The organism is Halalkalibacterium halodurans, assembly GCF_005671335.1.
Taxonomy (GTDB): Bacteria; Bacillota; Bacilli; order Bacillales; family Bacillaceae_D; genus Halalkalibacterium; species Halalkalibacterium halodurans.
Map to the genome: position 1 here is coordinate 3,285,845 of NZ_CP040441.1, position 57,671 is coordinate 3,343,515.

General features: G+C 44.2%; 58 protein-coding genes and 2 pseudogenes (2 of these 60 running past the window's edge). 13 read left to right on the plus strand and 47 right to left on the minus strand.

Annotation, left to right across the window (positions count from 1 at the left end; genetic code table 11):
• The 17 genes from polA to dnaE form a co-directional block, all read right to left on the minus strand.
• Positions 1–59, minus strand: partial view of a DNA polymerase I gene (gene polA / locus FED51_RS16000; protein ID WP_053430533.1) — the start only. Its footprint begins 2,572 nt before the window's first position; 59 of the gene's 2,631 nt are visible here — the first part of the coding sequence; the start codon lies at positions 57–59; its stop codon lies beyond the left edge, outside the window.
• Between the two features lie 317 nt (positions 60–376).
• Positions 377–1,309, minus strand: coding sequence for a protease modulator HflC (gene hflC, locus FED51_RS16005; protein WP_053430532.1), 933 nt, complete (start codon positions 1,307–1,309; stop codon positions 377–379).
• Entirely contained in the window at positions 1,302–2,261 is a 960-nt protein-coding gene (gene hflK, locus FED51_RS16010) for an FtsH protease activity modulator HflK (RefSeq protein ID WP_010899298.1), read from the minus strand. The genes hflC and hflK overlap by 8 nt, the downstream gene beginning before the upstream one ends.
• A 425-nt stretch (positions 2,262–2,686) precedes the next feature.
• Entirely contained in the window at positions 2,687–4,456 is a 1,770-nt protein-coding gene (gene pnpS / locus FED51_RS16015; protein ID WP_053430531.1) for a two-component system histidine kinase PnpS, read from the minus strand.
• The gene (locus tag FED51_RS16020; RefSeq protein WP_053430530.1) at positions 4,449–5,168 is read right to left on the minus strand and encodes a response regulator transcription factor; all 720 of its coding nucleotides are present in this window, start codon (positions 5,166–5,168) and stop codon (positions 4,449–4,451) included. Before FED51_RS16020 ends, pnpS begins: the two co-directional genes overlap by 8 nt.
• 183 nt (positions 5,169–5,351) lie before the next feature.
• Positions 5,352–6,296, minus strand: coding sequence for a malate dehydrogenase (mdh, locus tag FED51_RS16025; RefSeq protein ID WP_053430529.1), 945 nt, complete (start codon positions 6,294–6,296; stop codon positions 5,352–5,354).
• A 22-nt stretch (positions 6,297–6,318) separates the two neighbouring features.
• A complete protein-coding gene (gene icd / locus FED51_RS16030) occupies positions 6,319–7,587 on the minus strand; it encodes an NADP-dependent isocitrate dehydrogenase (protein ID WP_010899302.1) in 1,269 nt (422 codons plus the stop codon).
• A 76-nt stretch (positions 7,588–7,663) separates the two neighbouring features.
• Positions 7,664–8,782 carry a citrate synthase gene (citZ, locus tag FED51_RS16035; RefSeq protein ID WP_010899303.1) on the minus strand — a complete coding sequence of 373 codons (1,119 nt, stop codon included), beginning with the start codon at positions 8,780–8,782 and terminating at the stop codon, positions 7,664–7,666.
• A gap of 284 nt (positions 8,783–9,066) precedes the next feature.
• Entirely contained in the window at positions 9,067–9,540 is a 474-nt protein-coding gene (locus FED51_RS16040) for a DUF441 domain-containing protein (RefSeq protein WP_010899304.1), read from the minus strand.
• Between the two features lie 198 nt (positions 9,541–9,738).
• The gene (locus FED51_RS16045) at positions 9,739–10,134 is read right to left on the minus strand and encodes an FxsA family protein (RefSeq protein WP_053430528.1); all 396 of its coding nucleotides are present in this window, start codon (positions 10,132–10,134) and stop codon (positions 9,739–9,741) included.
• Positions 10,135–10,189: 55 nt separating this feature from the next.
• On the minus strand, positions 10,190–11,944 hold the full coding sequence (pyk, locus tag FED51_RS16050) for a pyruvate kinase (protein ID WP_053430527.1): 1,755 nt from the start codon (positions 11,942–11,944) through the stop codon (positions 10,190–10,192).
• Between the two features lie 50 nt (positions 11,945–11,994).
• A complete protein-coding gene (gene pfkA, locus FED51_RS16055) occupies positions 11,995–12,954 on the minus strand; it encodes a 6-phosphofructokinase (protein ID WP_010899307.1) in 960 nt (319 codons plus the stop codon).
• 231 nt (positions 12,955–13,185) lie between these two features.
• Positions 13,186–14,163 (minus strand): acetyl-CoA carboxylase carboxyl transferase subunit alpha, encoded by a 978-nt coding sequence (accA, locus tag FED51_RS16060; RefSeq protein WP_053430526.1) that lies wholly within the window; start codon positions 14,161–14,163, stop codon positions 13,186–13,188.
• Positions 14,164–14,175: 12 nt separating this feature from the next.
• Complete coding sequence (accD, locus tag FED51_RS16065) at positions 14,176–15,024, minus strand: acetyl-CoA carboxylase, carboxyltransferase subunit beta (protein ID WP_053431933.1); 849 nt, start codon at positions 15,022–15,024, stop codon at positions 14,176–14,178.
• A gap of 65 nt (positions 15,025–15,089) precedes the next feature.
• On the minus strand, positions 15,090–15,743 hold the full coding sequence (locus tag FED51_RS16070) for a FadR/GntR family transcriptional regulator (protein ID WP_010899310.1): 654 nt from the start codon (positions 15,741–15,743) through the stop codon (positions 15,090–15,092).
• A gap of 40 nt (positions 15,744–15,783) precedes the next feature.
• A complete protein-coding gene (gene ystJ / locus FED51_RS16075) occupies positions 15,784–17,016 on the minus strand; it encodes an NADP-dependent malic enzyme (RefSeq protein ID WP_053430525.1) in 1,233 nt (410 codons plus the stop codon).
• A 142-nt stretch (positions 17,017–17,158) separates the two neighbouring features.
• Positions 17,159–20,509: a DNA polymerase III subunit alpha gene (dnaE, locus tag FED51_RS16080; RefSeq protein ID WP_053430524.1), complete on the minus strand. Its 3,351-nt coding sequence runs from the start codon at positions 20,507–20,509 to the stop codon at positions 17,159–17,161.
• A 172-nt stretch (positions 20,510–20,681) separates the two neighbouring features.
• Here dnaE and ytrH point away from each other — a divergent pair, with 172 nt between their 5' ends.
• From ytrH to FED51_RS16095, 3 genes are all read left to right on the plus strand, one after another.
• Complete coding sequence (ytrH, locus tag FED51_RS16085; RefSeq protein WP_010899313.1) at positions 20,682–21,017, plus strand: sporulation membrane protein YtrH; 336 nt, start codon at positions 20,682–20,684, stop codon at positions 21,015–21,017.
• On the plus strand, positions 21,014–21,520 hold the full coding sequence (ytrI, locus tag FED51_RS16090) for a sporulation membrane protein YtrI (protein WP_010899314.1): 507 nt from the start codon (positions 21,014–21,016) through the stop codon (positions 21,518–21,520). Before ytrH ends, ytrI begins: the two co-directional genes overlap by 4 nt.
• Before the next feature lie 116 nt (positions 21,521–21,636).
• Positions 21,637–21,861, plus strand: coding sequence for a YtzJ family protein (locus FED51_RS16095; RefSeq protein ID WP_010899315.1), 225 nt, complete (start codon positions 21,637–21,639; stop codon positions 21,859–21,861).
• 752 nt (positions 21,862–22,613) lie between these two features.
• On the opposite strand, the gene FED51_RS16100 is transcribed toward FED51_RS16095, so the two are convergent.
• The gene (locus FED51_RS16100) at positions 22,614–23,558 is read right to left on the minus strand and encodes a DHH family phosphoesterase (RefSeq protein WP_010899316.1); all 945 of its coding nucleotides are present in this window, start codon (positions 23,556–23,558) and stop codon (positions 22,614–22,616) included.
• A gap of 105 nt (positions 23,559–23,663) precedes the next feature.
• On the opposite strand from FED51_RS16100, the gene FED51_RS16105 reads away from it, so the two are divergent.
• The gene (locus FED51_RS16105) at positions 23,664–23,951 is read left to right on the plus strand and encodes a YtpI family protein (protein ID WP_010899317.1); all 288 of its coding nucleotides are present in this window, start codon (positions 23,664–23,666) and stop codon (positions 23,949–23,951) included.
• A gap of 46 nt (positions 23,952–23,997) precedes the next feature.
• Here the strand turns inward: FED51_RS16105 and FED51_RS16110 are convergent, their stop codons facing one another.
• From FED51_RS16110 to FED51_RS16125, 4 genes are all read right to left on the minus strand, one after another.
• Positions 23,998–25,305, minus strand: a complete 1,308-nt coding sequence (locus tag FED51_RS16110) for a CBS domain-containing protein (protein WP_010899318.1) — start codon at positions 25,303–25,305, stop codon at positions 23,998–24,000.
• 93 nt (positions 25,306–25,398) lie between these two features.
• Entirely contained in the window at positions 25,399–25,647 is a 249-nt protein-coding gene (locus tag FED51_RS16115; RefSeq protein ID WP_010899319.1) for a hypothetical protein, read from the minus strand.
• A gap of 151 nt (positions 25,648–25,798) precedes the next feature.
• Positions 25,799–26,008, minus strand: a complete 210-nt coding sequence (locus FED51_RS16120) for a hypothetical protein (RefSeq protein ID WP_053430523.1) — start codon at positions 26,006–26,008, stop codon at positions 25,799–25,801.
• Between the two features lie 117 nt (positions 26,009–26,125).
• Positions 26,126–26,806, minus strand: a complete 681-nt coding sequence (locus FED51_RS16125) for a metal-dependent hydrolase (protein ID WP_053430522.1) — start codon at positions 26,804–26,806, stop codon at positions 26,126–26,128.
• A gap of 227 nt (positions 26,807–27,033) precedes the next feature.
• Here FED51_RS16125 and FED51_RS16130 point away from each other — a divergent pair, with 227 nt between their 5' ends.
• On the plus strand, positions 27,034–28,128 hold the full coding sequence (locus tag FED51_RS16130; RefSeq protein ID WP_053430521.1) for a M24 family metallopeptidase: 1,095 nt from the start codon (positions 27,034–27,036) through the stop codon (positions 28,126–28,128).
• Positions 28,129–28,308: 180 nt separating this feature from the next.
• Here the strand turns inward: FED51_RS16130 and ald are convergent, their stop codons facing one another.
• From ald to FED51_RS21195, 4 genes are all read right to left on the minus strand, one after another.
• Positions 28,309–29,424 carry an alanine dehydrogenase gene (gene ald, locus FED51_RS16135; RefSeq protein ID WP_053430520.1) on the minus strand — a complete coding sequence of 372 codons (1,116 nt, stop codon included), beginning with the start codon at positions 29,422–29,424 and terminating at the stop codon, positions 28,309–28,311.
• A gap of 17 nt (positions 29,425–29,441) precedes the next feature.
• A complete protein-coding gene (locus FED51_RS16140; RefSeq protein WP_010899324.1) occupies positions 29,442–29,822 on the minus strand; it encodes a hypothetical protein in 381 nt (126 codons plus the stop codon).
• A 52-nt stretch (positions 29,823–29,874) separates the two neighbouring features.
• Positions 29,875–30,633 (minus strand): SDR family oxidoreductase, encoded by a 759-nt coding sequence (locus tag FED51_RS16145; protein ID WP_010899325.1) that lies wholly within the window; start codon positions 30,631–30,633, stop codon positions 29,875–29,877.
• 101 nt (positions 30,634–30,734) lie between these two features.
• Positions 30,735–30,893 carry a hypothetical protein gene (locus tag FED51_RS21195; RefSeq protein WP_175414332.1) on the minus strand — a complete coding sequence of 53 codons (159 nt, stop codon included), beginning with the start codon at positions 30,891–30,893 and terminating at the stop codon, positions 30,735–30,737.
• Between the two features lie 192 nt (positions 30,894–31,085).
• Between FED51_RS21195 and FED51_RS16150 the strand changes: the two genes are divergently transcribed.
• Positions 31,086–31,529 carry a universal stress protein gene (locus FED51_RS16150; protein WP_175414333.1) on the plus strand — a complete coding sequence of 148 codons (444 nt, stop codon included), beginning with the start codon at positions 31,086–31,088 and terminating at the stop codon, positions 31,527–31,529.
• A 79-nt stretch (positions 31,530–31,608) separates the two neighbouring features.
• Here FED51_RS16150 and FED51_RS16155 read toward each other — a convergent pair.
• A pseudogene (locus tag FED51_RS16155) lies at positions 31,609–32,151 on the minus strand (transposase); the annotation flags it as partial.
• A gap of 148 nt (positions 32,152–32,299) precedes the next feature.
• Between FED51_RS16155 and FED51_RS16160 the strand changes: the two are divergent.
• Positions 32,300–32,485: a hypothetical protein gene (locus tag FED51_RS16160; RefSeq protein ID WP_053430517.1), complete on the plus strand. Its 186-nt coding sequence runs from the start codon at positions 32,300–32,302 to the stop codon at positions 32,483–32,485.
• Between the two features lie 428 nt (positions 32,486–32,913).
• Here FED51_RS16160 and argH read toward each other — a convergent pair whose 3' ends face one another.
• Both argH and FED51_RS16170 read right to left on the minus strand, forming a co-directional pair.
• Positions 32,914–34,290 (minus strand): argininosuccinate lyase, encoded by a 1,377-nt coding sequence (gene argH / locus FED51_RS16165; protein WP_053430516.1) that lies wholly within the window; start codon positions 34,288–34,290, stop codon positions 32,914–32,916.
• Positions 34,287–35,516: an argininosuccinate synthase gene (locus tag FED51_RS16170; RefSeq protein ID WP_010899330.1), complete on the minus strand. Its 1,230-nt coding sequence runs from the start codon at positions 35,514–35,516 to the stop codon at positions 34,287–34,289. Before FED51_RS16170 ends, argH begins: the two co-directional genes overlap by 4 nt.
• 221 nt (positions 35,517–35,737) lie before the next feature.
• Here FED51_RS16170 and FED51_RS16175 point away from each other — a divergent pair, with 221 nt between their 5' ends.
• Positions 35,738–36,052, plus strand: coding sequence for a hypothetical protein (locus tag FED51_RS16175; protein WP_010899331.1), 315 nt, complete (start codon positions 35,738–35,740; stop codon positions 36,050–36,052).
• On the opposite strand, the pseudogene FED51_RS21765 reads toward FED51_RS16175, so the two are convergent.
• Positions 36,041–36,220: pseudogene (locus FED51_RS21765) on the minus strand (IS5/IS1182 family transposase); the annotation flags it as partial. The gene FED51_RS16175 and the pseudogene FED51_RS21765 overlap by 12 nt on opposite strands.
• Before the next feature lie 71 nt (positions 36,221–36,291).
• Between FED51_RS21765 and FED51_RS21200 the strand changes: the two are divergent.
• Positions 36,292–36,450, plus strand: coding sequence for a hypothetical protein (locus FED51_RS21200; RefSeq protein WP_175414289.1), 159 nt, complete (start codon positions 36,292–36,294; stop codon positions 36,448–36,450).
• A gap of 113 nt (positions 36,451–36,563) precedes the next feature.
• On the opposite strand, the gene FED51_RS16185 is transcribed toward FED51_RS21200, so the two are convergent.
• The 9 genes from FED51_RS16185 to sppA all read right to left on the minus strand — a co-directional run bounded on the left by FED51_RS16185 (position 36,564) and on the right by sppA (position 44,905).
• Entirely contained in the window at positions 36,564–37,403 is an 840-nt protein-coding gene (locus FED51_RS16185; RefSeq protein ID WP_053430515.1) for an EcsC family protein, read from the minus strand.
• Positions 37,404–37,429: 26 nt separating this feature from the next.
• On the minus strand, positions 37,430–38,377 hold the full coding sequence (locus FED51_RS16190) for a 3'-5' exoribonuclease YhaM family protein (protein WP_010899334.1): 948 nt from the start codon (positions 38,375–38,377) through the stop codon (positions 37,430–37,432).
• 157 nt (positions 38,378–38,534) lie between these two features.
• The gene (locus FED51_RS16195) at positions 38,535–39,722 is read right to left on the minus strand and encodes an acetate kinase (protein WP_041820809.1); all 1,188 of its coding nucleotides are present in this window, start codon (positions 39,720–39,722) and stop codon (positions 38,535–38,537) included.
• Between the two features lie 503 nt (positions 39,723–40,225).
• Entirely contained in the window at positions 40,226–41,218 is a 993-nt protein-coding gene (locus FED51_RS16200; RefSeq protein WP_010899336.1) for a class I SAM-dependent methyltransferase, read from the minus strand.
• Between the two features lie 206 nt (positions 41,219–41,424).
• Positions 41,425–41,925 (minus strand): thiol peroxidase, encoded by a 501-nt coding sequence (gene tpx, locus FED51_RS16205; protein WP_010899337.1) that lies wholly within the window; start codon positions 41,923–41,925, stop codon positions 41,425–41,427.
• A 191-nt stretch (positions 41,926–42,116) separates the two neighbouring features.
• Positions 42,117–42,560: a GerW family sporulation protein gene (ytfJ, locus tag FED51_RS16210; RefSeq protein WP_053430514.1), complete on the minus strand. Its 444-nt coding sequence runs from the start codon at positions 42,558–42,560 to the stop codon at positions 42,117–42,119.
• Between the two features lie 33 nt (positions 42,561–42,593).
• Positions 42,594–43,271: a DUF2953 domain-containing protein gene (locus FED51_RS16215; protein WP_053430513.1), complete on the minus strand. Its 678-nt coding sequence runs from the start codon at positions 43,269–43,271 to the stop codon at positions 42,594–42,596.
• Positions 43,272–43,362: 91 nt separating this feature from the next.
• A complete protein-coding gene (locus FED51_RS16220) occupies positions 43,363–43,899 on the minus strand; it encodes an RDD family protein (RefSeq protein WP_053430512.1) in 537 nt (178 codons plus the stop codon).
• A gap of 10 nt (positions 43,900–43,909) precedes the next feature.
• Positions 43,910–44,905, minus strand: a complete 996-nt coding sequence (gene sppA, locus FED51_RS16225; protein ID WP_083445470.1) for a signal peptide peptidase SppA — start codon at positions 44,903–44,905, stop codon at positions 43,910–43,912.
• 141 nt (positions 44,906–45,046) lie between these two features.
• Between sppA and FED51_RS16230 the strand changes: the two genes are divergently transcribed.
• A complete protein-coding gene (locus tag FED51_RS16230; protein ID WP_010899342.1) occupies positions 45,047–45,844 on the plus strand; it encodes an NAD kinase in 798 nt (265 codons plus the stop codon).
• 42 nt (positions 45,845–45,886) lie between these two features.
• Here FED51_RS16230 and FED51_RS16235 read toward each other — a convergent pair whose 3' ends face one another.
• The 6 genes from FED51_RS16235 to ezrA all read right to left on the minus strand — a co-directional run bounded on the left by FED51_RS16235 (position 45,887) and on the right by ezrA (position 54,007).
• Entirely contained in the window at positions 45,887–47,476 is a 1,590-nt protein-coding gene (locus FED51_RS16235; RefSeq protein WP_053430511.1) for an amidohydrolase, read from the minus strand.
• 239 nt (positions 47,477–47,715) lie between these two features.
• On the minus strand, positions 47,716–49,299 hold the full coding sequence (mbcS, locus tag FED51_RS16240; protein WP_053430510.1) for an acyl-CoA synthetase MbcS: 1,584 nt from the start codon (positions 49,297–49,299) through the stop codon (positions 47,716–47,718).
• A 149-nt stretch (positions 49,300–49,448) separates the two neighbouring features.
• Positions 49,449–49,655 carry an alpha/beta-type small acid-soluble spore protein gene (locus FED51_RS16245; RefSeq protein WP_138090678.1) on the minus strand — a complete coding sequence of 69 codons (207 nt, stop codon included), beginning with the start codon at positions 49,653–49,655 and terminating at the stop codon, positions 49,449–49,451.
• Between the two features lie 93 nt (positions 49,656–49,748).
• On the minus strand, positions 49,749–50,963 hold the full coding sequence (thiI, locus tag FED51_RS16250; RefSeq protein WP_053430509.1) for a tRNA uracil 4-sulfurtransferase ThiI: 1,215 nt from the start codon (positions 50,961–50,963) through the stop codon (positions 49,749–49,751).
• 4 nt (positions 50,964–50,967) lie between these two features.
• Positions 50,968–52,110: a cysteine desulfurase family protein gene (locus FED51_RS16255; protein ID WP_053430508.1), complete on the minus strand. Its 1,143-nt coding sequence runs from the start codon at positions 52,108–52,110 to the stop codon at positions 50,968–50,970.
• A 211-nt stretch (positions 52,111–52,321) separates the two neighbouring features.
• A complete protein-coding gene (ezrA, locus tag FED51_RS16260) occupies positions 52,322–54,007 on the minus strand; it encodes a septation ring formation regulator EzrA (protein ID WP_053430507.1) in 1,686 nt (561 codons plus the stop codon).
• Positions 54,008–54,299: 292 nt separating this feature from the next.
• On the opposite strand from ezrA, the gene hisJ reads away from it, so the two are divergent.
• The gene (gene hisJ, locus FED51_RS16265; RefSeq protein WP_053430506.1) at positions 54,300–55,121 is read left to right on the plus strand and encodes a histidinol-phosphatase HisJ; all 822 of its coding nucleotides are present in this window, start codon (positions 54,300–54,302) and stop codon (positions 55,119–55,121) included.
• On the opposite strand, the gene refZ is transcribed toward hisJ, so the two are convergent.
• Positions 55,102–55,755, minus strand: coding sequence for a forespore capture DNA-binding protein RefZ (gene refZ, locus FED51_RS16270; RefSeq protein ID WP_010899350.1), 654 nt, complete (start codon positions 55,753–55,755; stop codon positions 55,102–55,104). The genes hisJ and refZ overlap by 20 nt on opposite strands.
• Positions 55,756–55,927: 172 nt before the next feature.
• Here refZ and FED51_RS16275 point away from each other — a divergent pair, with 172 nt between their 5' ends.
• Together FED51_RS16275 and rpsD are read left to right on the plus strand one after the other, a co-directional pair.
• Entirely contained in the window at positions 55,928–56,410 is a 483-nt protein-coding gene (locus FED51_RS16275) for a GAF domain-containing protein (protein ID WP_053430505.1), read from the plus strand.
• A gap of 259 nt (positions 56,411–56,669) precedes the next feature.
• Positions 56,670–57,272, plus strand: coding sequence for a 30S ribosomal protein S4 (gene rpsD, locus FED51_RS16280; protein WP_010899352.1), 603 nt, complete (start codon positions 56,670–56,672; stop codon positions 57,270–57,272).
• A 144-nt stretch (positions 57,273–57,416) separates the two neighbouring features.
• Here the strand turns inward: rpsD and FED51_RS16285 are convergent, their stop codons facing one another.
• Positions 57,417–57,671: the 3' portion of a hypothetical protein gene (locus FED51_RS16285; protein WP_053430504.1), read on the minus strand. 150 nt of this gene lie beyond the right edge of the window; only the last 255 of its 405 coding nucleotides appear in the window; the start codon falls outside the window, past its right edge; it ends in the stop codon at positions 57,417–57,419.

Sequence of the window (57,671 nt, forward strand, 5' to 3'; positions counted from 1 at the left end):
AATGCAAAAAATGCGCGATACGCAATACTATTTCCATCGATCAGTACTAGTTTTTTCAAACGAAACGTACCCCTCTCTTGATCATGTTCAAGTCGTTTATCCACTTAACTGGCGCTAAGGCTCCCGCTTCAAGCCTTGAGGCAACAAGAAAGCCGAAGATCGTCAGTCTGTGCAACCAGCATCTTTCTGGCGTCAGTTACAAGTGAGTGAAAAACAGACTACACTCTCCACGTCCTATGAAAATTTCTGTGTAACCACATCGTGTGTGTCACATTTAGTGAGGGGACAACAACCCCCACTGAATGAAGTTTTCACCTTATTTTATCACATGAAGGATTTGAAAGAAAAAAGCTAGCAAAGAACAATCTCCGCTAGCTCAGTCTGTGTACCCCATCAAGATTCTTGCGTAAGGGGAATCGGCTGGTAACACGATAACCGTCTGATCCCCGATCGTTTTTTCATAGGAAAGCAACGTGCGGTACAGTTGGTAAAACTCTGGATCACGTCCGAAGGATTCGTTGTAGATTTCTGCAGCCTCGGCCTCACCAGCACCGATAATTTCTTCAGCATCCGCTTTAGCCTTGGCTAAGATTTCCGTTACTTCCTGATCGGTTCTTGCGCGAATCCGGTTCGCTTCAGCATCCCCTTGAGACAAGTAATCTTGGGCGATGGACTCCCGCTCCGAAATCATCCGCCGATAGACCGCCTCTTCGTTTTCCTTAGGTAAGTCCGTTCGCTTCATACGTACATCAAGTAAGACAATGCCTAAATCTTGGCGTTCAAGTGAACTGTTTACTCGTTCCTTTACTTGCTGATTGAAGTCTCCCCTAGAGTTTTCCTCTTCGTTAATGATCTCATCAAACTCTAACTGTCCAAGCTCAGCCCGAATCGCTGAAAAAATTTGCTCCCCTAAAATAGCTTCCGCTCCTTGGAGAGATCCTACATTGGAAATCATTCTGAGCGGATCCTCGATGCGCCATAGAGCGTAATGATCTGCCAGCATCCGTTTTTTATCACGCGTGTTAATTTCCGCTGGGGGAATGTCATAGATCATTTGATATTTCGGGAGTGTACTGACACTTTGAATGAACGGAATTTTAAATTTTAGCCCTGGCTCGCTTTCAACGCGAACGACTTCTCCGAACTGACGCACCACTTTATATTCGCCCTGCTCGACGATAAATAAGTTGGAGAGGATAATTCCAACAATCCCGATTAACAAAACGGCGACAGACCCTAGTTGAACATATTTACGAAGCTCCACCGGTGGCCGCTTTTCATCGAAGTTAATGATTTTGTCATCACTCATTGTTCGTCCCCTCCTCTACAGGTGCTTGTTGCTGACGTTCCAACGGGCGGATCGGCAAATAATTAATCGTATCGTTATTGCTATCCATAATGTAAATTTCCGTGTCCGGTAAAATGGACTCTAACGTTTCAAGAACGAGACGTTGACGGGTAACGTCAGGATTCACTAAATATTCTTCGTATAAAGCATTAAATCGGGCCACATCCCCACGGGCGGTCTCGATCCGGTCCGCTCTCTGCCCTTCCGCTCTTGAAATAATTGCGTCTTTTTCACCCTCAACTTCGTTCGTTTCTTGATTTCGGTAACGATTCGCCTCGTTAATTTTCGTTAAGCGTTCTTCACGAGCATCCGTTACATCGGTAAACGCACGTCGTACTTCTTCCGTCGGTAGCTCTACGTCTTGTAGCTTCACATCTGAGATGCTGATGCCAATTTGATAAAGATCCATAAGTTCGACTAACGATTCAAAAATATCAGCTTCAATGGTCGGACGTTCGTCGGTTAATGCTTCATCAACAGATGCACTTCCAATAACGCTGCGCAAAGCTGAAGATGTGGCATTATATAATAGCTCTTTCGGATCCTCTGTGCTATATAAGTATTGCTCTGGGTCTGTGATTCGCCATTGAACAGCTAAATCAGCAAACACGATATTTTCATCACCAGTGATCATTTTCGCCTCATCTGTAAATTCAACGACTTCTCCTTCATCTTCTTTATAACCGACTTGCAAGTTAAAGGTTCCTCTTGGTAAAATCTCGACCTTTTGGATCGGCCACGGCATTTTGAATTTAAGTCCTGGCTCGTCAATGGTTTCCTCTACTTTTCCGAACGTGATCAAAGCAGCTTGTTCCGTTTCATCGACTATGTACCAACCTGTGACGAGAAATAGCCCAAGAATCGCGGCGCCGATAAGCGAGAAAAAACCTACTACTAATTGCCGAATCGTCATTTGCAGTCCCCCCTGTAAAATCATTTTCTATATGTACGTATGAAACGAACACTTTGTTTCATGTTTGGAAACTTGGCGGTGGCAAAGCCTTATCTCTAATAACTAGTGAAAATTGCTTCTTCTTTCTACCATGGACCCTATATGATAAGCAGCTGCCAGTGCCTTCCCAATTCTATTATAATACAACTTTAGAAAACCGGGGGGTAGAAGTGATGTTGTGAAGGAAAGTTTATAAGCGAAAAGAGGGACGAAAGCTTCAGGGGGTGCTTTCGTCCCAACACAAGGGGATGTGTTATTGCTTGTAAACCAATTGCAGGGATGAGAAGAGCAATCAGCTTACAACGGCATTGATGAAACCGTTCAATGGTTATCATAAGGTATCAAAGTTAACCTTGCATAAAGGACTTGTAAAAAATGTGTAAAGCTCATGACTTTTCTTCATCATCACGGTAGCGATGGAACTGAATCGTAAAGGTTGTCCCTTTTCCCAATTCGCTCTCCACGAGGATTTTTCCTTGATGGGCTTCTACAAGGTGCTTCACGATCGCAAGTCCAAGTCCAGTTCCTCCAGAGTTTCGACTTCTTGCCCGGTCCACCCGATAAAAACGTTCAAAAATACGTGGAATTTCAGACTCTCTGATGCCAATGCCTGTATCGTTTACCTCAAATTCGACCACATCCCCATGATCTTTCAGGGCCAAATCGATTCGTCCCCCATTCGATGTGTAAGTGATCGCATTGTTGACTAAATTAATCGCAATTTGCTTTAATCTTTCGGGATCCCCTTCGAGATCAAATGAACCCTCTGCCGAGAGGGAGATGTCAATCCCTTTCTCTTCTGCTTTCCCTTTCAACAATGTCATAACTTCACTAACCACTGCGAATAAATTTGTCTGTTGCCAATTTAACTGAAAATAGTTTTGCTCGATTTTGGAAAGCTCTAATAAATCGTGAATGAGGCTTTGAAGTCGCTCACTTTCCTTCCAAATAATGTGAAGAAACTGATCTCTGAGCTGTTCATCATGCATTGCCCCATCGAGCAGTGTTTCCGTAAATCCTTTGATGGAAGTCACTGGAGTTTTTAACTCATGAGATACGTTCGCTACAAAGTCTTTTCTAACTTGCTCAAGCTTTTTCAATTCGGTAATGTCATGGAAGACAAGAGCAATTCCTTTTAATTTTCCATTTTCCCTAACAATGGGGGCTCCGTGTACATCAAAATGTCGGTATTCCAGATGGATCGGCAGTTTCACTTGTCGCCGTTGCCGCTTTTCTGTTAAAAAGATATCTTGGACGATTTTAATGATTTCTTTATGCTTGATCACATCATGATACAATTGGTGGAGCCAAAGATCCGTATCTTCTTGGAAAATATCGTGGCATGTCTTGTTAATTAGAGAAATATCGCCTCGCGTGTTAATTAGAATAAGGCCGCTTCCCATATTTTCAATGAGCGTTTCTAGACGTTCTTTTTGGACTTGATGGCGCTTCGTCAACTGCTCCAAATTATAGGCCAACACATTGATGGAGCGATTTAATTGTCCAACTTCATCACGACTTTCCTCTGACGTCCGCGCTTGGTAATCCCCTTCGGCTAATTTGTTGGCCACGACGGTCGCACTCTCAATCGGGCGAATCATTTGGTTGGCAATGCGATAGGTGACAGAAACGATCACTAAAAACGCGATCGTAAAGCTCACAATGAGGATGGCCCAAAGCGTGCGATTAACAGAGTTCACCGCTTCAATTGGGAGCCCTAAGCGCACATAGCCAATGGTTTCATTCGCTTCATTTTGAATCGGAACAGCATAGAACAATAATTCCGTTTCGACGGTCGTGCTGTAACGGACAATGCCTTCCTCAAGCTCAGTGAATTCCGGTCGATCGGCATGGTTTTCCATTTCCGCAGGGTCAGCTGCTGATTCTCCAACGACCGTACCATCTGCTAAAATGATCGTTACACGAGCATCTAGCTTTTGACTAATTTCCTCTGTTAGCGTCTGAACTTCATTGAATAAGACTGCCTCATTTTCAACCATCGAAGCTGCTAGGTACGTCTCCTTTTTGAGCCGATCAGTCAAATTTTCTAAATAAACATTTTTAAAGATTTGCCCGATGACAAGACCTAGTCCTGCCATCACAAGAAGGGTGACGGTAAGCACAGCCAACACAAGACGGTAGCGAAATTTAGTCATTCAACTGCGGCTCCTCTAGCTTATAGCCTAAGCCACGAATCGTTTTAATGTAAATCGGCTTTTTCGTATTTGGTTCAATCTTTTCTCTTAAATGACTAATGTGCACATCCACAATTCGAGTATCACCAACGAATTCATAATTCCAAACCGCATTCAGCAGTTGATCCCTCGTAAGCACTCGACCTTTATGATTCGCTAAATAAAGAAGAAGTTCAAATTCTTTTGGTGTTAACTCAAGAGGCTGACCTTTTAAGTAGACTTCGTAATTATCAGGGTAAATTTCCACGTTGCCGAATGATAGGGTTGAAGTGGAACGGCTATTGTCTTCATGGTTATTTTGAGCATGTCCCACTCTCCGTAAAATGGCGCGCACTCTCGCCACAACCTCTCGGGGACTGAAAGGCTTTGTCATATAATCATCGGCTCCTAGCTCCAGCCCAAGAACTTTATCAAATTCGTCGTCTTTTGCAGTCAGCATAAGGATCGGGGTCATCACTTTACTTTGGCGGAGTTGTTTACATACATCGAGTCCATCCATTTCAGGTAACATGAGGTCTAAAATAATAAGATCGAACGTTTGCCTCTTAGCTAGTTGTAGCCCAGAAGCTCCATCCATTGCTGTCACGACCTCGTAGCCTGACTGTTCAAGATTAAACTGCAATAACGTCACAATTGATTCTTCATCGTCTACTACTAACAATCTTTGTGTCATTCACTCAAATCCTCCATCAGCATATTTGAACGGTTTCCCCAAATCCCCTCTATCTAACACTTAGTATACCAAATAAACAGATGCGATCCCATGAAGGCTTTTCTCACCTTATAGAAAATATCTTTTATACTAGAAAAACTCCTGAAGTGATTTCCTTCAGGAGCCTCTCTCTATGCGCTACTATTATTCTTTTGGTAGTGCCGACATGACGTTGCGAACAGATTCAATGGACTTAGCAAAGGTCGCTTTCTCTTCATCGGTTAGATCAAGCTCAATAACCTTTTCAATGCCGTCTCCGCCAAGAATCGTCGGAACTCCAACATAGATATCTTCATATCCATACTCACCTTCAAGGTAAGCAATCGTTGGAAGGACGCGTTTCTTATCTTTCAGAATGGCTTCGACCATCTCTGCAAGTGAAGCGGCTGGTGCATAATAAGCACTGCCATTTCCAAGCAAGCCGACAATTTCACCGCCGCCTTTGCGCGTACGTTCCACAATCGCATCGATGCGCTCTTGTGGAAGGAGCTTTTCAAGCGGAATCCCACCTGCATAGGAGTAACGAATCAATGGCACCATGTCATCCCCGTGCCCCCCAAGAACAAAACCTGTAATATCTTCAACAGATAGGTTAAGCTCTTGGGCGACGAACGTACGGAAGCGTGCCGTATCTAGAACGCCCGATTGACCGATGACGCGGTTTTTCGGGAAACCAGATTCTTTATAAACGGTATAGGTCATCGCATCTGCTGGGTTCGTTAAAACAATAATGTAGGCGTTTGGTGAATGTTTCACCACTTCTTTCGTAACAGCCTTCATAATTCCCGCATTTGTTGATACGAGATCATCGCGGCTCATACCAGGCTTACGAGCAATTCCAGCCGTAATGACAACCACATCAGAATCCTTCGTATCTTCATAGCTAGACGTACCTGTGATGTTCACATCAACCCCTTGAACCGGCGTTGACTCGAGCATATCTAACGCTTTTCCTTTAGTCGGACCTTCCATTTGCGGAATATCCACAAGAACGACATCACCTAATTCCTTTTGAGCAACCATTAGCGCTGTCGTAGCACCTGTGAAACCCGCCCCAATAACGGAGACCTTTCTGCGTTTAATTGCCATCTTCCATCACTCCTAGATCAGATTAAAGGTTCTTGATCAATTCATTCGCAAACTCTGAGCATTTGACTTCTGTAGCCCCATCCATTAATCGAGCAAAGTCGTATGTGACAACTTTACTTTCGATCGTTTTGTCCATGGAAGCCATAATTAAGTCAGCAGCTTCATTCCAACCAAGGTGACGAAGCATGAGCTCACCAGATAAAAGTACAGAAGATGGATTCACTTTGTCGAGGCCTGCATATTTCGGCGCCGTTCCGTGAGTGGCCTCAAAAATGGCGTGACCTGTATCATAGTTAATGTTCGCTCCCGGCGCAATTCCGATACCGCCTACTTGAGCCGCGAGTGCATCGGAAATATAGTCACCGTTCAAGTTCATTGTTGCTACAACATCGAACTCTTTCGGACGCGTTAAGATTTGTTGGAGGAAAATATCGGCAATTGAATCTTTGACGATAATTTTGCCTGCTGCTTCCGCCTCTGCTTGCGCTTTATCCGCAGCTTCCTTTCCTTGTTCTTCAACAATTTTGTCGTACTGTGCCCACGTGAATACTTTATCACCGAACTCGCGCTCAGCTACTTCGTACCCCCAGTTTTTGAACGCACCTTCTGTAAACTTCATAATGTTACCTTTATGAACGAGGGTGACGCTCTTACGTCCTTCTGTAATCGCATATTGAATCGCTGCACGAACTAGTCGGTCTGTTCCCTCTTGAGAAACAGGTTTGATGCCAATACCAGAAGTTTCAGGGAAGCGAATTTTCTTAACGCCCATTTCTTCCCGTAAGAAGTTGATTACTTTCTTCACTTCATCCGTTCCAGCCTGATACTCAATTCCTGCGTAGATGTCTTCAGAGTTTTCACGGAAAATAACCATGTTCGTATCTTCCGGACGTTTGACTGGAGATGGAACCCCATTAAAATAACGAACTGGACGCAAGCAAACATAAAGGTCAAGTTCTTGACGTAATGCCACGTTTAAAGAACGAATGCCTCCTCCAACTGGAGTCGTAAGCGGTCCTTTAATAGCGATTGTATACTCGCGAATCGTTTCAAGCGTCTCATCTGGAAGCCATTGGCCTGTTTGATTGAACGCTTTCTCACCTGCCAAAATTTCTTTCCAGACAATTTTCTTTTCTCCGTTGTACGCTTTCTCCACAGCCGCATCGATCACCCGATGTGCAGCCGCCCAAATATCAGGACCTGTTCCATCCCCTTCGATAAATGGGATAATTGGATTGTTTGGTACTTCAAGTACCCCTGCACTTACTTTAATTTTCTCTCCGTTTGCCATGAATGTTACCTCCTATGCGTTCGTCTTCCTCTCTTACTTCTATGTACACGGAGGACACACCTCCGACTGTACTCGTTTAGTTGCGCTCTTCCAAACGTACATATTGTCGCTTGTTCGGTCCAACATATTCTGCCCGAGGGCGAATCAAGCGGTTGTTGCTGTATTGCTCTAAAATATGAGCCAACCATCCGCTCATACGGCTAACAGCAAAAATCGGTGTAAATAAGTCGTGTTTGATTCCAAGACTATGGTAAACGCTAGCGGAATAGAAATCAACGTTTGGCAATAGTCCTTTTTCATTTGTTACGATTTCTTCAATTTTCACAGACATCTCGTACCACTTGCTTTCGCCCGTAATGCTCGTTAATTTCTTAGACATTTCCCGTAGGTGTTTAGCACGTGGATCGCCATTTTTATACACTCGGTGACCGAAGCCCATAATTTTTTGTTTGTTGTCCAAAGCTTTGCGGATGTAAGGTTCAACGTTTTCAACATCGCCGATTTCCGTGAGCATGGCCATTACCTGTTCGTTGGCCCCACCGTGAAGAGGTCCCTTTAATGCCCCAATCGCTGCTGTAATACCAGAGTAAACGTCAGAAAGAGTCGCAACACAGACTCGTGCTGTGAATGTAGAGGCGTTTAGCTCGTGATCAGCATGCAGAACAAGTGCTTTATTAAATGCATCAACCGCTATTTCATCAGGCTCTTCTCCTGTTAGCATGTACAAGAAATTCGCCGCAAAACTTAAATCTGTACGAGGAGCAACAGGCTCTTTTCCTTCGCGAATGCGAGAAAACGCTGTCACAACCGTTGAAACTTGCGCTTGAAGCTTCAATGCCTTTCGCTTGTTTGCTGCTTCATCCATAAGATCCGCTTCCTCATCATACAAGCCTAAGCTTGAAATCGCTGTGCGAAGAGCGCCCATTGGGTGTACGCGATCTAACGGATAAGCTTTCATTTGCTCAATGACTTCTTGCGGGATTTCAGCGTTATTTGCAAGTTCATCTGCAAGTTCTTTAAGCTCTACTTTATTTGGGAGCTTTCCATTCCAAAGAAGGTATATTACTTCTTCAAAACTTGCATGTTCAGCAAGTTCATCAATATCGTATCCTTGATACGTTAATACACTTTCAATAATCGAACTTACGCTAGATGTCGTCGCAACGACGCCTTCAAGACCACGAGTGACACTCATACTACCCTCTCCTTTTCCTATTACTTTTACTCTTAAATGCAACGGATTGATCAGGGGCTTTATCGATATGTATCTTTTCCCTGTCCCGTTTTTGAAAAGCTTTTGGAAAACGTAACAAAATCACATTTTCCTCTATTGTTGTACAGGAAGGAAGTCAACCAATTCTTATTATAAACATTATTTCAACTTTTGTGAATGTTTAAGAGCATTTTTCGACAAGAAGGTTTCTCCAGCGAAGAGCGAAATTCCTTTTAAAATAAAGGTGTTTGCGCAGAACGGCATGATTATCCCCAAAACGAACCGAGCCACTGGACAACCTTCATTGTCAAATAGGCAATCCCAGCGCCAATTAAAGGCCCTACAGCCACACCATTAAATACGGCAACAGCAAGAATCGTACCGAGCACGAGTGCTGTCGTAATATGAGGGTCATTCTTTAACAAATCAATTCCACTTGCTGCAATGAGCGCAACGACAACGCCTGAAAGAAGAGCAACCCATGCATAAGATGAACGGATCGCTTCCCCCATTTGCTTAAACCCGATTTCTCCCGTCGCAATCGGTGTTAGTACAGCAATTGTAATAATGGTTACACCAAGACTGATACCTTTTTGCTGAAAAAATGGGAAAACCTTGTCCCCAACGCCAATAAATTTAATGACGAGGAGCACAAGTACTGCAATAAGTAGCGATTGATTTTTTGCTAGTAGTGCAATCACTAACAAAACAAGCATAAAAATAGTCGCTTGAGATATCAACTTTTGTTGTCCTTCCTTCCTCCTAAACAATCCTCGTTCATCATACCATAAATGTAAGCGCTTTGTCATGTTTCATAGTATTTGCTCAGCGGCTAGGACATATCATAAAACAAAATCCAGAACGACCTCGCTTCTCGGTCAAACCATGCGAAAAAGCCCTATGCTGCTAGTGAGCACAAGGCAACTAACTTTAACGGATCACCGTCTTGAAATGAAGACGAATGAACCATTTCGAGCCATTTTATTGAACAGTTTAAGAATGAAGCCCTTCGCAATTCCTCTCGTTTGTGGGATCAGAAGAAAGAACCCAAGGGCATCTGTAATATATCCTGGTTTAAGTAACACAACACCGCCTATCAGGATACAAATGCCGTCAAGAAGCATGTCACTTGGAACTCGGCCTTGCTCTACCTCAAGCTGCGCTAAGCGAATCGTTTGTAATCCTTCTCGTTTCGCAAGCCATGCTCCCAGAACACCTGTGAGCAAAATCAACCCAATGGTAGGCCAAAGGCCAATCGCTTGGCCAAATAAAATCAAAAGGGCAATTTCAGCTGCAGGGACAATGATAATGAGCAACAATAAGATTCGAAACATCGCACATCTCCCTTATCATAGAGAAAAAGAGAAGGGATTTTCCCTTCTCTTTTCATTATAGTACACTTGCTTGCCCTCTGTAAATGTCACCGCGGCTCGTATCGACCGTTATTTCTTCCCCATCTTTAAAGAGCGCAGACGCATTTTGTACACCGACGATCACAGGTGTATTAAGACTTAGACCAACAACTGCGGCATGGGATGTAATCCCACCTTCTTCGGTAATGACGGCGGCTGCTTTTTCAAAGGCTGGCATCATATCCTTATCCGTGCTGAAAGTAACTAAAATCGACCCTTCTTCAACCTTTGCATTTGCTTCCTCTGCATTAGCAGCAATGACGACTTTGCCGTTCACCGTGTCGCGTCCAATGCCTTGACCTTTCGCGACCACTTCACCAATGACGTGAACTTTCATAATGTTCGTCGTTCCTGTCTCTCCCACTGGAACACCTGCCGTGATGACGACAAGATCCCCTTGTTTCACCAATTGGGACTTTAACGCTGTCTCAACGGTCACTTGAAGCATATCATCCGTCGTCTCTGCCTCTTCTCCAAGGATTGAATACACTCCCCAAACGAGAGCGAGTTGACGAACAACTGTTTCGTTACTTGTAACTGCTACAATTGGTGATTTCGGGCGGTATTTCGCTACTACGCGAGCTGTATGGCCGCTTTCAGTCGCCGTCAAGATTGCACTTGCATTCAAGTTGAATGCTGTGTGGCCAACCGATTGACTAATAGCACTCGTAATCGTCGTTCTCGCTTCTTTTGTATGCTTGGACAAGATTTCTTGATAGTTTAGGGCTTGCTCTGCACGCTCTGCAATTCGGCTCATCGTCTGAACCGCCTCGACTGGATAATCCCCAGCTGCGGTTTCACCGGAAAGCATGATCGCATCCGTTCCATCAAAAATCGCATTCGCTACATCACTAGCTTCGGCTCGAGTTGGACGTGGGTTACGCTGCATCGAGTCAAGCATCTGTGTCGCTGTAATAACAGGTTTAGCTACAAGGTTGCATTTCTTAATAAGCGACTTTTGCACAAGTGGAACTTCCTCAGCGGGAATCTCTACCCCTAGATCTCCACGGGCCACCATCAAACCGTCTGATACTTCAAGAATTTCCTCGATGTTATCAACGCCTTCTTGATTCTCGATCTTAGGGATGATTTTAATATGCTCTGCCCCGTGCTGCTCAAGCAATTCGCGAATTTCTAGTACATCTTGCGCTCTGCGAACGAATGAAGCTGCAATGAAATCGACGCCTTGCTCTATCCCAAACTTGATATCCGCTGCGTCTTTTTCTGTGATTCCAGGCAGGTTGACGCTTACGTTCGGGACATTGACACCTTTTTTATTTTTCAATGTGCCGCTGTTCAAGACTTTTGTCAAAATCTCTTGATCGCGAACCTTAACGACTTCTAGCTCAATTAACCCATCATCTAATAAAATTTTTGCACCTGGTACAACATCATGAACTAGGCCCGGATATGTGACAGAAATACGCTCACTCGTACCTACAACCTCCTTCATAGAGATGACAAGCTCTTGCCCTGCCTTTAATTCGGCCACGCCCCCTTCAAGGGTTTGGGTACGAATTTCCGGTCCTTTTGTATCAAGTAAAATTGCAACTGTTTTTCCGATACGTTTCGCTGCTTCTCGAATGTTTTTGATTCGTGCACCGTGCTCTTCAAAGTCCCCATGGGAAAAATTTAACCGCGCAACATTCATGCCTGCTTCCATTAATTGTTCTAACTTTTCTACACTTTCACTCGCCGGACCGATCGTACAAACGATTTTTGTCTTTCGCATTTCATTGCCTCCCCTGTTTTCCTTCAACAGCTCTTTTATAAGAACCTTTGTTAAATGGACAGTTCCTGTGACAAACGATACATATCCAAATCAATCGAATGCTTACGTTGCAATACTTCTGTAATGTCATGATGGACAAGCTTATTATTTTCAATCCCGACCGTTACACCTGCTTGTCCTTCTAAAAGCAAGTCTACCGCTTTCGCTCCAAGACGACTCGCGAGAACACGATCAAATCCTGTTGGTGAGCCTCCCCGTTGAATGTGTCCGAGCACGGTGACCCTTGTCTCAGCCCCTGTTCGTTCTGAAATTTCTCTTCCGAAGTCCATTCCACTTCCTACACCTTCAGCAACGACGATTATACTATGTTTTTTCCCTCGCTCTTGTCCTCGTTGCAGACGGGAAATGATTTGGTCAATATCATGATCAGCTTCGGGGATCACAATGGTTTCTGCTCCATCGGCTAAGCCAGACCAAAGCGCTAAATCACCGGCATTACGTCCCATGACCTCGATGACATATGTACGATCATGCGATGTTGCTGTATCGCGAATTTTATCAATCGCATCAATAACCGTATTCAAAGCTGTGTCAAAACCAATTGTAAAGTCTGTTCCAGGGATATCGTTATCGATCGTTCCTGGCACTCCCACTGTTGGGAATCCGTGCTCCGTTAATTTTTGCGCACCTGCAAATGAACCATCCCCACCGATAACAACTAGGCCTTCGATGCCAAATTTCTTCAGTTGCTCAATTCCCTTTTTTTGCCCTTCAAGTGTCTTGAATTCTTCACAACGGGCCGTATATAAAATGGTCCCCCCGCGATGGATAATATCACCTACAGAACCAAGCTCCATTTTTCGAATATCTCCTGAAATTAAACCAGCATACCCTTGGTAAATGCCATAAACCTCTACTCCGTGATAGATCGCCTTACGTACAACCGCACGGATGGCGGCATTCATGCCAGGAGAGTCCCCTCCACTCGTTAACACTCCAATTCGCTTCATAATTGAATCTATACCTCCTTCAATGTTCATCACATCTACTCCACTGGACACAGCGTGTGCGCCCCACTCCTCTCATCGTGAAACGTCTTCACCAAGCAGATCTGCTCATTCTGAACACAAACTTGTGACCATTGACCCTCATTTTTTAAAAATACCACTTTAACGAGCTGAATACAACTATGGACAAGACATAATGAAAGTGCTTCCTCTTAGGAAGAAAGCACTTTGTCTTTAATTGACGCTTATGGCATCGTTTACATGGGAAAACTCCCCAATTTTCTTGTATTTTTCGTAACGCTCATTCAGAAGTTCTTCCGTCGTTAGGGATGACAATTGCTTTAACGATTTCTCTAGCACTTGATCAATAGCTTCGGCCTGTTCGGCTACATTACGGTGAGCACCGCCTCTAACTTCAGGAATAATGTCATCTATAATTTGGAGCTCCTTTAAATCAGGTGCTGTAATTTTCATCGTTTCTGCGGCCCGTTGTGCTTGGGATGCATCTTTCCAAAGCAAAGCGGCTGCTCCTTCAGGAGAAATAACCGAATAGGTGGAGTTTTCTAGCATGTGGATTCGATCCCCTACTCCTAACGCTAGCGCCCCTCCACTTCCTCCTTCACCGATCACGATGCAAACAATTGGAACTTTCAATCCTGCCATTTCCAATAGGTTACGGGCAATCGCTTCACTCTGCCCACGTTCTTCGGCCGCCTTTCCAGGGTACGCTCCCTTCGTATCAATAAAACAGATGACTGGACGGTGGAACTTTTCCGCCTGTTTCATTAAACGTAGCGCCTTACGGTAGCCTTCAGGATGAGGCATTCCAAAGTTGCGGCGAATGTTCTCCTTCGTATCTTTGCCCCGCTGATGGCCAATCACGGTTACAGGTTGGCCTTTGTATTTCGCAATCCCAGCAACAATCGCTTCATCATCACCATACAATCGATCTCCGTGCATTTCTAAAAAATCCGAGAACAATTGCTCGATATAATCCAACGTCGTTGGCCTCTCGCCATGGCGAGCAATCTGTACCCGTTGCCACGGCTTCAAGTTACCGTAAATATTCTCTTCAAGGGCATGAAGTCGTTTTTCTAGCTTTTCAATCTCATCCGAAAGATCGATCTCTTTTTCTTCTGTAAATGTGCGCAATTCTTCAATCTTTCCTTTCAAGTCGCGAATCGGCTTCTCGAAGTCAAGCTCAGTTGACATTGACCTCACCTCCTATGAAACATGATGGATATCAAGGATTTTGGTCAAAGTTTCTTTCATCTCTGACCTTGGAATAACCCGATCTAGCTGTCCATGCTTTAACAAAAATTCTGCTGTCTGAAAGTCATTTGGTAATTCCTCACGGATGGTTTGCTCAATGATTCGACGCCCTGCAAACCCAATGAGCGCTCCAGGTTCAGCAAAATTGTAGTCACCTAATGAAGCAAAGCTTGCCGATACCCCACCAGTCGTTGGATGGGTCATAACCGAAATGAACAAACCACCTACTCGGTCTAGACGTTCGAGAGCAGCACTTGTTTTTGCCATTTGCATTAAGCTTAATACCCCTTCTTGCATACGCGCCCCGCCCGATGCAGAGAAAAGGAGGAATGGCTGCTTGTTTTCGATCGCCCGCTCAATAGCACGGGTGATTTTTTCCCCAACGACTGATCCCATGCTCCCCATCCGGAAGCGAGCATCCATGACACCGATGACGAGCGGAAACCCGTTCATCGTTCCTTCTCCCGTCACAATCGCTTCATTTAAGTTCGTTTTCTTTCGATCCGCTTCCACCTTTTCACGATACGTCGGAAACGAAAGTGGATCTTCCGTCGTCATCCCTTTATCCAGCTCTACAAAGGTTCCTGGATCCAGCAAACTTTCGATCCGATCGAAAGCGTTCATCCGGTGGTGGAAGCCACATGAATCACATACGTATAAATTTTTTTTCAACTCTTTTGTATACATAATCGTCCGACATGAAGGACATTTTGTCATAATCCCTTCAGGTATATCATGCTTCGCCCGCTCAGAAGGGATCGTTGCATATCGCTTTTTCTTAGAAAAAAAGTCTTTTAGCACACTCGACACCTCTTTTTTCGCTATGTAATGAACTGGAAGTGCCTTTCCATCGCTTCCTTGATCCATTAGTGCTGCAAATGCAGCGCCATGGTCAACGTCGCTTGCTGTTCATCTTTTTTCTTTAAAGCTTCCACAATCGTGCGATGCTCCTGCACAATCGCCTTACGCTGCCTGCGCTGTACCACTTCATAGGTCATTGCCGTTTGATGATATTCTACGAGAGATGCCCACATATTGTAAAGAAGCCGATTTTGACAAGCAGCAACGATGCGTTCGTGAAACCGATGATCATGTTTACGAAAGTCATCCTCGCTATGTTTCTCTATTTCCGATTCAAGAATGAGTTCATCCAATTGCTGAATTTCTGTTTCAGTTATGCGACGACACGCTAAACGCAATGCCTCAATTTCTACAATTCTCCTCGTTTCCCCTAAATCCTTCAATGCTTGTTGATCTTTTAATAAAAAGGATAAAATCACGCTGACGAGAGGATAACTATTGGCTGGACGAATAAACGTCCCTTCGCCCCTTCGTGTTTCAATCAAATCTAAGAGCTCCAAAGCTCGAAGTGCCTCGCGAACGGATGAGCGACCTACATGTAACCGGTCGCTCAATTCCCGTTCAGAGGGGAGCTTATCACCAGCAGAAAGTTGGTCAGCACGTATGATTTGATTAATCTGTTTAATGACCTCTAAATAGACTTTGTCACCAGCTGACAAACATTTCTCACCTGCACTCTCTTGTAGCCACTTTTACAAATTACTCAATGATGGCTAATTTCCTTGTCTTTGCTTCCACTTCAGCAGGATCAACCTTTCTTCTAGCAACTCCTGTTTCCATCGCCGTTTTCGCCACAGCTGCCGCCACAGCTGGTGCGACACGCGGATCAAATGGAGCAGGAATGACATAGTCAGGATCTAAATCCTCTTCCGCTACAAGGTCAGCAATCGCATGAACAGCAGCAACCTTCATTTCTTCGTTGATGTGCGTCGCCCGTGCATCAAGCGCTCCGCGGAAAATACCAGGAAACGCAAGCACGTTATTTACTTGATTCGGGAAGTCTGAGCGTCCCGTTCCGATCACTTTCGCTCCTGCTGCTTTCGCCTCTTCAGGCATAATCTCCGGCACAGGGTTAGCCATCGCAAAAATAATAGGATCATCATTCATATTTTCAATCATTTCTTTCGTAAGTGCTCCAGCTACAGAAACACCGATAAAAACATCGGCTCCTTTGAGCACATCTCCAAGGCCACCATCGATTTTGTCGCGGTTTGTCCACTTCGCCACTTCTGCTTTCATGTCATTCATGCCATACGGACGGCCGTCATAGATGGCTCCTTTTGAATCACACATTATAATATCCCGTACACCCATTCGTTGCATCAGCTTAATAATAGCAATTCCGGCTGCACCTGCTCCGTTGGCCACGACTTTAATCTCCGACATTCTCTTTCCTGTTAATTTTAGCGCGTTAATAAGGCCCGCCAAAGTCACGATGGCTGTTCCGTGTTGATCATCATGAAAAACAGGGATGTTTGTTTCCTTCTTTAGACGCTCTTCAATTTCGAAGCAGCTCGGTGCGGCAATATCCTCTAAGTTAACGCCACCAAAAGTAGGCTCAAGCAGTTTCACCGTTTCCACAATTTGATCGACATCTGTTGTCCGCAAGCAAATCGGAAACGCGTCTACACCAGCGAAGGATTTAAATAACACAGCCTTCCCTTCCATAACTGGAAGAGAAGCCTCCGGTCCGATGTTTCCTAACCCTAGCACCGCCGTTCCGTTACTTACTACTGCTACCATATTGCCCTTCATTGTATATTCATAAACCGTTTCCACATCTTCAAAAATTTCTTTGCACGGCTCGGCAACACCCGGTGAATAAGCAAGGCTTAAATCTCTTGCATTTCGTACGGGAACCTTAGACTTCGACTCTAATTTTCCTTGATTTTCTCGGTGAATGTGTAAAGCTTCCTCTCTTGTCGTCGCCACAGTAGACACGCTCCTTCAAAGATAGTAGTTATTTTACAAAGTTTATATAATGGCTTTAGCTGGTCTGACCACCTGTATAAAAACATCTTTTATTATAACAGACGAGCCCTTCTTGTACACCCTTGTTTCACTGAGCCATCATTCAGCTCTCATCCTCGTATGTGCTCACAACGACATGTTCTTTTCCGACTAATTGTTCGAGTTCATGTAAGAGTATAAAGGAGAGGGAAACGTGATATTTTTCCGGGAGCTGAATCGTTTTTCTTTGTTTCTCGTAGTACATGACAACAGGCGTTGGGCCATGGTGGACTTGAAGCAACCGCCGAATATCGTTTAACCGTTCCACTTCTTTCTCAACGTCTGCCGTTATTTTTAAAAACAGCTTTTCCTTTTCTTTTTTTAGCATATGCTTTAGTGGCAAAACTTTATCGACTAATAGCTGCAGCTCTTCGGAGCGGCCCCGATCCATCTTTCCTTCGACAAAATAAAGCTCGCCTTCCTTTAATCCCCATTCGTACATCGCCCAAACGGCCGGAAAAACAACAGCTTCCCATTCCCCTGTTTCATCGCTCATCGTGAGAAAACCCATCACCTCACCGCGTTTTGTTCGAATCCGGCGAATTCGATGGATCATGCCTGCCAATTTTACAAAACGTCGCTCGGCCCCTTCCAAATATGTTAACCGATCATATTGCCTGAGCGATTCGGTATAGGCAAGCAGTGGATGACCACTAAGATAAAACCCGACTGCTTCCTTTTCATAAGCTAGCTTTTCTAAGTCGGTCAAGGGCTCTACCTTTATATACTCTGGCTCTTCTACACTTAGCTGAAACAGCCCCCCAGTATTTTCTTGGAACTCTTTCACTTGTTCAGCAAACTGAAAGGCTTCTTCAATGTTGGCTAGAAGGGTAGCTCGCTCCCCCAGCTCATCAAGAGCTCCTGCTTTAATCAGACTTTCCATCACTCGGCTAGTAACGATACGGCCATCTACTCGCGAGCACAGGTCGAACAGACTGCGAACAGGCGCTTCACGTCGTGCCTTGATAAGTTCGCGGATCGCTCGAACACTCACATAGCGCAACGGTAAAAGTGGGAAGCGGACCCCTTCTTCCTCTTCGCTAAAATGGATATCACTTTTCGAAAGGGAAGGAGGAAGCACTCGGATTCCTTGTTGCTTCATCTCTTGAAGGAGCCGTTCCAGTTTTTCAGGTTGATTCCAAATGGTTGAGGCAAGCGCCGCGTAAAATGAGCTAGGATAATGGGCTTTTAAATAGGCAAGCTGATAGGCAAGCATGCTGTAGGCAACTGCATGGCTTTTATTAAATCCATAGTTGGCAAAACGAACGATCAGCTCATATATTTTTTTAGCCGTCTCTTGCTCATAGCCTTGGCGGACGGCTCCCGTAACAAATGCCTCCTCTTGCTGGCGTAACGCTTCTCCCTTTTTCTTACTTATTGCTCGTCGCAGCAAATCGGCCTCACCTAAACTAAAGCCAGCCATTTTTGCGGCGATTTGCATAATTTGTTCCTGATAAACAATGACACCATATGTTGAGCTTAAAATCGGCTCTAAGTCTGGATGGAGATAAGTAATTTCCTTTGTCCCTTCTTTTCCTTGAATGTAATCAGGTATAAACTCCATCGGCCCTGGTCTGTAGAGGGCGTTGACAGCGACAATATCTGCGAAAGTATTTGGCTTTAACTCACGTAGCACTTTCCGCATTCCCCCAGATTCTAGCTGAAAGACACCTGTCGTTTCCCCCTTGGCAAGTAAGGCGAATGTTTTTGCATCGTTTAAGGGGAGCTGCTTTACATTGAGAGAATGGCCGTACGTTTCCCTCACTCGTTTGACGACCATTTCTAGCAATGTCAAATTACGCAATCCAAGAAAATCCATTTTAATTAAGCCAACATCCTCGACTGTTTCCATCGTCCCTTGCGTGAGAGGCACCTCTCCTTGCCCATGCTGTAAAGCAATGACCTCTGTCAACGGCTGTTCACTGATCACGACCCCGGCTGCATGGGTAGACGTATGCCGCGGCAGCCCCTCTACCTTGCGCGCGAGCTTCATCACTTTTTGCGCCTCATCGGAAGCGTGCACGAGCTGTCGGAGCCGTTCGTTCTCATTATAAGCTTTTACCAATGTCATCCCAGGTCTACCGGAAATCTCTTTGCTAATTTTTTCAATGACGTTTGGCGGGATCGCGAGTGCCTTTCCTACATCACGTACCGAGGCTCTTGCAGCCAACGTACCGAATGTGAGGATTTGCGCTACTCGATTCGCCCCGTACTTTTTCTTCACGTAAACAATCACTTCTTCGCGGCGATGATCAGGGAAGTCAAGATCGATGTCAGGCAAGGAAATACGTTCTGGATTTAAGAAACGTTCAAACAGTAAATCATAGTGGAGCGGGTCTACGTCGGTAATAAATAACACATACGCCACTAATGAGCCGGCGACAGAACCTCTTCCCGGCCCTGTTACAATCGACGCTTCCCGAGCGAATCGCATAAAATCCCACACGATTAAAAAGTAATCGCTAAAGCCCATTCTCTCAATAACCGCCAATTCTTCTCCTAAGCGTTGCGCCTTCTCTTTGGTCCATTCTTCCCCATATCGCTCTTTCGCCCCTTGTTCACAAAGCTTGCGCAAGTAGTCCTCAGCTGATTGTTCATTAGGCGTTTGAAATTTCGGTAACCTTGGCTTACCAAGCGTAAGTTCAACATGGCAACGATCGGCTAGCTTTTTCGTATTTTGCAACGCTTCTGGATAAGCTCGAAACGTTTGCTCCATCTCAGTCAACGTGAAAAAGCAAACATCCTCCTCTTGTTCGATTCTTAATTCTTCTACGAGAACACCTTCGCGAATCGCCTGAATCACTTTCCACGCGTCTAAATCTTCTCGCTCTAATACTTGAATATGCTGACTGCACACAAGGGGAATCGCTAGCTTTGCCGCCAATTGATTGATCGGTTCAACTTTAGAACGGTCCGTGCCTTGAATTTCTAAATAAACGGATTCCCCTCCAAGATGATCTTTGAGAAACTGGATAAATCGCTCTCCTCGTTCTAGCGCTTCATCTTCGAGACAAGCGCGAACAAATCCTCCTGAATATGGAATGACGTACAACAAGTCGTCCTTATACGCGAGAAGCTCTTCCCACGTCACATATTTTTCTTTTTCCTCGCGGCATTGAATGATCGTTGAAAGCTTCAAAAGGTGCTCATACCCTTTATTGGAGCGGGCATATAAGAGAAGGTCACTCTCTCGATCCTCTGCAAATCGAACGGTGGTCTCCATCCCGATAATCGGTTTCAATCCTGATTCTTTACAAGCTTTGTAAAAAGGAACAGCCCCATACATGACATGGCGATCGGTTAATGCCAATGCAGAAAACTGGGCTGCTTTTGCCTTTTCTACTAGTGCTGGAATCCGACACATGCTTGAGAGAAGGGTGTATTCACTATGTACGTGTATATGAACACTTTCCATCGAAGCTTCCCTCATTTCTTATCTGTTTCGTTTCTATTTTCTATTATAGTATGTCTTTTTCTCTTATGTCAGCTTTCCACCTTCGGGACAGCATATTCTTGTCCACTGACGACTATACATAGTAACAGCATTTCATAGCGGGAATGATTTATACGACAAGGAGAGAGGGACGATGGACAGAGAATTCTTAGCAACATTAGTGATTGATTTTTTCGTCGCCTTTGGAGTCCTCATTGGGGGAACGTTAATTGGGGGGATGGGAGCGTATTTAATAGGCAAACCCCCGTTGCAAGTCATGCATGACCTGGCAGGAAGCTTAAAAATTTGGGCAATCGTTGCTGCGATTGGAGGTTCATTTGATGCGATTACGAGCTTAGAGCGCGGACTATTCACCGGAGCTCATGATGATATTTTCAAAACATTGTTTATGGTGTTTTTCGCCCTTTGCGGTGCACACTCAGGTACGCTGTTAGTGCAGTGGATTGTTGGGGAGCAGCATGTCCTATGAGAGTGCCTCCTTATTATCGTCGGCCCGGTTGGCAGCGTTTTTTCGCCGGATTGATCATTGGAATTTTGATCGGCTGGGTGTTTTTCTTATTGCAGTACGGACCGATCCACGATGAGCTCATTTTAGAACGGAGCAAACAGCAGGCAGAGGTCGCTCAACTAAAAGAGCGAATTGATGATCTCGTTCGTAAGCAAAATGAACAAAATGAGGAGAATCAAAAAAAATTAACGATTCAAGAAATCGAAATTTCCTTTACGAATGCACGGAGCCTTCGTTTAAACCAGCTTACCCTCTATGAGCTTCATCAGCAAGCGATAGAGGAGCTCCACTTTTTAGAACAGAGAGACATTGAAACGGTTGCTAACATGAAAGACCTTATGATCTCGACCCTTGAGAATAAAGTATTTTCCATCAACGATAGTCGCTACCAGCTGGACGTCGAAGAGGTTTATTTATTTACAACCTTGCATATTTACGCGAAAATAGTCCCTGCTTCTTCATAACGATCTATGACGTTTTTCTGAATATTTCTCCCTTTCCTTTCCAAGACAAACCGTTATCCTGTATACTATATAAAAGGAAAACTAACGCGATTTGTAAAAAGGAAGGAGTGAATGAAATGGATGTAACCGGTAAAGAAATGATCATCAACCGTAAGGAAATGGCCTTAAAAAAGGTGGAAAAGATCAAGGCAGGTTATTCTGCATTTGCCGAAAGCAAAGAAGTATCCGATTTCATTCGCAAAGAACTCAAACGATTAGGGATCGACGACGTATATGAGGACATAACTGAGCTTGGCTCTTGGTTCATTCCAGCAAACCAGCGGGATGAAGATCATAAGTAAATCTAAGTAGCAAAGAGACTGGGACATAACTAGCCAAACGTATAAAAAGGTTCGGATCATTTTATTTTGATGCTCCGAACCTTTTTTCTGTTGATTCGTGGGATCGCCTGTAGTTTGATTTGCGTTTATGGCCGTAAACGCAAACCCTCATTCATTTCTGACATTCTCGTTGCCTCTGACGGACATTCGAGTGACACGCAAATGAGCCTTCAGATAACTAAAAACCGATTTTTACGTCGACCTTACACTGACCATAGATTGCCCCCCGTTTTCTCGTCTGAAAGCATCTGTTGAATCTTTATTTGTTGTTCCTATTTTTCATTGATTAAGATTTCCCCACTCACGGAGGAGGCCTTGAGCTTCCGGATGAACACGGAACCGATAAATGGTTCGGTCAATAGGCTTATAAGCATACGAATACTGCTAAGGTATCCTTTTTGTGTATACGCATGACTAGACGGACGTTTCCAAGTTGATGGTCAAAATCACGAGACGCCTGCGGGAAAAGCAAGAACTGAAGATCCATCGGGGTGATTTTCCCCGATTAGCTAAAGCCTTGTCCGCGGCAAGGGAGTGGTTTTTGAAACAATCAACGCCATATAAAATAAGAGTGGCACTCATCACCGTGGTGGGTGCCACCCCCATATGTTAGAGTATCCGTCTAACGACTGGAAGACAGACGACAAACTAGTATCGTGCAGTTAAGTTTAACGTCATTGGTGGCTTCCTTTTTGGCGGTAAGCCAAGCTTTCCTAACGTCTAAAATCGCTAGCGACCCGCCGGAGCTTCTCTACAATCTTATCTGTTTCCTCCCAGCTCTTCGCCTTCGCTCCTGCTGCCATCGGGTGTCCGCCCCCGTTATGTTCCATCGCCACCGTATTGATTACTGGTCCTTTTGAGCGGAGGCGCACACGGATTGTCTCTCCATCTTCAACGAAAAATACCCATGTGAGTAACCCTTCCACATCGGAAAAGCTGTTAACAAAAGCCGCTGATTCGTTCGCCGTCACATCATATTCAGCCAACAGTTCACTTGTCAGCTTCATGACTCCGACACAACCATCAATGATGGAAAAATGTTGAAGAATGTAGCCTTCTAACCTCGTTTGCTTTAATTCACGACGATGGAGTCCGCTGTAAAAATCATTCGTCTCGATCCCTTGTTCAAGAAGAAGGGCTACATGGCGTAACGTTTTCGGTGTCGTGTTATCATAACGGAATCTTCCCGTATCACCAACGATTCCAGCATATAGTAAAAGAGCACTCTCTTTGCTCAAGTTATACCCTTCCTCCTTTCCGGCAAGGAACAAGTCGACAATCATCTCGCTTGTGGAGCTTGCCGATGGATCCACCCAGACAATATCGCCGTATGGCTCCTCATTTGGGTGGTGGTCGATCTTTACGAGCTTGTCGCCCCGTGCATATCGTTGATCGCTGATTCGTTCCTCGTTCGCTGTGTCACATACGATGACGAGCGCCCCTTCGAACTTTTCATCATCAAGCTCGTCCATGTTGGCTAAAAATCCGAGCGATGGTTCTTCATCCCCGACAACAAACACGTTCTTTTCTGGATATCGCTCGCGAATAAGTGTCGCTAGCCCAACCTGTGAGCCAATGGCATCAGGATCTGGTCGTTCATGACGGTGGATTATGATTTGATCATAGGCCGCAATGGCTTGTAGAATGTCGTGCTTCATCTTCTATCCCCTTCTCTCTCGTCAATAGTTGCTGTACTGGCTTTTCCTTTCATTTCACGTTAGAATAAAAACAAATCACAATTGTTTTCGTGCAGGAGGATGTTTATGGCTGTTTTATTTACCGCACTTGTGTTTATCTCGATCGGCTTGTTTTTATATTTTAAAATAAAAGCGTGGAGAACACCCGAATCGCTGCTCAAACGAATTCACGAATCAAAAGCGAGCATCGCCTCCGGTGTATTTCTTACCGCGTTTGGTATTAACCTGTTAGTCGGCCTGCGCGGCACGGTCGATTTAATTGTAGGGCTTGTCTTCGTAGGCTTCGGTGGTTTCATCCTCTACCACGGCATTCGTGCCTACCAACATTATGTACCACAACTGAAAAACCAATAACCATTTTTGCGTCAAAAGAGACTTGGATAACCCAAGCCTCTTTTTGTTAATCGATGATTTGCGCCATAAACAAGGCCTTCCCAACAATTTCTCCTTCATGGTACATTTCCACATCTATTTTCCCATGCTTACGACCAATTTCTAACACCCGTGGTCGTATCGTTAAACGGCTGTCAATCTGAACTGGCTTGAGGAAGTAAAGGGTGATGTTTTCGACGACGAGATCCCCTTTTTTATACTTTCGAAGAACCCGGCTACCGGACTCAATAACGAGAGACGTCATGACACCGTGCGAGATCGTTCCTAATTGATTCGTCATTTGCGGCGTAATTTCTACCTCATATGAATCCCCTTGGTCGGAACTACTTTCATTCAGGCCATTTGTCATCAAATCTTCAATCGTCTCTCCGACATGGGGCTGACGTTGAATCATTTGTAGCGCTTTTAGCACATCCTGACGACTGACCACACCGATTAACTTCCGGTGAGAGTCTATGACTGGGAGGAGCTCAATCCCTTCCCAGACCATCACATGGGCGACAGCAGCAACGGACGTACGTTCACTGACCGTGATTGGATTTTTCGTCATGACCTTTTCGATCGGTGTATGCCGGCTCGCGTTCAGGACATCTTTCGCAGCAACCATCCCTTGAATCTTCATGTTCTCATCAATTACAGGGTAGCGGCTATGTCCTGTCTTCTCATTTAATTCATGCCACTTCCCAACGACATTTTCCGTTGTCATGTAGTACGTATCTTGTAGTGGGATTAAAATATCGTCCACAAGAGTGATTTCCTTTTTAATTAACTGATCGTAAATCGCCCGGTTAATCATCGTCGCAACGGTAAACGTATCATAGCTCGTTGAGATCACTGGAAGATCCAGCTCATCCGCTAATTTAATCGCTTCATCACTCGTATCAAAGCCCCCGGTAATTAACACTGCTGCGCCTGCTTCCAGGGCAATTTGGTGTACCTGATAGCGGTTCCCTACAATCAAAAGGTTGCCTGGCTCCACATACCGCATCATCGCATCTAGCTTCATCGCTCCAATGACAAAACGATTGAGGGTTTTATGGAGACCGTCTCGACCACCGAGAACTTGTCCATCAACGATGTTTACCACTTCTGCATAAGTCAGCTTTTCGATGTTTTCTTTCTGTTTCTTCTCGATTCGAATCGTACCAACCCGTTCAATCGTGCTGACAAGTCCTTGATTTTCCGCCTCTTTAATTGCACGATAAGCCGTTCCTTCACTCACTTGAAGATCCTTGGCAATTCGGCGGACCGAAATTTTTTCACCCACCTCTAAATTCGTAATATACTGCAAAATTTGTTCATGCTTTGTCGCCAATCCCTTCACCTCGCTTTCACTCGTTATCTGTACTTGTCTGTAAAATATAACTGTATTACTAAATTATACGAGTGATGAATTGGCGTTTCAACCTTATCTTACGTAGCGTTTAACCTTTTTTGCCTCCCGTTTGTGTTTTGATTGAAATTGAGCGTTTGTTTTCGTTTGATTTCTTTTATATAACAGTGCAGCTCCATTTCCACCGATTACGAGTAAGGCGAACCCCATCCACAAGACCGCAAACAAATAAGCAAGGCCGGTTTCATGGAGGGGTAGACGTGGCAGCCCATATATTATAAGAGCCAAACCTAATAAAAAACAGAGCAAATAGCGCTGATTCATATGACCATCTCCCTTTCGGACAAGTACAGCTCGTTACATTGTATGCTGCTTACTGCGGAAGAGAACGGAAAATCATTCGTATTTGATGGTCTAACAAAAAAGTCCCCAAAGAATCATCGTTACTTCTCCGGAGATCTCTCCTTACGAGTATTCAGTGGCAAGTAAAAGAATAGCTGTTTGTCATTTGATTATGAACAATCGTTTCTACTTCTCCACCTACTTTCTCACATCCAGATATTAACTGTTCTAACTCTTTATGATTCATAGCTCTAGCCGACAGCGTTAACAAAGAAAGAACAAGCAACGCCGTGCACAAAACGATGGACCTGTTAAATATATGGTTATTTTTCAATTTTCTCATTTTACATACTCCTTCTTTCGATTACCCTTGCTACCAATTGATGAAAACATTTATGCTAGCTCAAACAGGAAGAGGCTTTAACCTATAAAAAAGATTAAGCCCCTTTTACGTTTCACTTTATAATTCAATTACCTCGCCAACGGCTAATGCTCTTCCTTTTTTCCCTGACAGTGACTCTGCAAATGCGACAGGGTCTTGCTCAATGACAGGGAATGTGTTGTAGTGGATCGGAACTACTGTTTTGGCTTGTAACCACTCTGCGGCGACTGCTGCATCTTCAGGCCCCATTGTAAAGTTATCGCCAATTGGTAAAAATGCTACATCAATGGTGTTCCGCTCACCGATTAACTTCATGTCAGAAAATAGCGCTGTATCGCCTGCATGGAAGATTGTTTTTCCTTCTGCCGTAAAAAGAATTCCACTTGGCATCCCGGTATAGACAATGGTTTGGTTTTCCTCTGTGTAAGAAGATCCGTGAAATGCTTGCGTTAATTTTACATGGCCGAACTCAAACTGATGGGCTCCGCCAATGTGCATCTCATGAACCTTGACTCCTTTCCAGCTAAGATATGTAGCTAATTCAAATGGAGCGATCACAAGAGCGTCATTTTGCTTTGCGAGTTGGAGAGTGTCGCCGACGTGATCATTATGACCATGAGTTAACAAAATCACATCTACCTTCAAGTCATCGACTGATAGGTCTGTCAGCCCATTTCCTGTAATGAATGGATCTATCAGGATCGTCTTTCCTTCTGTTTCAATTTTGACAACAGAATGCCCATGATAGCTTACTTTCATTGCACTCAACTCCCTTTCAATCATCAATCGTCTCTAGTGTCCTTCTTTCCTGGTCTCCCATTGTTTAAACATCTGTTGTTTTATGGCTTTGGATGGTCCCCTCCTCCTACATCAACACGTGGTTGGAATACCTATCGATTTCCTTTCTAATTTTAACATAAGATGGTACGGTAAAAAGGAAGAATGCAGGTTTCGTTTTGAAGCCTAGAGAAAGGAAGCGATAAAAAATGGAACGAATCAAACGCGTAATCGAATGGCTTAAAGACAATGACCACTCGATGGCCTTTATTCAAGACAAAACGTCGATTTTTTATTTAACCGGATTTTACTGCGACCCCCATGAACGGCTCGTTTCCTTGCTACTTTTTCCAGAAGCAGAGCCATGCCTTATCTGCCCTAACATGGAAACTTCCCTTGTTAAAGAGGCAGGCTGGACAGGAGAAATTCTTGGCTATTCTGACATTGAAGATCCGTGGCTACTCGTACGGCAAGCAGTTGAAAAACGGAACGCTGTGCTCACTTCCTGTATTGTAGAAGCTCCAAGGCTGACCTATGCACGGGTGCAAGCATTGCAAGACGCCTTTCCGGCGATTAAGTTAATTGACGGGGAACCATTCTTAATGGAGTTACGAAAGCAGAAGTCAGCCAAAGAATTAACGACGCTAAAAGAAGCGGCAGCCTTAGCCGACTACGGCGTCGAGGTAGGGGTACAGGCGATCCAAGAAGGTCGTTCCGAAATAGAGATTCTTGCTCTCATTGAATATGAATTAAAGAGAAAAGGGGTTCGTGACATGTCGTTTGGTACCCTTGTCCTCTCTGGGGATCAGTCAGCCAATCCACACGGCAATCCCGGCAAACGTACGATCAAAAAAGGAGATTTTGTACTGTTCGATTTAGGTGTTGTGTTGGACGGGTATTGCTCAGACATTACCCGGACTGTCGCGTTTCACCATGTGACCGATCAGCAACAGGACATTTATGAAACCGTACGAAAAGCCCAGCAAGCAGCACTGGATGCATGTCGGCCAGGAGTTGAGATTCGCACTCTTGATCAGATCGCGCGAACGATCATTACAGAGGCAGGCTATGGAGACTATTTCCCACACCGGATCGGACACGGCTTAGGCATGGAAGTTCACGAGCTTCCATCGTTAAACGAGACGAATACCGATCGCCTTCAAAAAGGCATGGTGTTTACGATCGAGCCCGGTATCTACCTTCCTAGTATTGGTGGTGTTCGAATTGAGGATGATGTCGTTATTACAGAAGACGGATATCAAACCTTGACAAACTATCCGAAAAACTTGCAAATCATTACGTAGATGAAAGATGTGGACCTTTTCAACGCTTACAAGTGCTTAAAGTGGGATACATACATCGTGTATAATTCATTTCCTCAGCAAACACAATTGATTTACCAACTTATGTTATTAAACAAAATTTCGTTAGAAAAACGGATGAACGAGACAAGGTCGTTCATCCGTTTCTCTACCTTCTCCTGATTAAGCAAGTAGGTCCATAACATCCTTATACGGTTTGTTTTGTGAGACTGCGACAGCTTCATATACGATATGGCCAGCTAAAGTATTTAATCCTTTGCGTAACGCTGGGTCATCCAGACACGCTTGAACGTACCCTTTATTCGCGATGGCGAGCGCATATGGAATCGTCACATTCGTCAAACCGATCGTAGATGTGCGTGGAACGGCTCCTGGCATGTTGGCAACAGCATAATGTAGCACACCATGCTTCTCATAGGTTGGATTACTATGAGTGGTGATACGATCCGATGTCGCAACAATTCCCCCTTGGTCAATTGCCACATCGACGATAACGGAGCCCTGTTGCATGGACGCCACCATTTCTTCGGTCACAAGCTTCGGTGCTTTTGCCCCTGGAATGAGCACTGCGCCAATAACGAGGTCTGATTCTTTGACGGTTTCGGCGATGTTAAGCGGATTTGACATAAGCGTATTGATCGACTCCCCAAACAAATCGTCAAGCTGACGGAGTCTGTCAGGATTTAAGTCTAATATGGTCACATCTGCCCCTAAGCCGACAGCGATCTTGGCAGCGTTCGTCCCGACGACCCCTCCACCGATGACGGCCACCTTTCCTCGCTTCACACCGGGAAGACCCGAAAGCAGGACTCCTTTACCACCTTGCGTCTTCTCTAAAAATTGTGCCCCGATTTGTGAAGCCATCCGACCAGCCACCTCGCTCATCGGTGTTAAAAGCGGCAGCGCCCCGTTTGCAAGCTGCACGGTTTCATAAGCGATTCCGATCACTTTTTTCTCAAGAAGAGCATCCGTTAGCTTGAGTTCAGGAGCAAGATGAAGATACGTGAACAAAATCAATCCTTCACGAAAAAAACCATATTCTTCGGGGAGTGGTTCCTTTACTTTCATGACCATCTCCATCTGCCATACTTCGTCTGCCGTATCGACGATCTTCGCTCCTGCTATGACAAATTGTTCATCCGTAAAACCAGAACCTTCTCCTGCCCCTTTTTGTACGATTACCTCATGTCCATGCTGCGTTAAAGTCATGACTCCAGCAGGTGTGATCGCGACTCGATTTTCATTGTTCTTCACTTCCGTTGGCACGCCGATTTTCATTTTGCTCATCCCTCCTTTTATTCATTTGATTCCTTTTTCCACACCCATGTAAACAGCTTTCCTTTCTCGTTCATATACCGAGCCTCAAAGCGAGTCAGGTCGGGAAATTTTTGTTTGATTCGCTTTACCATTTCTTCTGCTTCTGCCTGCTCATGGATGCCAGCGACTTTTACGATTTCTCGGACGGCTTTCTTTGCTTCTTCTCCCTTAATTACCTTTGTTCCGACTTCATATTCAAAGTGATTCGGATTGTCATATTCCCACTCATGTAAAGTGTCTCCTTGCCATACTTTGATACGCACTGAATAGTTGCCCATTAATCCACTTGCTTCCGCTAATGAATGGACACCTAGCACCACAAAACTACTGATCAATAAAAAAACGACCCATCTTTTCACTCATCTCACCTCGTCGTTAGAATGTGTGAAAAAATGGATCGTTATTCATCTCTTACCGATAACGATGCAATACATCGACAGCACCTGTGACCTCTATAACCGAACCTGTTACCATATCCGAGTCATCCTCACATAAAAAGGCCACTGTCCGAGCAATATCTTCACCCGTTCCTGAACGACCAATCGGGGTGTCAGGGTCTTTTTGTTTACGTGACTCCTCAATTGTAGCTTCTTTCATTTCCCCTACTATATTTCCCGGGCAGACCATATTCACGGTAATTCCGTACTCTGCCTCTTCCACAGCGACTGTTTTCATTAATGAGACAAGACCTACTTTTGCCGCAGCATACGCTGACCGATAGAGCCAAGCAGGAGCTGTATTTGCCCCCTGAAATCCGTATAAAATAATCCGTCCAAACTGTTGGTTGCGCATGATGGGGAGAACCTTTTTGAACATATAAAAGGCAGCGCTTAAATTCCCATTCACCATCGTCTGCCATTCATGCTCTTCATAGTCAAAAAGCTTTTTACGTTCGAAAATATAAGGCCCTGCGTTATTCACGACAACATCGATTCGACCAAAGCGATCATAAGCCCCGTCCACTAGACGGTAAATATCCTCTTTTTTCGTTACATCGACTTGAACTAGTTGAATTCGATCTTTAAGATGGCCCCACGTCGTTTCCAACTGCTTCATCGCTTCGTCTTCCGTTCGATAGCTAACGGTCACCGTGTATCCTTTTTTAAGCAGGGCTTTTGTTACTTGAACTCCAAGCCCTTTAGTACCCGATGTTACTAGCGCATGTCGCATCCATTCTCCTCCTTCAAATCATGGCCACTTTCTCATGTAAATCATACTATGATTAAAAGCCATAGTAAAAACATACGCTAGAGACACCGAACTTTTCCTTATTAATTAGTTTCGTCTACATGTGTGAGTTCATCATTCATTCGTTTCGCTTGATGAACTTCTTCATCTTCATGGCGTTTGTCTACATCCACCCGAACGCGGTCACGAGCGGTAAATGATCGGTCCACTCGGTTTTCTTTCGTTCTGTTATCATCTCTCATCATCTACCCTCCTTTCAAATCACCTTTAGAATCCCTCCATCGCTTTTTTTTACACTTTAGTTTCTAAAAAAGGTAGGAAAACGAATATTTTTGCTATTAAGATTGGCGGTAAGCCACGTTTTCCTACTGAAATGGTTTCCATATCCAACCTTTCGGGAATAGAATAATGAGTAGAGAAAAGAGGTGAGTTCGATGTACAACCATATTCTTGTCGCAGTGGATGGATCCCCTCAGGCGAAGCGAGCATTATATAAAGCGTTTAACTATGCCAAAGAGTTTAAAGCCGATTTGTTCATCTGCCACGTAATTGACAGTCGTTCGTTTGCTACAGTTGAACAATATGATCGCACCGTCGTCGGATCAGCTGAATTGGATGGCAAAAAGCTGTTGCAGCGTTATAGTGAGGAGGCCGAGAAGGCTGGCGTGGACAAAGTGCATACCATCCTTGATTTCGGTAGCCCTAAAGCAAACATCTCTAAAACAATTGCCCAAAAATACGATATTGATTTAATTATCACTGGTGCTACGGGCTTAAATGCAGTTGAACGCTTTTTGATGGGAAGCGTATCTGAATCGGTGGCTCGTCACGCTAAATGCGATGTGCTTATCGTTCGTAACGACCAAGATCAATCATGATCGAAATACTTGATCGCCAAATCTACATGGTGAAATGATTGCTTTTCTTCTACTTTAGCCGCATATAAACAGAACTTAATTAATGCAATAAAAGGACTGCCGCTAGTAGCGGTGGTCCTTTTCTGGGGCTGTCCCAAAAGCACCTTAAAACATAAAATCGGGAGAACCGTTTGATGCGGTTCTCCCGATTTTTGTGTTGATTTGTGTTCTTTGGTTCCTTCGAGCGACGATCCACCGTCGCTCGTTTCCTTAGGTTGTGGGCAAGAGCCACAAGCCCGAGCTCGATGTGCACGTTTTCTTTGCCGCGAAGATGGTATCCTTTGGAATCCGAGGTTTTGTTTGACATGACCAAATACGCTCTCCACATCCGTTTTTCTTTTTTGGAAGAGCGTTCAGCCTTCTTCGCTTTTCAGTTTTTGATGTTGCTTCGCTTTGAGTTCCTCATACAACGGGTTGTAGTGTATCTGTCGATTTCCCGGGACTCCCCGTACTTGAACAGACATCCTTCACATGACTCACACTCATACACTTTAAAATCCCGTGTATAACCATACGTATCGATTCGCTTGGTGTATCGTTTAAAAGAGACTTTCCGCTGATTTGGACACTGTTCGATCATGTCATTCACCACACGTGCCGCATGGTTCTGTGGAATGGATCGAAAAATCCATAGGAAGCACGAGTTGATTCATGGTCTACTGCTGATAAGTAGCCGTTTGGTTACGTAAAAAATCGCCTTCTTTCGTTTGAATTTTGGTAGTGGTACCTTCATGTTAAACGATTGGGCGATTTTTTTGTATGTTCTTTCGAGCGTTAATGGGAGTCGAACGAGCGACAGGCGGCGACTCCTGCGGGAAAAGCAACAGCGGAGGATCGCCGAGAGTGGGGTTCTCGAGGAAGCTGGAGCGTTGCCCGCGGCAAAGAAAACACGACGAATGCAAACAAAGTGTGCGTGAGTCGATGTTGCACTTGTGCCTGTGGTGAAAGCGTCCGCCAAGTCGCGATTTAGAACAAATCAGAAAAGCTGCCTCAAAAAATAGACTTTTGAGACAGCTCCTTTTCTACTTTAAACATATACTTTTTTCATGTTAACAAACGTTTTTTCTTAACTGTTTTATTTTATTCTTCCTCTTGTAATAGTCCTTCTTGGTATATAATTGAACTTGTAAGTAACGGGCCGTTTTATGAGGAAATATGTAGGGGGTGATTCAATGTCAACAAAGAAAACCATTCTCATGATTCTTTTTTCGTTGGTAGCACTCTTTTCCTTTTTTGCCTTAATCGGAATCGTCTCATTTTTCACTGGCCCAACAGCACCGTAGCCGCTAGTAAAAGCAATTGAAAAGGCTACAAAGGTGTGTAACCTTCATAGCCCTCTTTGCCACTAATTGGCTAAAATCTTTTCGGCCTTGGCAATTGCTTTCTTTACTTCTGTAAAGCCTGTGCCGCCAGCACTCGTTCGACGAGCCACCACAGTTTTCGGTTGCAATACGTCGTAAATATCCTCATCAAACAAATCAGATGCTGCCTTATAATCACTTAACGGCAAATCTAGCAAATAGATGCCTTTTTCGATGCAAAGAAGCACGAGCTTACCTACTACTTCATGGGCTTCTCGGAATGGCATACCTTTTGTCGCTAAATAATCGGCGAGCTCTGTCGCATTTGAGAAGTCTTGATGGACAGCCTTCGTCATCGTTTCTTCCTTCACCTTCATCGTTTGGATCATCCCAGCAAAGATGGCAAGCGAGCCTTTCACCGTCTTCACGGCATCAAACATCCCCTCTTTGTCCTCTTGCATATCTTTGTTGTAAGCTAAAGGCAATCCTTTTAGCACCGTTAATAGCGAGAAGAGACTCCCGTAAACACGCCCCGTCTTTCCTCGGATCAGCTCCGCCATATCAGGATTTTTCTTTTGCGGCATGATGCTGCTACCTGTCGCGAAAGCATCGTCCATCTCAACGAATTGAAATTCCTGTGAAGACCAGAGAATCAACTCTTCGCAAAGACGTGATAAATGAGTCATTAAGAGTGAAGACGCACTTAAAAATTCAACGATAAAATCCCGATCACTGACCGCATCGAGGCTGTTCTCATAAATGCCATCAAATCCGAGCAGCTCAGCCGTATACTCCCGGTCAATCGGAAACGTCGTCCCAGCAAGGGCACCTGCCCCGAGCGGTGAGACATTCAATCGTTTTAAGCTATCTTCGTAACGACCATAATCGCGTTCAAGCATCCAAAAATAAGCAAGCAAATGATGAGCGAAGGAAATTGGCTGGGCGCGCTGAAGATGCGTGTAGCCTGGAATTAACGTTTCTACGTGCTGCTTCGCCTGCTCCACAAGGGCCGCTTGAACATTCTTGACTAGCTGTAAAATCTCCTTCGTTTGTTTGCGTAAATAAAGATGCATATCGGTCGCCACTTGGTCGTTCCGGCTCCGTCCTGTATGAAGCTTCCCCCCCACCGGTCCGATTTCGTCGATCAAAAGCTTTTCAATATTTAAATGTATGTCCTCATTGGCAACGGAATAGTTCAGTTCACCTTTTTTTGCCTTTTCCAATAAAATGTGAAGGCCTTTTTTAATTTGCTCCACTTCTTCATTGGCGAGAATTCCAGACTTTTCAAGCATCGTCACATGGGCGAGGCTTCCTTCGATGTCTTCTTCCACAAGTTGCTGGTCAAAGCCGATCGATGCACCGAATTCATCAACCCAAGCTTCTGCTGTTTTCGTGAATCGGCCTCCCCAAAGCTTTGTCACGATGTAACCTCCTTCTTCTCTTGCTTTTCCTTCATTTCCTTGTTCACCATACTGTACACTTTCGTTGGTAGTCCCCATAAGGAGATGAAGCCTACCGCTGCATTATGATCAAATTCGTCATCTGGTGTGTAAGTGGCTAGCTTTTCATTATAAAGGGAATACTCTGATTTACGTCCTTCTACAATGGCGTGCCCTTTAAACAGTTTTACCCGTACAACCCCAGTCACTGTGGATTGAGTTTCCTTTAAGAAGGCAGACAAAGCGGGTTGAAGTGGTGAGAACCAAAGACCTTCATAAATGAGCTCTGCTATTTTTTTCTCTACAACTGGTTTAAAATGGGCCACTTCTTTTGTTAACGTTAAATCCTCCAACTCTTTATGAGCTTTAATGAGTGTCATCGCTCCAGGACATTCGTACACTTCACGAGACTTAATACCGACCAAGCGATTTTCTACGTGATCAATTCGTCCAACTCCATGCTTACCTGCGATTTGATTCAACTCTAGGATCAATTCATGGACTGGATAGCTTTTCCCGTTCAACGTAACAGGGATTCCTTTTTCAAATCCAATTTCCACAATTTCTGGTTGATCGGGAGCATCCTCGATTGCGACTGTTAACTCATAAGCACCTTCTGGAGGTGTTGCCCACGGATCTTCTAAAATTCCGCACTCGTTGCTACGTCCCCATAGGTTTTGATCGACAGAGTACGGATTATCTAAATCAATCGGAATTGGAATGTTGTTTTTCTTAGCGTACTCAATCTCTTCATCACGAGACCATGCCCACTCACGTACAGGGGCTAAAACTTCTAAGTTTGGATTTAATGCTTGAATCGATACCTCAAAGCGCACTTGATCGTTTCCTTTTCCGGTACAACCGTGGGCTACTGCCTGTGCGCCTGTTTGTTCCGCGATTTCTACAAGCTTTTTCGAAATCAATGGACGAGATAGGGCGGAAACAAGCGGGTATTTTTGTTCATACAACGCATGTGCTTGCAATGCCGGCAAAACAAATTCTTCCGCAAATTCTTTTTTCGCATCAATTGTATACGATTCGATCGCGCCTACTTTCAATGCTTTTTCCTTTACAAATTCAAGATCCTTTCCTTCACCGACATCAAGGCCAACGGCAATGACATCATATCCTTTATCGCTAAGCCACTTAATGGCTACAGATGTATCTAATCCCCCAGAATACGCTAAGACAACTTTCTTTTTGCTCATGCTAACAATCCCTCCAAAGTGAATATTCATACTCTTGTTATTATTTTTATACATCCACTTGCATAAAAAAGGGCTGTATAAAACTATCAACTACACTTATTAATATTCATTACTTTACCAACGATTATCGATTTTGACAAGGGGATTTCTCGCTTCTTTTCTTTTTTTCTTCTACCTGTCCGTTTTTTTGGTTACAATACTTATAAAAGGAGGGATGCTTGATGGATTACCGGTTTGAATATGACTCTCGTCTCGGTATTGCCTTGCCCGTACTTTCTCATGAATGGGAGCAGTATGCACCTGCTCTCCAAGATGCGATTTTAGTTGAGTGGGAACAAATTCGTGGCGTCATCCCTGATCGTGTGAAAGAAATTGAGCAGCAAATTAACCTCTATCAACAGCAGCTTGAAGTGGAAGAAGATTTTAACCGTTCCTGTGAACTGAACCGACAAATTGCTGAGCTTGCCTCTGTCATTAATGATCTATGGATCTGGTTCCGTGCTAATCAAACGATGCCTGAACGCATGCATAGCTGACCTTTTAGACAAACAGTACACCTCGTCATATAGCTGATCATCCAACGATTCGACCATGTCATTCACCACACGTGCCACATGGTTCTCTGGAATGAGATCGGAAAAATCCATAGGAAGCACGAGTTGATTCATGGTATACTGCAGATAAGTAGCCGTTTGGTTACGCAAAAAAATCGCCTTCTTTCGTTTGAATTTTGGTAGTGGTACCTTCATTTTTAAACGATTGGGCGATTTTTTGTATGTTCTTTCGCGCGTTAATGGGAGTCGAACGAGCGACAAGGTGGCGACTCCTGCGGGAAAAGCGACAGCGGAAGATCACCGAGAGTGGGGTTCTCGAGGAAGCTGGAGCGTTGCCCGCGGCAAAGAAAACACGACGAATGCAAACAAAGTGTGCGTGAGTCGATGTTGCACTTGTGCCTGTGGTGAAAGCGTCCGCCAAGTCGCGATTTAGAACAAATCAGAAAAGCTGCCTCAAAAGATAGACTTTTGAGACAGCTCCGTTTTGCGTTCGTTACAAATATTTTTCGAGCAACAGACGTTTTTGATAAAAACGGTGGCCGATCTCTAATACTTGACGTGTGTTTCGGTAATTGATTCCTGCACCAAAGGCCATTCCAATAAGCGGAACCCCTTGAATCGTTTTTTTCTTTAACATGGAAATGACAACACTTTTCCCAATTTGACGAATCAACTGCTGTGTCCAAGGCGACGCGATAATTTGTTGACCACTCCCGTAAAAATGAGGAGTGTATTCATCGGTTCGTTCGATCTCACGAAACAATCCATACCATGCAGGTTCTTGATAAGCCTTCGGGAGGGTTGCAACATGAAACAGCTTTAAAATGAGCATCATTTCTAACGGATGCTTGACTTCATATCCATATGTAAGGGCAAGCTGTTGCAACGAACGGAGCTGTAATGCCATTAAAGCCGGTAAATCTAGTGCCAATAATAAGGCTCCGCCCATCCCTGCTAGCCCCCCTTGTCCAAGAGCAAGCAATCGTTGCTTTGCCATATGTTGTTCAGCTAGAAAACGAAGTTCATTCACGGAAAGTTCTTTCATCTCTTCAATCGTTTCAATGTCTGATTGAAATACTTTTGCATGAAGCAGCGTCCGCTCACGAAAATCATCTAATGATCGACTATTTTGTAAGACTGCATGGAGCTGAAACAAGACAGCATCGACTTTTTCTAACAATTGTTGCTGCTTTTCTTCCCCCAATTGGGCGAAACTTTTATCAATCCAATTTTGATAAGATTTTTCCAAGTCGGTTGTCTCATGGGCAAAAAACGCATCTTCCCATCGTTCAATTTCCGTCCAAAGCGCTTGCTCATCTTTGTTCATTTTCATTGCCATCCCCACTTTTCATTCGTCGTTCAATCATTGTCAGGCGTAAACATTTTTCGTTTAAACAGTGGTGAATACGTCCAGCGCTCCTCCGCATGTGACGCCATTAACTCAAAACTGTTCAATCTTCCATTTAGTTGATCGAGAGCTGCTAATAAGATCGCTTCCTTCGTTTTAGGACCATAGACAAAGCTTGTCGCGCCTTCGTCTTGCTCACGCTGACTGAGAATACAATGCTTTACGGCAAGAAGGATCGGCTCATCCATAGAAATACCTAGTTCCTGCGCTGTCTGGTTAATGAGTTCAACCCCAAGCACAACATGACCGATCATTTCTCCTTCATCGGTGTATTCAGGTGCAAATGGATCATGGAGTGCTGCTACCTTGCCAATGTCGTGTAAGATCGCTGCCGCAATGACCACATCCCGATTGATCGTTCCATAGATTAGGCTAAGCTGCAAAATGCTTTGACATACTTCCACCACATGCTCCAAAAGGCCAGCATAATACGGGTGATGTGTTGCTTTCGACGCAGGAATCGTCGTAAAACGTTCGCGAATCTCCTTTTTTCCTAGCATCGTTTTCACTAGTTTGAGCAACGTTTCATCTTGGATTTCTTCAATGATCATTCGCAGTTCATGCCAAAGCTCTTCCCTCGAAAGTCCAGGCTTTGAGATAAGCTCTGCTACGGTCACTGGATCTTCGTCTGTGGCCAGACGGATTCGCTGAATGTTCAATTGCTTTTGCTGACGATAAACCGTGACAACGCCGTCTACCTTCACGACAGCGCGGCGAATTAACGCCTGCTTATGCTGTTCCGTCGCATCCCATAACCGGGCAGGAATGTATTCCAACTTTCGCTCAAGCGTTAAGTTCAAATAATCCGTCCCATTCGAGGCCCGCTTCACTTCACGATCACGAATCATGTAAAAATCAACGACGCGCTCCCCCTCTTGACGGTCTTGAAAACGTGTCAACAGTCATCCCTCGTTTCCTTTCTTCTCTTCTTATTCTAGGGCAAGCGAAAGGGAAAAGCAAAGCGACCAATGTCGTATAAAACCGTAAACACATGTGCTTAGAACGATACCTCTTTTTTCCCGTAAAAAAGAGGCCCCACTCGTGGAGCCCCTTTCGTTACTGCGCTAATCGTACAGTGTCTCTTGCAATCATCACTTCTTCATTTGTTGGGATGACGAGTACTTTTACAGGTGAATGTGGATAGTTAATAAATGCTTCTTTCCCGCGAACCTGATTGAGGGAAGGGTCCCAGTATACACCCATAAACTCAAGTCCCCGTAACACTCGTTCACGAATGACCGTACTATTCTCCCCGATCCCTGCCGTAAAGATGATCGCATCAACACCGCTCATACGCGCAGCATAGGAACCGATATATTTGTGAATGCGGGAGGTGAATACTTCAAGGGCTAATTCAGCTCGATCATTCCCCTCTCCAGCTTGTTCTTCAATATCTCGCAAATCACTAGAGAAACCAGACACGCCGAGAAGACCGCTTTTCTTATTCAGCGTATTGATCACTTCATTTGCCGTTTGTCCTGTTTTTTCCATAATAAACGGAATTAGTGCAGGGTCAATGTTACCCGAACGTGTTCCCATCGTCACACCCGCTAGTGGCGTAAAGCCCATCGACGTATCAATTGACTTTCCCCCGTCAATCGCTGCGATACTCGCACCATTTCCGAGGTGGCAGGAAAGAAGACGCAATTGCTCAATTGGGCGGCCAAGCAGCTCTGCCGCACGTTGAGACACGTATTTATGAGACGTTCCGTGGAATCCATATTTACGAATTCCGAACTCTTTATAATAGTCATAAGGCAAACTGTATAAAAATGAACTTTCCGGCATTGTTTGGTGAAACGCCGTATCAAACACAGCGACAGCTGGAACATTTGGTAACACTTCTTTAAACGCTCGTATGCCAACAATATTTGCTGGATTATGGAGCGGCGCTAGTTCGTTACATTCTTCGATTCCTTGAATGACCTCATCAGTGATCAAAACCGAATCGTTAAACTTTTCACCACCATGAACGACACGGTGACCGATGCCTTCAATCTCATCTAACGATTGAATGATTTCATGGGACGTTAGCTTTTCCAGAAGGGTTTTCACGGCAAAAGCATGATCGGGAATATCGAATGTTTCTGTTACTTTTTCGCCCTTCACTTCAATGGTGAAAATTCCATCACCTAAACCGATCCGTTCCACGACGCCCTTTGTGACTAGTTCTTCTTCCGGCATATTTAACAGCTGAAACTTCAAAGAAGAACTTCCAGCATTAATCGCCATAATTTTGGCCATGTTTTATGACAGCTCCTTTTTTGATGAATCCTCACGTTGACCCTTTTTTATTACCTTACCCATTTAAGCACCAGAATCTTCAGTTTTCAAGTAAAATCGCCGATTTTCTAACGTAAACTTTCAAATTCTTTATTTTCTGACTTGAAACCGCTTTTTCTAAATTCCATGTATTGGCTAGATATGAATTGATGGGAAAATCCCCTTGACGCTTCTATCAAAAGCGTTAGAATCGGCAAATTTTAATGGCAAAGTGATCGTCCCTTTTGTTCTTTCATTCTTTATCCGATTTAACTCGTGCTAATACTCTCACTTTGTAAAGAATCAATAAAGGAAAACTTGGCGATTACGGAGCCTTGAATGAATGATCTTCATTGCTAAAGTTAACGAAGACTCACAACATGTAGGATTAGAATTCTGTGGGGATGTAGAAGAAATCATTGAATAAAATTTCGCTGTCAAAAAAACGAAAAAACGCGAGGAACGATTCTCTCCCCGCGCTATCCCTACAGCCCAAGCTGTTCATCAAACCATTTATTGATTTGTTGGACCATATCTGCAAGAGCTTCCCGCTTCGTAAAGGACGGTAGCTCTGCCAATAACGCTTGCTGTGGAGGGCGGACCCCTTCTCCTTTTTTCTGTAACAATAAAAGGCTCTTTTCGTGTTGTTCAGCCTTAAACATTGATTTCGGTAATTGGAGCAGCCCCAAAATAACGGTCTCTTCCTTTAAAAAAGCATGCAAATCTTGGGCGTAAGGACTATTAAATAATCCATTCGGAACAACAAACAGCAAATACCCAGCTTCTCTCACTTGCCGAATTCCATGTTCAATCATTAAGTGATGAATGTACGAATGTCCATCTGCTGCTTTTAATGAAAACCGTTCTGCTACATCATCTCGAGGGTAGTAGCCCACGGGTAAATCTGTCGCGACAATATCGACTGTCCCTTGTTTTGAAACTTGCAAACTGTCCTGATGAAATAATTCCAATTGACGCTCCTGCAAATTTGCATTCACGAAAGCAAGCTTAAGAAGCGTCTCATCCACTTCAAAACCTAATCCGTTTGCCGGTTGCATGGACTGATTTAAAAGAGCTGTCAATAAGTTTCCAGAACCAACGGCTAGATCTAAAATCGTATACCCCTTCGGATAAGAAGCGGTCACTTTATTAAGTAAATAGCTCATAAATCCACAAACGGCATCTGGAGTCATGGCGTGATGAGGCTGGGTAGCCTCGCGCATTCCTTTTAAAACCGCTAACTGAAATGCTTTGCGCACGGTCTCCGCTTGCAATTCAAGAGTCGCAGCCTCTTGCACTTTTTTCTCTAAAGAAGCTAGGCTAACTTCACTAACCTCCTGGCGCACCTCTTGATAAAAAATATTGTTTCCCATCTCGGCAAGAGCCTCTAAGTAAGTGACATCCTGCTCTTTGGCAAGCACCGTCGTTCCTTCATCAAGCGCAGTATATAGCTTTTCAATCACTGTTTGTGCTTCCATATGTACTTGTCCTCCCTACGTACTGCAACCTATCATTATGCCATTGTAACCAATCTGAGAAAGGTTGAAAAGAGAAACGGACGATATTAGAAAAACGAAACTTACCGCCTAGTCTTATTGGTGGAAGCGACGCTTCTCTTATCGAGGTTTACCTTCTTTAAAGTGAAAGAAAAAGCGCCTCCAAACGAGACGCTTTCCTAGAATGCTTAAAGGGCTGCTTTTGCAGCTTCAATGGCTTTTTCGTAATCTGGGTGGTTTGTCGCTTCTGATACATATTCAACATATGTTACTTCATCATTGGCATTGATGACAAATACGGCACGAGCCAATAAGCGTAGCTCTTCAATCGCGACACCGTATGCTTTTCCGAACGATAAATCCCGATGATCTGATAGCGTCTTCGCCTGCTCTAAGCCGGCCGTTGCGCACCAACGTTTTTGTGCAAATGGAAGATCCACACTAACGGTCAATACTTCAACGCCGTCAAGATTTGCTGCTTCTTCGTTAAATTTGCGTGTTTGCGCATCACATACTCCTGTATCAATAGACGGAACGACACTAATTAAACGTACCTTTCCTTTTGAGTCGTCAAGAGTCACAGGTGATAAATCATTTGCAAGAACCGTAAAGTTTGGGGCTTTGTCTCCTACCTTTACTTCGTTACCTAGTAATGTCATTGGATTTCCTTTAAATGTGATAGACGCCATCGATTCTCCTCCTTAGTAAAAGCTTCTCTTTCATCTTACCTTGTCCCTTTGCCCGGATCAATAAAAATGGCGCCAACTGGAGCGAAAAATTAGAATTTACAGGGTAGCGGCTTCTCGCCAAGTCTTAATTACTGCAATTGAAGTTTACATTCCAAAAATGAAAAAAGAATGGGAACCCTCCCATCCTTCTTTTATACTGGCGGTTGTTGCTGATTATACATATTATTCGTATAATTGTTGCCTGCGTTTCCTCTGTTCTGCCCAAGCATTTGTTGAATTTTTTCAATTACTTGAGGAGCGAAATCGACAAGCTTCTCATATAGGTGAGTGCTGCCATCAATATGAACCATCTTAATGCCATGGCTATTGACGACTAAGAAGGCAATCGGTGTAATCGATACTCCTCCACCGCTTCCTCCACCAAACGGGTGAGAAGCCGGGTGCTGATCACCGATTTGATCCACCATAAATTCACTACCACCCGCGGCAAATCCGAATCCTACTTTAGAGACAGGCATGATGACACTGCCATCTGGTGTTTCGACTGGATCGCCAACAATGGTATTCACGTCCACCATTTCTTTTAAATTTTCCATTGCCGTTTTCATAAGCCCTTGAATCGGATGATCTGACATGGGAAACCTCCTTTAGATGCATTTACTTCTTTTTTATCCGGTCATTGATTCACGGGATTGAAACAGTCTGACAGAAGGGCGCTTCTTCCAATGCTTCAAGACCAACAAGCCTGTGCCTATAGCATGCCCGAGGCGAAAGGAGAACATGCACACAAACTTTGTTTTGGACACCTTGTGCTGATAATGGGGGAATACCGCTAATTTTGGCATCGTTTGTAGACGCATGAAATTCCCAATAAACCCGCAGAGTGTCCCTTTAAATGTCCAAACGACACCAAGAAGCATTCCGGTCCATACTGCATCACCAACTCCAATTTCACTCGACCATTCCAACTGATGTACACGAATCCGGCGCAAAAAACGACGAACAATACGGTAAAAACCGGCCACATGTCGAACGAAATCTTGGAATTCCTGGATATCTTTTAGGATCGTTTCAAAGCGTATTTTCCCTTTCTCACTCGAAGTGGTAGCTTCCCCCATCTTTTGATCCTCTTCCACAATAAAAGAACCGGACGAGACATCCACTTTAATCAAAGGGGCTGAAATCGTATAGGTAAACACTCTCCAGGCAGACATATGTACCTCTAGTAAATCATCATCACCATCATGATGATAACGGATCGTCACATTAATTTTTGTTATCGCAATGAACAGTCCAATAAGAAAGAGAATGATGCCTAGCCAAACAAGCCAACTCAAAATGTCCACCCCGCTTCCTCTTCCCTTCTCAGGTCGCCCTTAGTATATACGAACAAAGGAAAAATAAACCTGCTCCCTCTATAAAAGGAGCAGGCTTCTGTTATGATTCTTCATGGACAACATACGTGTCAGCGATCATATCATGAATCCCTTGTTTTTTCCTCGTAAACGCCACCACTAGGTAAAGGAGGATAAACAGTGCGAATACTTGATGAAGAAAGCGCCCAACGACTTCACGGAACAGCACCTCTCCCCATGAAAGGGGGCCTCCTTGTTGATTCACAACCTTCAACCCAAAAACCATCTTCCCAACGGTTTGACCATATTCTTTGGTCATAATGACATAATAAGCATAACCGATCAAAGAGGCTAAAATAACTTCCAAGGACCAGACAGACAGTTGAATGTTCAGCCCAAACCAACGAAAGGTCGGATATACGACAATAGCATTAATACTGAAAATCACCACAAGGTCAAGAAGAAAAGCCCAGAAACGCATCCAGAAGCCCGCATAACGAACCTGTGGTTCTTGTTCATCCATTTGAATCTCTTCTGGTGGGGAAGATTGCTCTTGAACAGCCTCTTCTTTTTTCTGATGACGAAGCGAAAACCGTCGTCTCGGAATAGCTTGATCCATTATTCTCCCCCTATTCTGCGTATAAATATTGTAGAGTCGGCGTATTCGATTGGTTCAATAGCCGCTCGATGCTTTGGAGTTCATAGCTTGGTGACAAAAATCGATTCGTTGACATCGAGAAGAAGTCGTACAAGCCGAGAGAATGCTCGTACCTGATGACATTATAATCCGCGCCAAGATCTTCTTTCATCGACTCAATGACATCATCCAAACCGCCAAGCTCATCTACTAAACCTGTAGCCACCGCTTGACTACCCGTATAAATTCGACCATCTGCCAATTCCCGAACTTCTGTTTCAGACATTCCGCGGCCATCTACGATCACTCGTACAAACTCATCGTACATTTCATCGACAAGCGTCTGTAAAATGTCTTCTTCCTCGTCTGTTACCTCACGTGTTTGCGATAGAATATCCTTATATGGCCCACTTTTAAACGTGTTGAATTCGATTCCGAGGTTTTCAGCTAAACCTGAAATGTCGATCGACTGCATGATCACACCGATGGAACCTGTAATGGTTTGTGGATGGGCGTAGATTTTTGTAGCTGGTGCCGATATGTAGTAACCGCCTGACGCTGCCATATTTCCCATTGATACATATACCGGCTTCTCACTGTCCTGAACAATTTCCTCAACCTGCTTATGAATTTCTGCGCTTTCTAGCACACCACCACCTGGGGTATTCACTTGCAAAATGATTCCTGCTATATTTGGATCTTTGCCTGCTTTTTCTAGCTGCTTTAAAAAGTCGCGATGGTGATATACCCCAGTATTAAGTAGGGAAGGAGCTGATCCCGTATCTTGAATGACTCCCGATAACTCCAAAATCGCGATGGACTTTCCAAAATCTGTACCTGTCTCAACGATTGTCTGCTTATACGACGTACCTGTTCCTACCCACTCGTCGACGTCCACCGCTGGACTCGAGACTAAACTTATGGCTACCGACGCGACAAATAACATCGCCGCCGCAATTAAAGCTAACCACCTTTTTCGACTCATCATGACGTTTCACTCCTCACCGTACTGCTATTTCAACGGTAATCATAACATAAATAGAAAAATAAGACACTTATCATTGGATGAATGTCTCCAAGCAGGTTATGATGTAAGGGAGGAATTTATTCTTGGAAGGGAACGATGAGGATGGAAGACAGAAACAACATCTACTTTTTTTACAAACACACCAAGTCGATGCAAGAAGCGGTGGAGCCGCTCAAACAACTCGCCACCTCTCAAGGATTGAACGTTGTCGATGATGTTCAAAAAGCGAATATTATCGTCAGTGTTGGTGGAAATAATGCCTTTTTGCAAGCAACACGTAAAACGAATTTTCGTTCCGATTGCCTTTATGTAGGCGTGAGCACAGATCGTGAAGGATTTTATCCCGATTTTACGATCAATGAAATAGATAAAATGTTTGAAGCATTTGAAAATCAAAATATAGAAGTGAAAAGACTTTCAACGCTTGAGGTTACCATTGACGATGAAAAACCGTTCTACTGCTTAAATGAATGCTCGATTCGCTCCAACGTGATTAAAACGTTTGTCTTAGAAGTATTCATTGATGACATGCATTTTGAGACGTTCCGCGGCGACGGGATGATTGTATCCACACCAACTGGAAGCACCGCATACAACAAATCGGTACGGGGAGCAGTTGTTGATCCACGACTTCCATCCTTACAAGTAAGCGAAATCGCTTCCTTAAATAACAATACGTATCGAACGCTCGGGACATCGTTTCTTCTAAGTGGAGACCGAACACTCCGCTTGAAAGTGGTTCAAGACGGCAATGATTTCCCGATTATCGGAGCCGACAATGAAGCCTTGAGCATCCGTCACGCAGAGGATATTAAAATTCGCCTTTCGGACAAGCAAGTAAAAGTGTTGAAGCTGAAAGACAATACATTCTGGCACAAAGTGCAGCGAAACTTCTTATAATGACTGAGAGGGAGCCACTCGGATCGAATGGCTCCCTTTATCCTATGCCTGAAAGACAATCGCCTCACCGATAACCGTCTTTTCTACTCGTGTCGTTAAAAGTTCTTCCTCCCTGCACGTGAACAAGTTTCGGTTTAACATCGTAAAATCAGCGACATAGCCAGGCCGAATGTTTCCGCGCTCATGTTCCCGCTCAATTGCATAAGCGCTTCCTGTCGTATAAAGCTGTAACGCCTCATAACGTGTCAACTTCTCCTCCGGCAAGTATCCTTCATGTTGATCGGTCGCCTTTTTTCGTGCCACAGCGGCATAAATTCCATAAAGAGGATCCACCTCTTCGATCGGCGCGTCCGATCCTCCTGCTAGTGCCATCCCTGACCTCAGCAACGTTTTCCAAGCAAATGAGTACGAAAGCCTCTCATTGCCGAGCCTTTCTTCGACCCAAGGAAAGTCGGCTGGAACAAAAGCTGGCTGAATATCTAAGATGACCTTTAGTTTTTTCATTCGCTCAACCAAAGACGGAGGAGTGACCTGTGTATGAATCAATCGATCTCGTCCTTCGGTGACAGGGTGGGCTTCGATGGATGTGATGGCCATTCTGAGCGCCTCATCCCCTATCGTATGAATCGCTACAGGAAGTTTGTATTGGCGTGCTTTTTTGATAAGGTTCGTTAATTGCTCCTGCGTATGAATAGCGACACCTGAAGTTGTTGGGGCATCACAATATGGCTCGCTTAAAAGAGCCGTCCGACCACCAAAGGCTCCATCGGCAAAAATTTTCATCGCTCCAAACTCTAACCATTCACCTACAGGCCCTTTGCAATATCCCGCTTTTATCATGTCATCAATCACTTCATGATGAACGAGCAAATGAGCTCGAAATCGTCTCGTATTTCCATCAATTACTCTCTGAAAGGTTGCAAAGGTTTGATTGAATCCAAGGTAATAGCCTAAATCCTCCGTATGTCCTCCAACTAATCCTTTTGCCACCATATCATCTACCGCTGCTGCCAACGCTCGTTCTAAGTAAGCTGCTGAAACAGATGGCGCTACTCGCTTGACGAGCTCTTGGGCCGTGTCAAGGAAATACCCAGTCGGTTCACCGAGCTCATCTCGGACGATTCGGCCTCCCGGAGGATCTGCTGTATCCTTCGAAATCCCTGCTAGCTGCAGCGCTTTCGAATTGACGAGAATCGCGTGGCGACAGACTCGTGTCAAAATCATCGGATGATTCGGTGCGATCTCGTCTAACTCGTTACGATGAAAAATTTTCTGATCAGGAAAGTTATTCTCATTCCATCCTTCTGCTGTTACCCAGTCTCCCTCTTCTGTGAGGGCCACTCGCTCCATTAGCTTTTCACGCATGTCTTCTGCGTTCATTACTGTCGACAAATCTAAACGTAAAAGCTTTTCCCCATGACCGATCATGTGGAGATGGCTGTCAACAAATCCGGGATATACGTAAGCCCCATCACAATTCATCTCCTGATTGATGCGTGTGCGATATTTCTGCCGTAATTCTTCAGCTGTTCCTATCGCGACAATTTTTCCGTCTTCTGTAAAAACGGCCTCCACTTGATCGCCTTCATGCACCATAGTAAAAAAAGTACCATTCCACCAAAGAGTCCCCATCGCCTGCATTCCTTTCCTTTATCAGCGTTCTATCTTCCTTTATCTTGCCAAAACAACTGGCCGATTGACAAGCTAAAGGCAGGCAGAGATCCTCGCGCCTTTCTCTCTGGGCATAGACCTGTTAAATGTACCACTGACTGAACAGCCATTAGTGATAGAAATCACTGTTCTAAAGAAAGTATCTATCTAAAAAGTGAAAAAGGTTGTGCCCACTCTTTAGGCATCAACCTTTTTCGTTGTTACTGTGCCCTCAATTGCTCTTGTTGTCTTAATTCGATACGCCTAATTTTTCCGGAAATAGTCTTCGGTAGCGACTCGACAAACTCCACTTTTCTTGGGTATTTGTATGGAGCGGTGTGCGCTTTCACATGATCTTGCAACTCTTTGCTGAGCGCTTCCTTATCTAGATTCGTGGAATCATTCAGAACGATATACGCTTTCACAACGGCTCCGCGATCTTCATCGGGACTCGCGACAACCGCACATTCCTTTACCGCTGGATGTTTCGTCAAAGCATCCTCTACTTCAAACGGTCCGATCGTATAACCTGAACTAATAATAATATCGTCACTGCGCCCCTCAAACCAGAAAAAGCCATCCTCATCCATTCTTGCTAGATCCCCTGTAATGTAGTAGTCTCCACGAAACGCTTGAGCGGTCCGCTCAGGCTCCCGATAATATTCCTTGAATAAAGCAGCCGCATCCTTATGTACGGCAATCTCTCCGACTTCGTGAGGGGCCACAGGCTGACCATCCTCATTCACGATGACGACTTGCCCTTCAAGTGTTGGCTTCCCCATCGATCCTGGTCGCTGTTCCATGCCAATCATCGTCCCGACTAAAAGCGTGTTCTCGGTCTGCCCATAACCGTCCCTTACGTTGATCCCAAACGTGTCTCGGAACGTCTCAATGACCTTTCGATTCAGCGGCTCTCCCGCGGACACCGCGCTGTGCAAATGGGGAAAACGGTAGCGATTGAGATTGTCTACTTTCGCCATAAAACGATATTCTGTTGGCGTACAGCATAGAACATTGATGTTTTCTTTCTCTAACAAGGCTAAATACTCGTTCGGATCAAAAGGACCATTGTAGACAAACGCGGTTGCCCCTAGACCGATCGTTGATAAAAACGGGCTCCACACCCATTTTTGCCATCCAGGAGCAGCCGTTGCCCAGACGAGATCCCCTTCACGGACGCCAAGCCAATGTTTCGCTGCTGTTTGCAAATGAGCATAAGCCCAACCGTGGGTATGGACAACCCCTTTTGGATTACCTGTTGTTCCCGAGGTGTAAGGCAAAAACGCCATTTCGTCCCGTCTTGTTTTCACACCCTCAAAGGAAACGCTTTCATTCCTTGCAACATCTTCTAGAGATTCCCATCCTGATTTTGCGCCTGAAATAACCCATTTGTACTGTAGTGAAGGAAGAGGAACACTCATGCTGTCAATTTCATCGGTTGCTTGAACATGGGCGATGATGGCTTTTGCTTCTGAATGTTGAATTCGATAAACAAAATCGTTGGCCCGAAGCATGTTGGAACAAGGAATAATAACAATTCCCGCCTTTAAACAGGCTAAATAGCAATAATACGCTTCTGGAATTCTTGGTACCACCACAAGCACTTTGTCTCCCCGCTTAAGTCCGCACTTGGTTAACGCATTCGCATATTGATGAACGGTATTCATTAACTCGGCATACGAAATGTCTTTCCGATGACCCTTATCATCTAAAAATCGAATTGCGAGCCGGTTTACGTCCCTTGCAAATACGTCAAGTTCCTCCGTCAGATTGTATTCTTCCGGTGCCATGTGTTCCACTCTCATAGCGCTCCCCCTTTTCATTCCACTTCCTTATTATTATACTGAATTCATTTTTTATTTTGAATATTTTATACAAAAATAAATAGGACATGAAAGGGTTAGATACGTGAAAGGGAGCGGTGTCCCGCTCCCTTTTTAAGCCATATATTTTGTTATTGTTGTTGGAACCCACCCATTTGTTGTTCAGCCATAGCTACGAGACGCTTTGTGATCTCACCACCAACTGAACCGTTCGCACGAGAAGTTGTGTCAGCACCAAGCTGTACGCCAAACTCTTGTGAAATTTCTGTTTTCATTTGATCAAGTGCTTGTTGAACACCAGGAACCACTAATTGGTTAGAGTTGTTTGATCTTGCCATGTGTCTCACCTCCTTTGTACCTATAGAATGATTCTCAAAGGTGAAAAACATGCAAACAACGAACTGGTAATTAATGAGATTATCAAAGGGTCGCTAGAGTAGCTCATCCATCTCTGTTTTTGAGACTGCTGCTTCGCTTTTAATCACCATGGTTTCTGTTCCCTCAATGGCTGCTTGAACGTACGCTTCTGTTTCAACGAACTGTTCAAATTTCTTCGCTTGTTGACGCGTCGGCTTCGTCTTTGAATCTGGAGGAAGAAAAATCGTACAGCAATCTTCATACGGTAAAATGGAAATATTAAAGGTGTCGATTTCTTTCGCAACCGTAATGACTTCTTCTTTATCCATCGTAAGGAGAGGCCGAAGCACAGGAGTGGTGGTTACTTCATTGATCGTATTCATGCTGTGCAACGTTTGACTTGCAACCTGTCCTAGACTTTCTCCTGTTGCAATCGCAAGCGCATCTGTCTTTTTCGCAATGCCTTCACTGATTCGCAACATCATCCGCCGCATAATCGTCATCTCCATATTCGATGGCACCTTTTCATGAATGTGCTTTTGCAGTTCTGTGAATGGAACGATATGCAGCTTCACTTGTCCCCCGAAATTCGTTAGTTTTGCCGCTAAATCCACCACTTTTTGCTTGGCCTTTTCATTCGTAAAAGGCGGGCTATGAAAATGAATCGCTTCAAGAGTAACCCCGCGCTTCAGCAAATAATAGCCTGCCACTGGACTATCAATTCCACCCGAAAGCATTAATAAGACTTTTCCACTTGTCCCAACTGGCAAGCCGCCAAGTCCTTTAAATTCACCTGTCATAATGTATGTCCCACTCTCCCGTACTTCCACCTTAATTTCCACATCAGGTGAATGCACATCGACGGAAATTTGCTCCGTGTTCGCCAGGACAAAGCCGCCTAAATGATGATTCAACTCAGAAGAGGAAATCGGAAATGGCTTATAAGCTCGTCTCGCATTAATTTTAAACGTTCGTACCTCTCCTTCGCTCGCTTGTAACGCGTGAAGAGCGGCCTGTTTCATCTTGTCCAGTTCGTTCGTAACGCGAATGGCTAAGCTAAAGGAGTGAATCCCAAAAATTTTCCGTAGCTTGTCTTTAATTGGCACTGGATCTTCGCCGTTTAGTCCGAGTAAAATTCTCCCGAACGTCCGATGATACGTCAACCGAGGAAACGACGGCTTTAGCACCGAGCGAATATTTTGCACTAACTGTTTTTCAAACATATGACGGTTTTTTCCTTTTAAGGCGAGCTCACCATAGCGTATTAAAATATGGTCAAAAGTTAACATGGTCCTATTGTACAACCTCCAATAATTCAGGGATTAAATGTTGCAACTCCTGCAACGTTTTGGACACTTCGTCCTCCGTTGTTAAATACGATAAGCTAAGGCGAATCGCGCTGTTCGCCCGCTCTTTCCCTACTCCCATTGCAAGCAAAACATGGCTAGGCTCCGAACGTTTCGTGGAACAAGCCGATTTTGTGGAAACATGGATATCTCGCTTCGACAAAGCTTGAATGATCACTTCTGGCTTCATCTTGGGGATCGAGAAATTAACGATATGAGGTGCGGCCAACTCCTTTGGTGTATTAATTACAACACCCTCGATTTCACTTAATCCTTCAAGCAATTGATTTCTTAATTGTAGAAGCTTGTCGTGCCTTTCCTCATACAGTTCCATCGCCATACGCAATGCCTTTGCCGTAGCAACCGCACCAGCTACATTTTCCGTTCCTGAACGAAGCGCTCCTTCTTGTCCGCCGCCATGGAAAAGGGGTGTCAAACGAAGCCCGTCTTTTTTATATATAAAACCCGTTCCTTTTAAGCCATGAAATTTATGGGAGGAAAAGGTCACAAGATCTATCAAGCCGTGTGCCAAACGGAGCGGAACCTTTGTAGCGCCTTGCACATGGTCAATGTGAAAGCGTACCTTTGGATAACCTTTAAGCAGCTCGCCAATCCCTTCAACAGGCATGATGATTCCCGTCTCATTGTTCACATGGATGATGGAAACAAGAATCGTCTGATTCGTTAACGCTGCTTTCACCTGCTCTGCGGTTACCTGTCCAGTCGGACCTGGTTTTAAATACGTCACCTTAAAACCTTCTGCTTCAAGTGACCGAAAAGCTTCTATTGTAGACGCATGCTCTACGGCAGTTGTAATCAAATGAGTTCCTCTACCTTTTAACTGGTAGGCCGTTCCTTTGATGGCCAAATTGTTGCCTTCCGTTCCCCCAGATGTATAAATAATCTCTGAAGAACTTATTCCTAAAATCCCCGCTATCTGCTCTTTCGTTTTAAGGAGAAGCTGCTCCGCTTCCGTTCCCATTCGATGAAGGGAAGAAGGGTTTCCGAAAAACGTCAGCGAGGCTTTCGTGTAGGAATCAACTACTTCCATAAACGGACGCGTTGTTGCACTATTGTCCAAATAAATCATCCGTCCTCACCTTTTCTCTACTCATTGTGCATCACATAATCTTAGCATACCTCGTGTGGTAAGAAAATGAAAAAACTTTTTGTTTTCTTGTTTCCCACTTTTTGGCCGTAACGACCTACATTCATATAACTACCCACTAGCGTCGTGTGGTAACAAATAGTAAAGTAAAAAGGCCAACGGTTGGGAATTCTCCCTACCGTTAGCCCTCTTGTTAGCCTGCAAGGTGCTGAACCTTTTCAAGTACGTCTTTTTCAAATGGTTCGATCGCCTGCACAGCCATTTCAATCGCCTCATCATATTCAAAGGCGCGAAATAACTCTTCTGCATTAGATAAGCGCTTTTTTACTTCAGCGGAGCGGCTTCGATATCGGTTGCCATATTGAATGACATGCTCAGCTAAACGTGCCTTCTCGATCGTTTCATGAAGAATACTGCTGTTTTCGTGGATTAACGCTTGAGCTTCATCCACAAGGGCAGTCACCCTTCCCATTTCCAAAGGAACGTCACTTAGCTTGGCAATCGCTTGTGCCAGCTTTTGCTCTCCATCTTCTAACCGATGAAGAAGAGTCTCAGGTAAGCCTGGTATGTTGCTTTTTTGCACAAGGCGCTTATCTTCTAACAGCTTTTCTTTAAGCTGTTTCAATTCCTCTTTCGCCTTGAGCTCGTCTTTCCTTAATGAGTTTAATGATTCTTGGGCTTGTTTGATTTTATTCTGACAAGCTGTTAACCCTTCACGCCATTCCTCAAGCATAGAACGCACGGAGGAGAACGTTTGTTTTTGTTCTTCTGTTACCTCATCAATAACCTGAAGCTGTTGCCTTAACTCTTTCAGTTCTTTTCCTAGCTTTTGTTGGAAAACGAGTTCTTCCTCCGCCAGCCGGTAACTGAGCTGCACTGATTCGGTCTCTTCCTTTAAATGAGTTAATTTTTCTTCTGTCTTTGTTAAATCCTCTCGCAGGTTTGGCAGAAGGATCGTAATTTCGTTTTTCGCTTCAACTTCCTTCTCGAGCAGTTCAAACATTTGCTCCATGCTCTCTTCTATGAAATTAATCTCCTCTTCCATTCCATTACATTCGAGCACGGTTAATTGTTCGAGCAATTCAACACGCTTCTCTTCCAACCGTTCCATTTGTGAATCGATGGCAAAAGTCTCAAGGAAGAAGCCAGCTTCCTCCATATCTCGTAAACCATTTTTTAAATTGGTCAGTTCCGCCGGGATATTTGTCTGTAATTCAACGAACAAGCCTGGGACAATTTTAAGCAAATGCTCGATTTGTCCTAATAATTCTTTCGCCTCCTCTAACACTTCTGAAGCTTGAATATAATTTCCTTTCTCTGTACGTTCATCAAACGCTTGCAAAAGCTCGTTCGCTTTTTCAAGCTTTTCGTCAAACACTTTTGCACTGCTCGAAAGGGAGCCTCTTCTCGTAATGGCTTCCTTGATCAGCTTTTGCTGCAATTCTCGTACAGATCCGATTTCCGTACGATTTTGCTCTTCACTTTGAACGAGGACCTGAATGTCATCGACCATGATCTTTAACTGTTCTTCAATGCTATGCAGTCGCTGTTCGATCGTATCCAGTAACGCTTTCGCTTTTTGAAAGCGATATTTATTTGCGAAATCCTCAACGTCAAATAATTGTTCCTCTACATTCGGTAAAATGACACCAACGATGTCGTCCCAGTCACTACGCCACACCTCAAATTTTTCCTCGGTTTCTCCCGACATGGTGAGCCCCTTTACCTTACCAATCTCATCAGGTATTGGACGCTGTAAAATGTCATTTTTCCAATCTTCCAACTTGTCTACCCGTTTATAAAAGGCCTTTCTCCTTAAAGCTCCGTAAACAAAGAATGTAACGGTAAGCACAAGCAAGCTAAAAACTACGATCCACATGTTTGGGTCTCCCTTCTTCTTAACAATCTGAAGGCCCCTTTTTTCTGTGCTACTTGAAAAGTTGATTATGTAGCAACCTGTTCTCCTTGGGCTGTTTCTTCTCTATGTATTGTGTATACTATAACGATAGTAATTTATTTCAATAGATCAAGGCGAAAATCCTTTGTTATTCAACAAAATTTTATCTATTTTTCACAAATCGATCTATGTCATATGATACCATGAAAATGTGTATTTTGTATCGTTTTATTCGCGATCAATTCGAACAAAGTTAACGAGAGGGTGTCGAAAGTTGGGAAAGCATGACGGGCATGTCCATACCCCTTTTTGTCCACATGGTACGAAGGATTCATTCGATGCTTATTGCGAGCGGGCCATTTCTCTTGGGTTTACGAGCCTGTCTTTCACCGAGCATGCCCCTTTGCCTAAAGGATTTACAGACCCGACCCCTGCGCAAGACAGCAGTATCGGGTGGAATGAGTTGGATGATTATATTCATACACTATCGTCAATAAAAAAAGCTTATCGGGACCAGCTAACGATTTATATCGGTTTGGAAGTGGATTTTATTGAGGGATTTGAAGAGGAGATTTGCACGTTTTTAAATGAATATGGTCCATTGCTCGATGATAGTTTGCTCTCGGTTCATTTTTTGAAGCATTCTGATCGATATTTTTGCATTGATTATAGTCCTGATGTGTTTGCAGTGGCCATCCGAACGTTCGGATCAATCCAAGCGGTTTATGATGCCTACTACCGTACATTGGAGCGTTCGATTACTTCAGAACTTGGACCGTACAAGCCAAAGCGAATTGGTCATATGACCCTGGTGAACAAATTTCAAAAAAAATTTCCAGCGCCTTCTACGGAACACCAGAAAAAAAGCCAGCTCGAGATCCTCCATTTAGTAAAAAAGCACGGCTACAGTCTTGATTATAACGGGGCTGGCTTTATTAAACCATTATGCGGTGAATCTTATCCACCTGAATCCATTGCAAAAGAAGCCGTCGCTTTAGGCATCCCGCTTATCTATGGGTCTGACGCCCACCAAGCAAAGGCACTTGCAACCGGATGGGAACAAATGAACGCAACGCTCAAGAGTCAAGGTGAATAACAAGCCTGGACGAGGCTATTGGTTTTTTCAGTAAGCATGCAGCCATCCAGTCGTTCACATGAACCATATAGCGCTTAATAAAAGATGGATCGTTCACCGATAGCTGGTACAGTTCTCTTAAATAGTGAGGTTGTAAAAATGGCATTGTCATCATCGTCCGAATGTGAAGCAATAGTAAATCAAGTGGTTGCTTGCGAAACTCCTGATTCCCCATGCCTTGACGAAGAATCGTTTCTAGCAAATGTTTTTCCTTTCTCATATAGGTGCTCATAATTTCCCGCACCAAAGTGGAATCAAGGGTCATTTCTCGGAGAACAAGGCGAGCGAGCGAAGGGGCTTGCTGTTCATAAAGCAAGACTTGCTCCATGACAGCGAGCAACTTCTCGTGACTCGATTGACCCAATCGTTCCTCAGTCGCCTGTTCCATTGCCTGAATATATCCTTCTAAAAACTGAACATTTAACTGTTCCAATAATCCCTGTTTACCGCCAAAATAATAAGAGACTAACGCAACATTCACATTGGCCTTAAGTGCAATATCACGCACCGATGTCCCGTGAAACCCTTTGACTTGAAACAATGTAATCGCCGCCTCTAGCACTTTTTCCTTTGAGGATGAAGAAACTACGCCCATCGTACACTCCCCTTTCCAGACACAATTCTACTGACGGTACGACTTCCCTCAACAACTCTTTTCGTGATGGGCATACCTGCCTCCTCTGAAAACCGCTCGACAATGAAGCAAAATGATTTTACAAAACACGCCATCAATCGCTAAAATGGGAAAGAGCGAAAGGAGAATGATGATGTTTCAACCCGAATCTTACCAAGGAACATTAGAGGAAAAGTATAGTCTCGTCACGAAACAATTGGCAGCCTTGCTCAAAGGAGAGTCTGATGCCATCGCCAACTTAGCGAATGCGTCAGCCTTGTTATATCACTTTTTAGAAGAGGTTAACTGGGTTGGCTTTTATTTAATGAAAGAAGGAGAGCTGGTACTTGGGCCGTTTCAAGGCTTACCAGCGTGCGTCCGCATCCCAATTGGTCGCGGGGTATGTGGAACCGCGGCGAAAGAAGAGCAGACCGTGCGAGTGGAAGATGTCCATCAATTCCCTGGTCACATCGCCTGCGATGCCGCCTCCCGCTCGGAAATTGTCATTCCTCTGTTCCAAAACGGAGTACTCTATGGTGTGCTCGACATTGATAGCCCATCCTTAAACCGTTTTAGCGAAGAGGAACAGGCACTGCTCGAATCGTTTGTCGACGTGCTATCGAAAAACCTTAAGTAGCCAGGGATATCTCCTTGACTTCAATTGTTTGTGGAGGTTATAATGGACTCTGTGTGAAATAAGACAGCCAAGGTGAACTTAACATGTACACCCTTCGGCATTTTGTTCCTCAAACCAGCGGCTGAACTTGTTTTGAGGTGTACCACGTAACCTCTAGCTGTCGAGGCGAAGGTACAGAACAACAAAATGAGCATGTTAAAGGATTGCCAAACTGTTGTTATTTTGCATCATTCAAAATAACAAAGGAGGAGTCGATTTTATGGCTCGTTATACTGGACCAACTTGGAAAATCTCTCGCCGCTTAGGAATCTCTCTTAGCGGAACAGGTAAAGAATTACAAAAACGCCCTTATGCACCTGGTCAACATGGACCAAACCAACGCAAGAAATTGTCTGAATACGGATTACAGCTTCAAGAGAAACAAAAGCTTCGTCACATGTACGGAGTAAACGAGCGTCAATTCCGTCGCATTTTCAACGATGCTGGAAAAATGGCTGGAATCCACGGTGAGAACTTCATGATCTTGCTTGAATCTCGCCTTGACAACCTTGTATACCGCATGGGTCTTGCTCGCACTCGTCGTGCAGCTCGTCAGCTTGTCAACCACGGTCACATCACAGTAGATGGTCAACGTGTAGACATTCCATCTTACCGTGTAAAACCTGGTCAAGTGATCGGTGTTCGCGAAAAATCTCGCAACCTTCAAGTGATCAAAGAATCTCTTGAATCCAACGACTTCGTACCAGCATACGTGACATTCGACGCTGATAAGCTAGAAGGAACATACTCTCGTTTCCCTGAGCGTTCTGAGCTTCCAGCGGAAATTACAGAAGCGTTAATCGTCGAGTTCTACTCACGTTAATTCTTTAACAGTCTTAAAAACCCTAGAAACCTTGTTAAATCAAGGATTTCAGGGTTTTTGTTTTCTTTCAGCTTTGATTTCTGAACAGAGCCTCTACGCCCTTCCCCTTCAAGGAACCTTCCAATTCAGGCTCTTCCCCGTCTACTATTGCATTTGGATCAATAGGCCAAATAATGAGAAAAATGGTATACTTATTGCTATTGACAATCCTATCATAGCAAAGGTGTAGACCTTGCCCCTCATCTCTTGCGTAACATCCACTTTTGTTTGTAAAAAGATAAAGACAGCGGCAATGATCATTGAAAAAAAGGTACAAACGAGAGGGAGAAGAAGATTATTGAATTCTAACCCCGTCTGCATCGTAGCAAATCCAGCAACTAATAATAAAATCGGAACAAC

What these genes read in the sequence shown, in the direction of transcription:
- hflC (WP_053430532.1), bottom strand. Translation starts at nt 1,309, where the DNA reads ATGAGTGATGACAAAATCATTAACTTCGATGAAAAGCGGCCACCGGTG.
- hflK (WP_010899298.1), bottom strand. Translation starts at nt 2,261, where the DNA reads ATGACGATTCGGCAATTAGTAGTAGGTTTTTTCTCGCTTATCGGCGCC.
- pnpS (WP_053430531.1), bottom strand. Translation starts at nt 4,456, where the DNA reads ATGACTAAATTTCGCTACCGTCTTGTGTTGGCTGTGCTTACCGTCACC.
- FED51_RS16020 (WP_053430530.1), bottom strand. Translation starts at nt 5,168, where the DNA reads ATGACACAAAGATTGTTAGTAGTAGACGATGAAGAATCAATTGTGACG.
- mdh (WP_053430529.1), bottom strand. Translation starts at nt 6,296, where the DNA reads ATGGCAATTAAACGCAGAAAGGTCTCCGTTATTGGGGCGGGTTTCACA.
- icd (WP_010899302.1), bottom strand. Translation starts at nt 7,587, where the DNA reads ATGGCAAACGGAGAGAAAATTAAAGTAAGTGCAGGGGTACTTGAAGTA.
- citZ (WP_010899303.1), bottom strand. Translation starts at nt 8,782, where the DNA reads ATGAGTGTCACTCGTGGTCTTGAAGGCGTCGTTGCGACGACATCTAGC.
- FED51_RS16045 (WP_053430528.1), bottom strand. Translation starts at nt 10,134, where the DNA reads ATGTTTCGAATCTTATTGTTGCTCATTATCATTGTCCCTGCAGCTGAA.
- pyk (WP_053430527.1), bottom strand. Translation starts at nt 11,944, where the DNA reads ATGCGAAAGACAAAAATCGTTTGTACGATCGGTCCGGCGAGTGAAAGT.
- pfkA (WP_010899307.1), bottom strand. Translation starts at nt 12,954, where the DNA reads ATGAAGCGAATTGGAGTGTTAACGAGTGGAGGGGACTCTCCTGGCATG.
- accA (WP_053430526.1), bottom strand. Translation starts at nt 14,163, where the DNA reads ATGTCAACTGAGCTTGACTTCGAGAAGCCGATTCGCGACTTGAAAGGA.
- dnaE (WP_053430524.1), bottom strand. Translation starts at nt 20,509, where the DNA reads ATGGAAAGTGTTCATATACACGTACATAGTGAATACACCCTTCTCTCA.
- ytrH (WP_010899313.1), top strand. Translation starts at nt 20,682, where the DNA reads ATGGACAGAGAATTCTTAGCAACATTAGTGATTGATTTTTTCGTCGCC.
- ytrI (WP_010899314.1), top strand. Translation starts at nt 21,014, where the DNA reads ATGAGAGTGCCTCCTTATTATCGTCGGCCCGGTTGGCAGCGTTTTTTC.
- FED51_RS16095 (WP_010899315.1), top strand. Translation starts at nt 21,637, where the DNA reads ATGGATGTAACCGGTAAAGAAATGATCATCAACCGTAAGGAAATGGCC.
- FED51_RS16100 (WP_010899316.1), bottom strand. Translation starts at nt 23,558, where the DNA reads ATGAAGCACGACATTCTACAAGCCATTGCGGCCTATGATCAAATCATA.
- FED51_RS16105 (WP_010899317.1), top strand. Translation starts at nt 23,664, where the DNA reads ATGGCTGTTTTATTTACCGCACTTGTGTTTATCTCGATCGGCTTGTTT.
- FED51_RS16115 (WP_010899319.1), bottom strand. Translation starts at nt 25,647, where the DNA reads ATGAATCAGCGCTATTTGCTCTGTTTTTTATTAGGTTTGGCTCTTATA.
- FED51_RS16120 (WP_053430523.1), bottom strand. Translation starts at nt 26,008, where the DNA reads ATGAGAAAATTGAAAAATAACCATATATTTAACAGGTCCATCGTTTTG.
- FED51_RS16125 (WP_053430522.1), bottom strand. Translation starts at nt 26,806, where the DNA reads ATGAAAGTAAGCTATCATGGGCATTCTGTTGTCAAAATTGAAACAGAA.
- FED51_RS16130 (WP_053430521.1), top strand. Translation starts at nt 27,034, where the DNA reads ATGGAACGAATCAAACGCGTAATCGAATGGCTTAAAGACAATGACCAC.
- ald (WP_053430520.1), bottom strand. Translation starts at nt 29,424, where the DNA reads ATGAAAATCGGCGTGCCAACGGAAGTGAAGAACAATGAAAATCGAGTC.
- FED51_RS16145 (WP_010899325.1), bottom strand. Translation starts at nt 30,633, where the DNA reads ATGCGACATGCGCTAGTAACATCGGGTACTAAAGGGCTTGGAGTTCAA.
- FED51_RS21195 (WP_175414332.1), bottom strand. Translation starts at nt 30,893, where the DNA reads ATGAGAGATGATAACAGAACGAAAGAAAACCGAGTGGACCGATCATTT.
- FED51_RS16150 (WP_175414333.1), top strand. Translation starts at nt 31,086, where the DNA reads ATGTACAACCATATTCTTGTCGCAGTGGATGGATCCCCTCAGGCGAAG.
- FED51_RS16160 (WP_053430517.1), top strand. Translation starts at nt 32,300, where the DNA reads ATGTTAAACGATTGGGCGATTTTTTTGTATGTTCTTTCGAGCGTTAAT.
- FED51_RS16170 (WP_010899330.1), bottom strand. Translation starts at nt 35,516, where the DNA reads ATGAGCAAAAAGAAAGTTGTCTTAGCGTATTCTGGGGGATTAGATACA.
- FED51_RS16175 (WP_010899331.1), top strand. Translation starts at nt 35,738, where the DNA reads ATGGATTACCGGTTTGAATATGACTCTCGTCTCGGTATTGCCTTGCCC.
- FED51_RS21200 (WP_175414289.1), top strand. Translation starts at nt 36,292, where the DNA reads ATGTTCTTTCGCGCGTTAATGGGAGTCGAACGAGCGACAAGGTGGCGA.
- FED51_RS16185 (WP_053430515.1), bottom strand. Translation starts at nt 37,403, where the DNA reads ATGAAAATGAACAAAGATGAGCAAGCGCTTTGGACGGAAATTGAACGA.
- FED51_RS16195 (WP_041820809.1), bottom strand. Translation starts at nt 39,722, where the DNA reads ATGGCCAAAATTATGGCGATTAATGCTGGAAGTTCTTCTTTGAAGTTT.
- FED51_RS16200 (WP_010899336.1), bottom strand. Translation starts at nt 41,218, where the DNA reads ATGGAAGCACAAACAGTGATTGAAAAGCTATATACTGCGCTTGATGAA.
- tpx (WP_010899337.1), bottom strand. Translation starts at nt 41,925, where the DNA reads ATGGCGTCTATCACATTTAAAGGAAATCCAATGACATTACTAGGTAAC.
- ytfJ (WP_053430514.1), bottom strand. Translation starts at nt 42,560, where the DNA reads ATGTCAGATCATCCGATTCAAGGGCTTATGAAAACGGCAATGGAAAAT.
- FED51_RS16220 (WP_053430512.1), bottom strand. Translation starts at nt 43,899, where the DNA reads ATGGATCAAGCTATTCCGAGACGACGGTTTTCGCTTCGTCATCAGAAA.
- sppA (WP_083445470.1), bottom strand. Translation starts at nt 44,905, where the DNA reads ATGATGAGTCGAAAAAGGTGGTTAGCTTTAATTGCGGCGGCGATGTTA.
- FED51_RS16230 (WP_010899342.1), top strand. Translation starts at nt 45,047, where the DNA reads ATGGAAGACAGAAACAACATCTACTTTTTTTACAAACACACCAAGTCG.
- FED51_RS16235 (WP_053430511.1), bottom strand. Translation starts at nt 47,476, where the DNA reads ATGGGGACTCTTTGGTGGAATGGTACTTTTTTTACTATGGTGCATGAA.
- mbcS (WP_053430510.1), bottom strand. Translation starts at nt 49,299, where the DNA reads ATGAGAGTGGAACACATGGCACCGGAAGAATACAATCTGACGGAGGAA.
- FED51_RS16245 (WP_138090678.1), bottom strand. Translation starts at nt 49,655, where the DNA reads ATGGCAAGATCAAACAACTCTAACCAATTAGTGGTTCCTGGTGTTCAA.
- thiI (WP_053430509.1), bottom strand. Translation starts at nt 50,963, where the DNA reads ATGTTAACTTTTGACCATATTTTAATACGCTATGGTGAGCTCGCCTTA.
- FED51_RS16255 (WP_053430508.1), bottom strand. Translation starts at nt 52,110, where the DNA reads ATGATTTATTTGGACAATAGTGCAACAACGCGTCCGTTTATGGAAGTA.
- ezrA (WP_053430507.1), bottom strand. Translation starts at nt 54,007, where the DNA reads ATGTGGATCGTAGTTTTTAGCTTGCTTGTGCTTACCGTTACATTCTTT.
- refZ (WP_010899350.1), bottom strand. Translation starts at nt 55,755, where the DNA reads ATGGGCGTAGTTTCTTCATCCTCAAAGGAAAAAGTGCTAGAGGCGGCG.
- FED51_RS16275 (WP_053430505.1), top strand. Translation starts at nt 55,928, where the DNA reads ATGTTTCAACCCGAATCTTACCAAGGAACATTAGAGGAAAAGTATAGT.
- rpsD (WP_010899352.1), top strand. Translation starts at nt 56,670, where the DNA reads ATGGCTCGTTATACTGGACCAACTTGGAAAATCTCTCGCCGCTTAGGA.